At 29.8% G+C, this 52100-nt stretch carries 40 protein-coding genes, 1 tRNA gene and 1 riboswitch (1 of these 42 cut by a window edge); of the genes, 21 read left to right on the forward strand and 20 right to left on the reverse strand.

The window, feature by feature from the left end; genetic code table 11:
• The 15 genes from Q0714_RS10600 to Q0714_RS10670 all read left to right on the forward strand — a co-directional run.
• Positions 1 to 2245, forward strand: the 3' portion of a protein-coding gene (locus tag Q0714_RS10600; protein WP_298264811.1) for a TAT-variant-translocated molybdopterin oxidoreductase. The gene continues 812 nt to the left of window position 1, outside the view; 2245 of the gene's 3057 nt are visible here — the last part of the coding sequence; its start codon lies beyond the left edge, outside the window; the stop codon is at positions 2243 to 2245.
• A 33-nt stretch (positions 2246 to 2278) separates the two neighbouring features.
• The gene (gene nrfD, locus Q0714_RS10605) at positions 2279 to 3670 is read left to right on the forward strand and encodes an NrfD/PsrC family molybdoenzyme membrane anchor subunit (RefSeq protein ID WP_298264812.1); all 1392 of its coding nucleotides are present in this window, start codon (positions 2279 to 2281) and stop codon (positions 3668 to 3670) included.
• Positions 3663 to 4184 (forward strand): DUF3341 domain-containing protein, encoded by a 522-nt coding sequence (locus Q0714_RS10610; protein WP_298264813.1) that lies wholly within the window; start codon positions 3663 to 3665, stop codon positions 4182 to 4184. Before nrfD ends, Q0714_RS10610 begins: the two co-directional genes overlap by 8 nt.
• 8 nt (positions 4185 to 4192) lie before the next feature.
• Positions 4193 to 4747: a cytochrome c gene (locus Q0714_RS10615; protein WP_298264814.1), complete on the forward strand. Its 555-nt coding sequence runs from the start codon at positions 4193 to 4195 to the stop codon at positions 4745 to 4747.
• A 28-nt stretch (positions 4748 to 4775) separates the two neighbouring features.
• Positions 4776 to 6101, forward strand: coding sequence for a quinol:cytochrome C oxidoreductase (locus Q0714_RS10620; RefSeq protein ID WP_298264815.1), 1326 nt, complete (start codon positions 4776 to 4778; stop codon positions 6099 to 6101).
• A 92-nt stretch (positions 6102 to 6193) separates the two neighbouring features.
• Positions 6194 to 7201: a cytochrome c oxidase subunit II gene (locus Q0714_RS10625; protein ID WP_298264816.1), complete on the forward strand. Its 1008-nt coding sequence runs from the start codon at positions 6194 to 6196 to the stop codon at positions 7199 to 7201.
• A gap of 36 nt (positions 7202 to 7237) precedes the next feature.
• Positions 7238 to 8989: a cbb3-type cytochrome c oxidase subunit I gene (locus Q0714_RS10630; RefSeq protein WP_298264817.1), complete on the forward strand. Its 1752-nt coding sequence runs from the start codon at positions 7238 to 7240 to the stop codon at positions 8987 to 8989.
• Positions 8990 to 9066: 77 nt separating this feature from the next.
• The gene (gene ruvB / locus Q0714_RS10635; protein ID WP_298264818.1) at positions 9067 to 10089 is read left to right on the forward strand and encodes a Holliday junction branch migration DNA helicase RuvB; all 1023 of its coding nucleotides are present in this window, start codon (positions 9067 to 9069) and stop codon (positions 10087 to 10089) included.
• Between the two features lie 76 nt (positions 10090 to 10165).
• Positions 10166 to 11893, forward strand: coding sequence for a SulP family inorganic anion transporter (locus Q0714_RS10640; protein ID WP_298264819.1), 1728 nt, complete (start codon positions 10166 to 10168; stop codon positions 11891 to 11893).
• Positions 11877 to 13637 carry a SulP family inorganic anion transporter gene (locus Q0714_RS10645; RefSeq protein ID WP_298264821.1) on the forward strand — a complete coding sequence of 587 codons (1761 nt, stop codon included), beginning with the start codon at positions 11877 to 11879 and terminating at the stop codon, positions 13635 to 13637. Before Q0714_RS10640 ends, Q0714_RS10645 begins: the two co-directional genes overlap by 17 nt.
• A gap of 109 nt (positions 13638 to 13746) precedes the next feature.
• Positions 13747 to 15162 (forward strand): MBL fold metallo-hydrolase, encoded by a 1416-nt coding sequence (locus Q0714_RS10650; protein WP_298264824.1) that lies wholly within the window; start codon positions 13747 to 13749, stop codon positions 15160 to 15162.
• A gap of 121 nt (positions 15163 to 15283) precedes the next feature.
• Complete coding sequence (locus Q0714_RS10655; protein WP_298264825.1) at positions 15284 to 15694, forward strand: rhodanese-like domain-containing protein; 411 nt, start codon at positions 15284 to 15286, stop codon at positions 15692 to 15694.
• A complete protein-coding gene (locus tag Q0714_RS10660; protein WP_298264827.1) occupies positions 15678 to 16265 on the forward strand; it encodes a DUF3365 domain-containing protein in 588 nt (195 codons plus the stop codon). The genes Q0714_RS10655 and Q0714_RS10660 overlap by 17 nt, the downstream gene beginning before the upstream one ends.
• Positions 16266 to 16281: 16 nt before the next feature.
• The gene (locus tag Q0714_RS10665; protein ID WP_298264828.1) at positions 16282 to 16560 is read left to right on the forward strand and encodes a heavy metal-associated domain-containing protein; all 279 of its coding nucleotides are present in this window, start codon (positions 16282 to 16284) and stop codon (positions 16558 to 16560) included.
• Between the two features lie 113 nt (positions 16561 to 16673).
• A complete protein-coding gene (locus Q0714_RS10670; RefSeq protein WP_298264829.1) occupies positions 16674 to 17984 on the forward strand; it encodes an FAD/NAD(P)-binding oxidoreductase in 1311 nt (436 codons plus the stop codon).
• A 66-nt stretch (positions 17985 to 18050) separates the two neighbouring features.
• Here the strand turns inward: Q0714_RS10670 and Q0714_RS10675 are convergent, their stop codons facing one another.
• From Q0714_RS10675 to Q0714_RS10700, 6 genes are all read right to left on the reverse strand, one after another.
• A complete protein-coding gene (locus Q0714_RS10675) occupies positions 18051 to 20432 on the reverse strand; it encodes a TonB-dependent receptor (RefSeq protein ID WP_298264831.1) in 2382 nt (793 codons plus the stop codon).
• 75 nt (positions 20433 to 20507) lie between these two features.
• Positions 20508 to 20597: riboswitch (TPP riboswitch) on the reverse strand.
• Between the two features lie 383 nt (positions 20598 to 20980).
• Positions 20981 to 21382 carry an alternative ribosome rescue aminoacyl-tRNA hydrolase ArfB gene (arfB, locus tag Q0714_RS10680; protein ID WP_298264833.1) on the reverse strand — a complete coding sequence of 134 codons (402 nt, stop codon included), beginning with the start codon at positions 21380 to 21382 and terminating at the stop codon, positions 20981 to 20983.
• Positions 21379 to 21978 (reverse strand): ATP-binding protein, encoded by a 600-nt coding sequence (locus Q0714_RS10685; protein WP_298264834.1) that lies wholly within the window; start codon positions 21976 to 21978, stop codon positions 21379 to 21381. The genes arfB and Q0714_RS10685 overlap by 4 nt, the downstream gene beginning before the upstream one ends.
• Entirely contained in the window at positions 21939 to 22571 is a 633-nt protein-coding gene (pnuC, locus tag Q0714_RS10690) for a nicotinamide riboside transporter PnuC (RefSeq protein ID WP_298264835.1), read from the reverse strand. The genes Q0714_RS10685 and pnuC overlap by 40 nt, the downstream gene beginning before the upstream one ends.
• A gap of 3 nt (positions 22572 to 22574) precedes the next feature.
• The gene (locus tag Q0714_RS10695) at positions 22575 to 23291 is read right to left on the reverse strand and encodes a geranylgeranylglyceryl/heptaprenylglyceryl phosphate synthase (protein ID WP_298264836.1); all 717 of its coding nucleotides are present in this window, start codon (positions 23289 to 23291) and stop codon (positions 22575 to 22577) included.
• A complete protein-coding gene (locus Q0714_RS10700; protein WP_298264837.1) occupies positions 23284 to 23919 on the reverse strand; it encodes a 4'-phosphopantetheinyl transferase family protein in 636 nt (211 codons plus the stop codon). Before Q0714_RS10700 ends, Q0714_RS10695 begins: the two co-directional genes overlap by 8 nt.
• An 87-nt stretch (positions 23920 to 24006) precedes the next feature.
• Between Q0714_RS10700 and ahcY the strand changes: the two genes are divergently transcribed.
• From ahcY to Q0714_RS10715, 3 genes are all read left to right on the forward strand, one after another.
• Positions 24007 to 25323 (forward strand): adenosylhomocysteinase, encoded by a 1317-nt coding sequence (gene ahcY, locus Q0714_RS10705; protein ID WP_298264838.1) that lies wholly within the window; start codon positions 24007 to 24009, stop codon positions 25321 to 25323.
• A gap of 75 nt (positions 25324 to 25398) precedes the next feature.
• Positions 25399 to 25472 (forward strand) — tRNA-Ala (locus tag Q0714_RS10710).
• Positions 25473 to 25601: 129 nt separating this feature from the next.
• Positions 25602 to 26828 (forward strand): serine hydrolase, encoded by a 1227-nt coding sequence (locus Q0714_RS10715; RefSeq protein WP_298264840.1) that lies wholly within the window; start codon positions 25602 to 25604, stop codon positions 26826 to 26828.
• A gap of 188 nt (positions 26829 to 27016) precedes the next feature.
• Here Q0714_RS10715 and Q0714_RS10720 read toward each other — a convergent pair whose 3' ends face one another.
• The 8 genes from Q0714_RS10720 to Q0714_RS10755 form a co-directional block, all read right to left on the reverse strand.
• A complete protein-coding gene (locus Q0714_RS10720) occupies positions 27017 to 30220 on the reverse strand; it encodes a S41 family peptidase (protein WP_298264841.1) in 3204 nt (1067 codons plus the stop codon).
• A gap of 119 nt (positions 30221 to 30339) precedes the next feature.
• Positions 30340 to 32112 carry a hypothetical protein gene (locus tag Q0714_RS10725; RefSeq protein ID WP_298264843.1) on the reverse strand — a complete coding sequence of 591 codons (1773 nt, stop codon included), beginning with the start codon at positions 32110 to 32112 and terminating at the stop codon, positions 30340 to 30342.
• A 16-nt stretch (positions 32113 to 32128) separates the two neighbouring features.
• Positions 32129 to 33337, reverse strand: a complete 1209-nt coding sequence (locus Q0714_RS10730) for a DUF4249 domain-containing protein (protein WP_298264845.1) — start codon at positions 33335 to 33337, stop codon at positions 32129 to 32131.
• Positions 33338 to 33368: 31 nt separating this feature from the next.
• Complete coding sequence (locus Q0714_RS10735) at positions 33369 to 36125, reverse strand: carboxypeptidase-like regulatory domain-containing protein (RefSeq protein WP_298264847.1); 2757 nt, start codon at positions 36123 to 36125, stop codon at positions 33369 to 33371.
• Complete coding sequence (locus Q0714_RS10740; protein ID WP_298264849.1) at positions 36125 to 36892, reverse strand: hypothetical protein; 768 nt, start codon at positions 36890 to 36892, stop codon at positions 36125 to 36127. Before Q0714_RS10740 ends, Q0714_RS10735 begins: the two co-directional genes overlap by 1 nt.
• 164 nt (positions 36893 to 37056) lie before the next feature.
• Positions 37057 to 38592 (reverse strand): YifB family Mg chelatase-like AAA ATPase, encoded by a 1536-nt coding sequence (locus Q0714_RS10745; RefSeq protein ID WP_298264851.1) that lies wholly within the window; start codon positions 38590 to 38592, stop codon positions 37057 to 37059.
• Positions 38593 to 38610: 18 nt separating this feature from the next.
• Complete coding sequence (locus tag Q0714_RS10750) at positions 38611 to 39645, reverse strand: LacI family DNA-binding transcriptional regulator (RefSeq protein WP_298264853.1); 1035 nt, start codon at positions 39643 to 39645, stop codon at positions 38611 to 38613.
• On the reverse strand, positions 39645 to 42029 hold the full coding sequence (locus Q0714_RS10755) for a penicillin acylase family protein (protein WP_298264855.1): 2385 nt from the start codon (positions 42027 to 42029) through the stop codon (positions 39645 to 39647). Before Q0714_RS10755 ends, Q0714_RS10750 begins: the two co-directional genes overlap by 1 nt.
• Positions 42030 to 42155: 126 nt before the next feature.
• Between Q0714_RS10755 and Q0714_RS10760 the strand changes: the two genes are divergently transcribed.
• Positions 42156 to 42629 carry a hypothetical protein gene (locus Q0714_RS10760; protein ID WP_298264856.1) on the forward strand — a complete coding sequence of 158 codons (474 nt, stop codon included), beginning with the start codon at positions 42156 to 42158 and terminating at the stop codon, positions 42627 to 42629.
• Positions 42619 to 42819, forward strand: coding sequence for a helix-turn-helix transcriptional regulator (locus Q0714_RS10765; RefSeq protein ID WP_298264857.1), 201 nt, complete (start codon positions 42619 to 42621; stop codon positions 42817 to 42819). Before Q0714_RS10760 ends, Q0714_RS10765 begins: the two co-directional genes overlap by 11 nt.
• Before the next feature lie 48 nt (positions 42820 to 42867).
• On the opposite strand, the gene Q0714_RS10770 is transcribed toward Q0714_RS10765, so the two are convergent.
• The 6 genes from Q0714_RS10770 to lpdA form a co-directional block, all read right to left on the reverse strand.
• Positions 42868 to 43392, reverse strand: coding sequence for a DinB family protein (locus Q0714_RS10770; RefSeq protein ID WP_298264858.1), 525 nt, complete (start codon positions 43390 to 43392; stop codon positions 42868 to 42870).
• Positions 43393 to 43394: 2 nt separating this feature from the next.
• Positions 43395 to 45983 carry a phosphoenolpyruvate carboxylase gene (locus tag Q0714_RS10775; RefSeq protein ID WP_298264859.1) on the reverse strand — a complete coding sequence of 863 codons (2589 nt, stop codon included), beginning with the start codon at positions 45981 to 45983 and terminating at the stop codon, positions 43395 to 43397.
• Positions 45984 to 46049: 66 nt separating this feature from the next.
• Entirely contained in the window at positions 46050 to 46442 is a 393-nt protein-coding gene (locus Q0714_RS10780) for a hypothetical protein (protein ID WP_298264861.1), read from the reverse strand.
• Between the two features lie 73 nt (positions 46443 to 46515).
• On the reverse strand, positions 46516 to 47862 hold the full coding sequence (tilS, locus tag Q0714_RS10785; protein ID WP_298264863.1) for a tRNA lysidine(34) synthetase TilS: 1347 nt from the start codon (positions 47860 to 47862) through the stop codon (positions 46516 to 46518).
• A gap of 22 nt (positions 47863 to 47884) precedes the next feature.
• Positions 47885 to 49180 carry an aminodeoxychorismate synthase component I gene (gene pabB / locus Q0714_RS10790; RefSeq protein ID WP_298264865.1) on the reverse strand — a complete coding sequence of 432 codons (1296 nt, stop codon included), beginning with the start codon at positions 49178 to 49180 and terminating at the stop codon, positions 47885 to 47887.
• A gap of 83 nt (positions 49181 to 49263) precedes the next feature.
• Positions 49264 to 50664, reverse strand: coding sequence for a dihydrolipoyl dehydrogenase (gene lpdA / locus Q0714_RS10795; RefSeq protein ID WP_298264867.1), 1401 nt, complete (start codon positions 50662 to 50664; stop codon positions 49264 to 49266).
• A gap of 486 nt (positions 50665 to 51150) precedes the next feature.
• On the opposite strand from lpdA, the gene Q0714_RS10800 reads away from it, so the two are divergent.
• Positions 51151 to 52100, forward strand: a 950-nt coding sequence (locus tag Q0714_RS10800; protein ID WP_298264869.1) for a PKD domain-containing protein, incomplete at its 3' end; no start/stop codon positions are given.

A 52100-nucleotide genomic window follows, 5' to 3' on the forward strand; every position in this document is an offset into this window, starting at 1 on the left:
AAATGGAAAAATGTCTCGCCATATTCAGTTTGAATCAAATATGACCTTAACAGGTGCAAATGCTGATAAACGTTTAATGATTAAACCATCTCAGCAAAATTTAGCACTTATCAAATTATACAATGCGGTAGTAAGAGGTATTTCAACAAGAGAAGCTTCTCCTTTAAATGATGCAATTTTGAAAGCTGCAGCTCAAATTAAGGCAGCAGGTTCTAAAGCAGTTGTGGTAACAGGTATTCAAGATAAAAATGCTCAATTATTAACTTTGGCTATTAATAATGCAATTAATAGTGAAGTAATTGATGTAGTTGCTATAAAAAACGTTAGAAAAGGTAATGATGCTGAAGTTACTCAACTAATTTCAGATATGAATGCTGGCAAAATAGGAGCATTAATTATTAACAATGCAAATCCTGTTTATACGTTACCAAATTCTTCTGAATTTATTGAAGGCTTGAAAAAAGTTAAATTATCTGTGGCATTTTCAATGCAAGATAACGAAACAGCAAAAACTGTTCAATATGCATTAGCTACGCCACATTACTTAGAGTCTTGGGGTGATGTTACTATTAAAAAAGGACATTATAGCTTAATGCAACCAACTATTAAACCATTATTTAATACGCGACAATTTCAAGATTCGTTATTAGTTTGGACAGGTAGTACTTCTTCATATTATGAATTCTTAAAAGAATCTTGGAAAACAGATATATTAGAAGGTAAATCTTGGAATCAAGCATTGCACGATGGTGTTTTTGTTACTGAAACTGTAGAAGAAGTAACAATAAATGAAGTTGATATTAATGCAGCAGGAACTGAATTAGGAAAAGTTAAAGGAACTGATTTTGAGCTTTCATTATATACAAAAACCGGTTTAGGAGATGGTCAAATGGCTAATAACCCTTGGTTACAAGAATTACCAGATCCAATTACAAGAACTTCTTGGGATAATTACTTAACAATGTCTAAAGCAGATGCTGAATCATTAGGAGTAATAAATCATAATGTAGCCAATGGAGCATTGAATGGAAGTTTAGTTGAAATTACTGTCAATGGAGTTTCTGAAGTGTTACCAGTTTTAATTCAACCTGGTCAAGCAAAAGGTTCTATAGGTCTAGCGCTTGGTTATGGACGTAAAGAAGGACTTAAAGAAGAAATGCAAACGGGTAAAAATGCTTACCAGTTTTATAAAGGATTTAATACATATCAATCTGATGTTACTCTAAAGTTAGCTGAAGGCGAACACGAATTTGCTTGTGTTCAATTGCACAATACTTTAATGGGTAGAGGAGATATAATTAAAGAAGCTACTTTAGAAGATTATAATCATATTGATGCTAAAGAATGGAATAAAGTACCAGTAGTTTCGTTAGATCATAATGAAGTAGAAGCAACAACAGTAGATTTATGGGATTCATTTGATAGATCAATTGGACATCATTTTAATTTATCAATTGATTTAAACGCTTGTACTGGATGTGGAGCTTGTGTAATAGCTTGTCACGCAGAAAACAATGTACCAGTTGTTGGAAAAGATGAGATTAGAAAATCTAGAGATATGCACTGGTTGCGTATTGATAGATATTATTCTCATGAAGAAGATTTTGCTGGTGATAATGAAAAGAAAGAAGCAGGGAAAGGGGTTATTGGATATAAAGATACTATGGCAGAATTAGAAGATCCTTCTGAAAATCCTTCAGTAGCTTTTCAACCAGTAATGTGTCAACATTGTAACCACGCACCTTGTGAAACAGTTTGTCCTGTAGCAGCGACTTCTCATGGTCGTCAGGGGCAAAATCAAATGGCTTATAACCGTTGTGTTGGTACTCGTTATTGTGCAAATAACTGTCCTTATAAAGTACGTAGATTCAACTGGTTCAACTATCCAAATAATAGTGAATTTGATTACAATATGAACGATGATTTAGGTAAAATGGTGTTAAATCCAGATGTTACTGTTCGTTCTCGTGGTGTAATGGAAAAATGTTCAATGTGTATTCAAATGACTCAAGCTACCATTTTAAAAGCAAAAAAAGAAGGTAGACCAGTAAACACCAATGAGTTTGAAACAGCTTGTTCAAATGCTTGTAGTACTGGAGCTATGGTATTTGGTGATGTGAACAATGAAGAAGATTCTGTTACAAGTTTAACAAAAGATAAAAGAGCGTATCATTTACTGGAGCATATAGGTACAAAACCGAATGTTGTTTACCACGTGAAAGTTAGAAATACGGAAGAAGCATAAAAATAATAATAATAGATAATAATTAAATAGATTATGTCGTCTCATTACGAAGCACCTATTAGAAAACCTTTAATTGTAGGAGATAAAAGCTACCATGATATTACTGTTGAAGTAGCAGCTCCAGTTGAAGGAAAAGCAAATAAATTATGGTGGACAGTTTTTACAATTGCACTTTTAGCCTTTCTTTGGGGATTGGGTTCAATTATTTACACCATTGGAACAGGAATTGGAGTTTGGGGATTAAATAAAACCGTAGGTTGGGCTTGGGATATTACCAACTTTGTATGGTGGGTAGGTATTGGTCACGCAGGAACCTTAATTTCGGCGGTACTTTTACTTTTCCGTCAGAAATGGAGAATGGGTATTAACCGTTCAGCTGAAGCTATGACAATTTTCTCAGTAGTTCAAGCAGGTTTATTCCCAGTAATTCATATGGGACGTGTATGGAACGCTCATTTTGTGTTACCAATTCCAAATCAATTTGGGACACTTTGGACCAACTTCAACTCTCCATTATTATGGGACGTATTTGCTATTTCAACATATTTATCGGTGTCATTAGTTTTCTGGTGGACTGGTTTGTTACCTGATTTTGCAATGTTAAGAGATAGAGCAATTAAACCTTTTCAAAAGAAAATTTATAGTTTATTAAGTTTTGGTTGGACTGGTAGAGCAAAAGACTGGCAGCGTTTTGAAGAAGTTTCTTTAGTACTTGCTGGTTTAGCAACACCTTTAGTATTATCAGTACATACCATCGTATCATTTGACTTTGCTACATCGGTTATTCCTGGATGGCATACCACAATTTTCCCTCCTTATTTTGTTGCTGGAGCTGTATTTTCTGGATTTGCAATGGTGAATACGTTACTTATTATAATGAGAAAAGTTTCAAATTTAGAAGCGTATATTACCAAACAGCATATAGAATTAATGAACATAGTAATTATGATTACTGGTTCAATTGTTGGATGTGCGTATATTACAGAATTATTTATTGCTTGGTATTCTGGTGTAGAATATGAACAATATGCTTTCTTAAACAGAGCAACTGGTCCTTATTGGTGGGCTTATTTATTGATGATGAGTTGTAATGTATTTTCACCACAATTTATGTGGTCAAAAAAATTAAGAACAAGTATCACATTCTCATTTATAATTTCAATAGTTGTAAATATTGGAATGTGGTTTGAAAGATTTGTGATTATTGTAACTTCATTACATAGAGACTATTTACCATCTTCATGGACTATGTTCTCACCAACATTTGTTGATATAGGAATTTACGTTGGAACTATAGGATTTTTCTTTGTATTATTCTTATTATATGCAAGAACATTCCCAGTTATAGCTCAAGCAGAAGTTAAATCTATTTTAAAGTCATCAGGAGAAAAATTTAAAAAATTAAGAGACGGAAATCATGAGTAATAAAGTAGTACAAGCAATGTATAATGATGATGACATCCTTATGGATGCTGTAAAAGAAGTACGTGCAGCAAATCATCATATTGAAGAAGTTTATACACCATTTCCAGTTCATGGTCTAGATAAAGCTATGGGATTAAAGGGAACACGAATTGCAATTACCGCTTTTATGTATGGGTGCGTAGGATTTTCATTTGCAGTTTGGATGATGAATTATATGATGATTGAACAGTGGCCTCAAGATATTGGTGGAAAACCAAGTTTTACATTTTTCCAAAATATGCCAGCATTTGTTCCAATTATGTTTGAAATGAGTGTGTTTTTTGCAGCACATTTAATGGTAATTACTTTTTATATGAGAAGTAAATTATGGCCATTTAAACAAGCAGAAAATCCAGATCCTAGAACAACAGATGATATGTTTGTAATGGAAGTGGCAGTTGAAGGTGACGAAGCTGAATTAATTTCGTTTTTAGAAAAAACAGGAACTGTTGAAATTAAAGTAACTGAAAAGTAATAATTAAAATGAAAAACATTTTAAAAATAGCAATAGCATTGGTTTTTATTTTTACTTTATCATCTTGTTGGGGCGATAAAACAAAACCAAATTACCAATATATGCCAGATATGTATAAGTCAGTTGGTTATGAAACTTATACAACAAATCCAAATTTTTCAAATGGTATGACAACTCAACTACCTGTAGAAGGAACTATTTCAAGAGGAAATGTACCTTATGAGTATGAAAATACCAATGAAGGTTATGAAGCAGCAAAATTAGAGCTTAAAAATCCATTAGAAGTTAATGAAGTTAACCTAGCTAATGGAAAAAAAATGTATGATATATATTGTATTTCTTGTCATGGAAAAACTGGAGCAGGTGATGGTGTATTAGTACAGCGTGATAAGTTTTTAGGAATTCCTAATTATAAAGATAGAGAAATTACAGAAGGAAGTATTTATCATGTAATTATGCATGGTAGAAACCTAATGGGGTCTCATGCATCACAGTTAACAGCGAAAGAGCGTTGGCAAGTAACCTTGTATGTTCAACAATTGAGAACTGAATTATTAAAATAACACTTTTACTAAGATAGAAATTAAAGATATGTATACCTTTTCAAGTAAATTAAAAACATTTTCATTTGCATTAATGATTGTAGGTCTTTTAGGTGTTGCTTACGGTTTTTTCTCTACACCAAGCTCAGTAGAAGATGTTAAAGTAATGTTACAAGAAACCCATGATGCACATGGTGAAGTAGCGGTAACTCATGAAAATAATGCTCATGCAAGCGAAAATGCTGTCCACGAAACAACACATTCTGATGATGCACATGCGGAACATGTATTTCATTTATTAAAAAATAAGCCTTGGTCAGCATTATATGTAGCACTGTTTTTCTTTTTTATGATTTCATTAGCAACGTTGGCATTTTACGCTATTCAACATGCTTCTCAAGCAGGATGGCCTGTTGTTTTGTTTAGAGTTATGGAAGCAATTACAGCTTATTTGCCAATAGGAGCTATTTTACTTTTTGTATTTTTTGTGCTTTCATCATTACATATGAACCATTTGTTTACTTGGATGGATCCTGAAGTTGTAGCACATGATGAACTTATTCAAAATAAATCAGGGTATTTAAATGTGCCATTTTTCTTAATACGAGCAGCAATTTATATGGCTGGTTGGATATGGTATCGTCAGTATTCAAGAAAATTGACATTGGCTCAAGACAACGCTTCAGATTTAAGTAATTATACGAAATTATTTAAAAGTTCAGCAGCATTTTTAGTATTCTTTTTAGTAACAGAATCTATGATGTCTTGGGACTGGATTATGTCATTAGACCCACATTGGTTTAGTACCTTATTTGGATGGTACGTTTTTGCAAGTATGATAGTTTCAGCAATTACAACGATTGCTTTGATTTCTATATATTTAAAAGGAAAAGGCTATTTAGAGTTTGTGAATGATAGTCACTTACATGATTTAGCAAAGTTTATGTTCGGATTTAGTATTTTTTGGACCTATTTATGGTTTTCACAATTTATGCTAATTTGGTATGCCAACATTCCAGAAGAAGTTACTTATTTTGTATCGAGATTTAATGAATATAAAATACCTTTCTTAGGAATGTTAGTTTTAAACTTTGTGTTCCCTTTATTAGTTTTAATGAACAGTGATTATAAACGAGTTAATTGGTTTATAGTTTGTACAGGGATTGTTATTTTAATAGGTCATTATGTTGATATTTATGTGATGATTATGCCTGCAACAGTTGGAGATCAATGGAGTTTTGGAGTTTCAGAATTAAGCTCAATATTATTAATATTAGGAATATTTATTTATGTTGTATTTACAGCATTATCAAAAGTTCCTTTATTAGCAAAAGGAAATCCTTTTATTAAAGAAAGCGAAGACTTTCATTATTAAAAATTAAATAATTATATTGAAAAGAATCCTGAATTCGTAGTTATTCAGGATTTTTTTTATATTTGCGACCACTATAACACTAACTAAAAAATATGACAGCATTACTTTATGTATTACTTGCCATTGTTGTTGCCGTAGCAATATGGCAAATAGCAAGTATTCTAAATTTAAAAAGTGCAATAGCCACTGAGAAGGACAATAACACTCAAGGAATTCTATTTGCAGCATTTGGTATTTTCTTTTATGGGTTAATGATATTTTCTTTTGTAAAATATTCATCAATCCTTTTACCTGACTCTGCTTCACTTGAGGGAGAAAAGTATGATACTTTGTATTTTATAACCATGTTATTAATACTAGTTGTACAAGCAATCACTCAATTTTTACTATTCTTTTTTGCTTTTAAATACAGAGGTATTAAAGGTAGAAAAGCACTTTTTTATGCAGATAGTCATAAATTAGAAACTATATGGACAGTAGTACCAGCTGTTGTACTTGCAGGATTAGTTTTATATGGTTTAACAGTATGGAATGATGTAATGGACTCTTCAGATGCTGAAAACCCATTAATTATTGAAGTGTATGCTAAACAATTTCAATGGGAAGCCCGATATGCTGGTGCCGATAATGAACTTGGTTTAGCAAATGTTAGAAACATTAAAGGAATCAATACAATGGGGGTAGATATGACTGATAAAAATGCTTTGGATGATATTCCTGTGCGTGAATTACGTTTGCCTAAAGGAAGAAAAGTAATATTTAAATTCCGTTCGCAAGATGTTTTACATTCAGCTTATATGCCTCACTTTAGAGCTCAAATGAATTGTGTTCCTGGTATGGTAACTGAATTCGCTTTTACACCTTCATTAACAACTGAAGAAATGAGAGCAAATGAAAAAACTATTACTAAAGTTGAAGGCATTAATAAAATTAGAGCTGAAAAAGGAGAGGACGCTTATGAATTTGACTATTTACTACTTTGTAATAAAATTTGTGGCGCTTCACATTATAACATGCAAATGAAAATAATAGTTGAGGAAGAAGAAGACTTCAACTCATGGTTGAAAGATCAAAAAACAATGGCACAAGTTGTACAATAAAAATTAACTACTACACTACTAATAAAAAAATAGATTATGTCAGATCATCATCATAAAGAAACATTTATTACAAAATACGTTTTTAGTACTGACCATAAAATGATTTCAAAACAGTATTTAGTTACTGGTATTTTTATGGGAGTTATAGGGGTATTTATGTCAATGTTATTTCGATTACAAATTGCTTGGCCAGATAAATCATTTAGTATTATTGAAGCATTTTTAGGTCATCATCAAGATGGTGGAGTTATGTCTCCAGATATCTACTTAGCATTGGTTACTATACACGGTACTATCATGGTATTTTTTGTGTTAACCGCTGGTTTAAGTGGTACTTTTAGTAATTTATTAATTCCTTTACAAATTGGAGCAAGAGATATGGCATCAGGTTTTTTAAACATGGTTTCTTATTGGTTATTCTTTTTGTCAAGTGTAATTATGGTTTGTTCATTATTTATTGAAGCAGGGCCTGCATCAGCAGGTTGGACCATTTATCCTCCATTAAGTGCTTTGCCACAAGCTATTCCAGGTTCTGGTTTAGGAATGACACTTTGGTTAATATCAATGGCTATTTTTATAGCTTCTTCATTATTAGGTTCGTTAAACTATATAGTAACGGTACTTAATTTAAGAACTGTAGGAATGAAAATGACTCGTTTACCATTAACTATTTGGGCATTTTTTATTACTGCTATCATTGGAGTGGTATCATTCCCAGTATTATTATCAGCAGCACTTTTATTAATTTTTGATAGAAGTTTTGGAACGTCATTTTATTTATCCGATATTTTTATTCAAGGAGAAGTGCTACATTATCAAGGAGGTTCTCCAGTTTTATTTGAACACTTATTTTGGTTTTTAGGCCATCCAGAAGTTTATATTGTTATATTACCAGCAATGGGTATAGTATCTGAAATTATCGCGTGTAATTCTAGAAAGCCAATATTTGGTTATAGAGCAATGATAGGTTCTATTATTGCAATTGCCTTTTTATCTACAATTGTATGGGGGCACCATATGTTTGTTTCTGGAATGAACCCATTTTTAGGTTCTGTTTTTACATTTACAACATTATTAATTGCAATTCCTTCGGCAGTAAAAGCATTCAACTGGATTACAACAATGTGGAAAGGAAACATTCAAATGAATACAGCGATGTTGTTTTCAATCGGATTTGTTTCAACATTTATATCAGGTGGTTTAACAGGGTTAGTTTTAGGAGATAGTGCCTTAGATATTAATGTACATGATACGTATTTTGTAGTTGCACATTTCCACTTGGTAATGGGTGTTTCTGCAATTTATGGTATGTTTGCAGGCGTATATCATTGGTTCCCTAAAATGTATGGCAGAATGATGAATAAAACATTAGGATATTGGCATTTTTGGATAACTGTTGTAGCAGCTTACGGAGTTTTCTTCCCAATGCATTTTGTTGGTTTAGCTGGTTTACCACGTAGATATTATTCAAATACAGCGTTTCCTTTATTTGATGACGTAGCTGATGTTAATATTGTAATTACATTGTTCGCTATTTTAGGTGGTGCTGCTCAATTAATTTTCTTAGCTAACTTTTTTATTAGTATATATAAAGGAAAAAAAGCAACTCAAAACCCTTGGAAATCAAATACTCTTGAATGGACTACCCCTATAGAACATGTACATGGAAACTGGCCTGGAGAAATACCAGCTGTTCACCGTTGGGCTTATGACTATAGTAAACCAGGACATGAAGACGATTTTGTTTCTCAAATCACACCTTTAAATGAAGGAGAAGAAGAATCATAATTATTAAAAATATATTTTTAATTTAAAACCTTTCTATTTTTTAGAAAGGTTTTTTTATTTCTTCTATCTTTGTTTTTATGAATGAAAATTTGAATCCTGATAAAACTAATTTTTCACCTGAAGAATTGGACGTTGAAAAAAAATTACGTCCATTAACTTTTAGTGACTTTACAGGACAAGAGCAAGTTTTAGAGAATCTTAAAATTTTTGTTGAAGCGGCGAATTTAAGAGACGAAGCCTTAGATCATACGTTATTTCATGGTCCCCCAGGTTTAGGAAAAACTACATTGGCACATATATTATCCAATGAATTAAATGTAGGTCTTAAAATAACTTCAGGTCCTGTTTTGGATAAACCAGGTGATTTAGCTGGGCTATTGACCAATTTAAGTGAACGAGATGTATTGTTTATTGATGAAATTCATCGATTAAGTCCAATTGTAGAAGAATATTTATATTCTGCAATGGAAGATTATCGTATCGATATTATGATTGAATCTGGACCAAACGCTCGTACTGTTCAAATAGATTTAGAACCATTTACTTTAATTGGAGCCACTACACGTTCAGGTTTATTAACAGCACCAATGAGAGCTCGATTTGGAATTAGTAGTAGATTGCAATACTATAATACAGAACTACTTACTACTATTGTTCAACGAAGCGCCACCATTTTAAAAGTGCCTACTTCAATGGAAGCAGCAATTGAGATCGCAGGTAGAAGTAGAGGAACACCTCGTATAGCAAATGCTTTATTGCGTAGAGTTAGAGATTTTGCTCAAATTAAAGGAGATGGAACAATTACCATTGAAATTGCAAAATATGCCTTAAATGCCTTAAACGTAGATGCTCATGGTCTAGATGAAATGGACAATAAGATTTTGACTACAATTATCGATAAGTTTAAAGGAGGCCCTGTAGGGATAAGTACATTATCAACAGCAGTTGGAGAAAATTCTGAAACCATTGAAGAAGTTTATGAACCTTTTTTAATTCAAGAAGGTTTTATAATGCGTACACCAAGAGGAAGAGAAGTTACTCATTTAGCTTACAAACACTTAGGTAAAGTTAAAGGAGAAAGTCAGGGAGAACTATTCTAAACAATATGTGATTAAAATCACAAAACTAAATTTTTATCGCTGTACTTTTGTAGTGATAATTAGCATAAACTTAGCTATGAGTTTAAAAAAACTATTCCCTTTTTTAATATGGTTGCCTTTAATAAAAGACACTTGGAAAGATGATATAATTGCAGGTATTACAGGAACCATTATTGTGATACCTCAAGCAGTAGCATTTGCTATGATTGCTGGTTTACCTCCAATATATGGTTTTTATACCGCAATGATAACCCCTTTAATAGCTGCATTATTTGGCTCATCATATCATTTAATTTCTGGACCAACAACCACAAGTTCTATAGTTGTATTTGCAGTAATAAGTAAATTTGCAAACCCTGAATCTGAGATGGAAGCTTTTATTTCATTAGCAATACTGTTATCATTTATGGCAGGAGTTATAAAACTAGTAATGGGCTTTGCTAAAATGGGTAAACTAGTAAATTTTGTTTCACATTCTGTTGTAATAGGCTTTGCTGCTGGAGCAGGAATTTTAATCGCTTTTAAACAATTAAAATATGTTTTTGGTATAGAAGTTCCATTAGGAAGTTCGTTCTACGAAATTATAGATTATATCATTTTACACATACAAGAAACTAATTTATATGTTTTAGGGGTTGCATTAGGTACTCTTTTAATTGCATTTGTAATAAAAAGAATCAAATACATTTCAAGATTATACATGTTAATAGCGATGGTGTTGGGAAGCGTTTTGGCAATTCTTTTAGGAGGTTCTTTACATGGGATTGAAACCGTAGGAAATGTACCTTCTAATTTACCACCATTTAAAGTACCAGATTTTAATTTTGAAGATATGCGTTTGTTAACTACAGGTGCAATTACTTTAGCTTTACTAGGTTTGGTTGAAGCCGTTTCAATTGCGAGAGCAGTAGCCTTACATTCTCATCAAAAATTAGATAATAATCAAGAGTTTATAGGCCAAGGATTGTCAAATATTATTTCTAGTTTTTTCTCTTCTTATGCAAGTTCAGGCTCATTTACAAGATCAGGTGTAAATTACCAAGCAGGAGCTAAAACACCATTTTCAGCCATTATATCTGCAATAGGTTTAATGTTAGTGGTTTTATTTTTTGCCAAATTTGCATCGCACTTACCTAAACCAGCTATGGGTGGTATTATTTTATTGGTAGGCTATAATTTAATAGATTTTGAACATATTAAGAAAATAACAAAAAGCAGTAAACGAGAATTTATTGTTTTGATGGTTACTCTTTTGGGAACTTTATTTTTGGAATTAGAGATTGCCCTATTTTTAGGAATAATAATTTCACTGTTTTTTTATCTAGAAAGAACTTCAAAACCAAACATAGCTGTATTTGGAAAAAATAGTGCAGATAAATTTATTAATTTAATTAGAGATGACTCAGCTGAAGAATGTCCACAATTAAAAATGATTAGAATTGACGGTTCTTTATATTTTGGAGCTGTAGATGGTATCTCAAATTATTTTGCTGAGTTGTATGACAAGAACGACTATAAACATTTACTTATTATCGCAAATGGTATTAATTTTATAGACGTAGCTGGGGCTGAATGGATTACCCATGAGGTTTTAAAGTGGCAAAAGAGAGGAGGAGGAATTTATTTTGTTGGTTTAAAAATTATAAGTCAAGATGTTCTTAAAAAAGGAGGGTTTATTCAAACTATTGGATCTCAAAATTTCTTTAAAGATAAAAACACAGCTATTTCAACAATTTTTAAAAAGTTAAACAAAGAACAATGCTTAAGTTGTAAGGTTAAATTATTTAATGAATGTAAAGTATGAACAACAAGTAATGATTAAACATTTTATTCCAAGTTTACAATGGTTACCAAACTATAAGAAAGAATGGTTAAAAGGTGACATTAATGCAGGATTAACCATTGGAATTATGTTAATACCTCAAGGAATTGCTTATGCAATGATTGCAGGTTTGCCTCCTATTTACGGTTTATACACAGCAATGATACCACAAATTGTTTATGCTTTTTTAGGAACTTCTAGACAATTAGCTGTAGGGCCAGTAGCAATGGATTCTTTAATTGTAGCTTCTGGGGTGGCAACATTAGCACAAATTGGAACAGAAAATTTTATTGAGTTTGCTATTTTATTAGCTTTCTTAATGGGCTTAATGCAAATTATTTTTGGTGTATTTAAATTGGGATTTTTGGTAAATTTTTTATCAAGACCTGTTATAAGCGGATTTACATCTGCTGCGGCATTAATTATAGGACTAAATCAGTTAAAACACTTACTAGGTGTTAATATTCAAAGAAATAATAAAATTCAAAATTTAATTGTAGATGCTTACACTAATATTAGTGATATTGAATGGAAAACTTTTTTAATTGGGGCTATTTCAATAATTATTTTAGTGTATTTTAAAAAGTATTCTAAAAAAATTCCAGCGGCATTAATTGTAGTAGTATTAGGCATACTTTTAGTTAAAATATTTAATTTAGAACAGTCTGGAGTTAAAATTGTGGGCGAAATTCCTAAGGGTTTACCAAGTTTTAAAATGTTAAATTTTAATTTTAAAGTAATTATGGAATTATACCCAATAGCACTAACGTTAGCATTTATTGCGTTTTTGGAAGCGATATCTGTAGCAAAAGCAATTGAATTAAAACATACTAATTATAAAGTAGAACCCAATAAAGAATTAATAGCTATTGGATTTGGAAATTTAGTGGGTTCTTTTTTTCAAACATACCCCGCCACTGGTGGTTTATCTAGAACGGCTGTAAACAATCAAATTGGAGCCAAAACTCCTTTAGCTAGTTTAATAGCAGCATTTGTGGTTGGTCTTACATTAATGTACTTTACTCCATTATTTTATTATTTGCCCAAAGCAATTTTAGCAGCAATAATTATAGTAGCTGTTTTTGGGTTGTTAGATTTTACAGTGCCAAAACAGTTACTTAGTTATTCAAAAAGAGAATTAATAATATTGAATATAACATTGATAATTACTGCAACAATTGGAATAAAGGAAGGAATATTAACTGGGATAGTTTTATCAATTTCTATGTTAATATATAGAAGTACCAAACCTCATATTGCAATTTTAGGAAAAGTACCTAATACTCATTTTTATAGAAATTTATCAAGATTTGAAGGTTTATTGGAAACCAAAGATGAAATTCTTATTTTAAGGTTTGATGCTCAATTATACTTTGCTAATGTACAATACTTTAAAGATAAGTTAGATGAATACGCTGCTCAAAAAGGAAATAAATTAAAGTTAATTATTGTTGATGGTGAAAGTATTAATAGTGTTGATAGCTCAGCAATATACACGTTAAAAGATGTAATAGCCAAATATGAAAAGTTAGGAATTGAATTGTCTTTTTCAGGCTTAAAGGGACCAGTAAGAGATGTATTAAGTAAAGCGGGTGTTATAAGAAAAATAGGATTAGAAAGTTGCTTTATGAGCATTCAAGAAGCAGTTGATGCATTTGAAGAAAGAAAAAAGAATAAAGAAATTGAAGTGAAATATTTTGAATATATAAAACAAACAAATCGTTAAAAAAATCAAAATATTTTTATTATGTAACCTTAATTACATAAAAATACGTTGTTTCTTGTAGTTTTGGAAAACTACGTACTAAGTTTAATAAAATAAAAATCAGATAATTATGAAAGTAGAACAATTATTTACCGGCTGTTTGGCAGAAATGGCTTACTATATTGAGTCAAATGGAGAAGCTGCCATAATTGATCCTTTAAGAGAGACTGAACCCTATATTGAGATGGCTAAGGCTGATGGAGCTAGAATTAAATATGTTTTTTTAACACACTTTCATGCTGATTTTGTGTCTGGTCAAGTTGATTTAGCTAAAAAAACTGGAGCAACTATTGTATTTGGTCCAAATGCAAATCCTCATTACGAAATTCATCAAGGAAAAGATGGAGAGCAATTTAAAATTGGTAATGTTACTTTAAAACTATTACATACTCCAGGTCATACTATGGAATCTTCATCCTATTTATTAATTGATAAAGATGGAAATACACCTTACGTATTTACAGGAGATTGTTTATTTATTGGAGATGTTGGTAGACCTGATTTAGCAGTAAAATCAGACTTAACTCAAGAAGATTTAGCAGGTCATTTGTTTGATTCATTAAGAAATAAAATAATGACATTACCTGATGATATTGTTGTTTATCCTAACCATGGTGCTGGTTCTGCTTGTGGAAAAAATATGAGCTCTGAAACTTTTGATACTTTAGGAAATCAAAAGAAAACCAATTATGCCTTAAGAGCAGATATGACAAAAGAAGAATTTATTAAAGAAGTAACAACGGGCTTAAAACCTGCTCCCCAATACTTTGGCAATAATGTTAGAATGAATAAAGGGGTAAATACTAGTATTGATGAAATTTTGCATAGAGGAACAACTCCAATTGATGCTGCTACTTTTAAAGAAATGAGTGAACAAGAAGATATATTAGTCATTGATACTCGTTCAAAAGATGAATATACTGAAGAAGGTACAGTTCCTGGAGCTTGGTACATAGGTGTAGATGGAGGTTTTGCTCCTTGGGTTGGAGCATTGATTACGGATATCAATCAAAAAATTATTTTTATTGCAGAAGGAGGAAGAGAACACGAAGTAGTAACACGTTTTTCTCGTGTTGGATATGACAATACTTTAGGGTATTTAAGAGGAGGTATACATGCGTGGTTAGCAGCTGGTTATAAAGTGGATAAAATTGGTTCTATTTCAGCTGTTCAGTTTGCAAATAAGCTAAAAGAAGGAAGTATTGAAGTTGCTCTTGATGTTAGAAAAGAATCAGAATATCAATCTGAACATGTAGTAGGGGTTGATAATTTTCCTTTAGACTTTATTCATTCAAATTTTGCAGAAATTAAATCGGATAAAAATTATGTGTTACACTGTGCTAGTGGTTATCGTTCATTAATTGCAGCATCTATTTTCAAAGCTAATGGAGTCAATAATGTGACAGATGTAAGAGGTGGTTTTAAAGATATAAAAGATACTGGAGCTAAACTAACAGAGTATGTTTGCCCAACAACATTACTGTAAATGTTCTTTTTTAATTTAATAATTAGGGAGTTTTAGAACTCCCTTTTTTATTTAAATAAAGTAACAATGGTTACTATATGAATTTTAGTGTAACTTTACTTTTGTAAAAAATCAAAAACTCATGAAAACTACTATTAAATTATCATTATTGTTATTTTTAGCGTTATTGAATGTAAATTGTAACAATAAAAAAGCTTCAAAAACCATCACTGAATTTGGTGAAATTAATGTGATTGCACCCAAAGAATTTAAAGAGAAATCTATAAATAAAACAATTATTGATATTAGAACACCAAATGAATTTTTAGAAGGACATATTGATGGAGCAGTTAATATTAATTATTTTGACAAGAATTTTTTAGATGAAATTTCTAAATTAGATAAAACTAAGCCAATTTTTATGTATTGTAGGTCGGGTAATAGAACTTCTTCAGCTTCAAAAAAAATATCAAAATTGGGGTTTGAACAAGTTTATGATTTACAAGGAGGGATTTTAAACTGGGCTAAAACTAATCATGAAATTGTTAAATAAAATGTTAAGAAATAGTATTATAATTCTTCTGGTTTTAGGGGTTGTTTCTTGTAAAAACTCCTCATTATCAAAAAAAGAAAAACTGGAATATTCTAACAAAGGAAAAGAAATTGCACAAGCCTCATTTAAGGAACTAAGTGGTAAATTAATGGAACAGATGCAATTGGGAGGAATTGAGAAAGCAATTCCTTTTTGTAATATAGAAGCTTTACCATTAACAAAAGAAATGTCAGAAAAATACAATGTTGAAATTAAAAGAACTTCTAATAAATTAAGAAATTCTAGAAATAGAGCAACTGATAGAGAACTCGAAGTGATTCAAATATTTGAGAAATTGATGACTGAAAATGAAAGACTTTCTCCAATTGTAGAGTTAAATAACAATAGCCAAAAACACTTTTACGCCCCAATAATAATAAAAGCTAACTGTTTAGTTTGTCATGGAAAAGTTAAAGAAACGGTAACAATAAAGACGGATTCAATTATTAAATCTTTATACCCAAATGATGAGGCAATTGGTTATAATGAAGGAGATTTAAGAGGAATTTGGAGCATTACTTTTAAAAATTAATAAAGAATAGATAAATATGATAACAACATTAGAAATATTAAATTTAAAATGTGGAGGTTGTGCAAATTCAATAAAAAAAGGATTGCTTTTAATTGATGGAGTAAGCAACGTTTCAGTTGATTTGGAAACTTCAAAAGTAACTGTTGACATTATAGATAGTTCAATAATTAATGAGGTTAAAAATAAATTAGGAACCATGGGGTATCCTGAAGTTGGAGACTCAAATACAATTATACATAAAGCAAAATCTTTTGTAAGTTGCGCAACTGGTAGAATGTCATCAGACACTGAATAAGAATAATTTATGATGAAATTTTAAAATCGTTTATTGTGACTTTAATCACAATAAACGATTTTTTTTTGGTTAATTTCCAAACTTAAAAAGTTGTGTAACATAAAATTAATCATATGCTCAAACATTTTCAAATACTTATCATTGGTGGAGGTACAGCAGGAATTATGGTGGCTTCGATGCTTAAAAGAAAAAGTAAATCGGTAAATATCGCTATTATTGAACCTTCGGATACACATTATTATCAACCAGCTTGGACCTTAGTTGGCGCGAATACTTATAGTTTTGAAAAAACAGCAAAGCCTATGGGTTCATTAATTTCTAAAGGAGTTGAATGGATTAGAGAATTTGCAGATAAATTTGAGCCAGAAAAAAATAAAGTAATTACTAAAAATGGAGCGGAATATACTTACGATTATTTAGTAGTAGCACCTGGTTTAAAAATTGCTCCTGAAATGATTTCAGGCTTAAAAGAAGCTATGGATAGAGGTATTGTTTGTAGTAATTATACAAATCCTAAACAAACTTGGGAAACTCTTAAAAAATTTAAAGGAGGTACCGCTTTATTTACGCAACCAGCTACTCCAATTAAATGTGGAGGGGCACCACAAAAAATAATGTATTTAGCAGATGAATATTTCAGAAAAAGAGAATTAAGAGAACATACTGATATTGTTTTTGCATTGCCGAGCGGTTCTATATTTGGAGTAAAAGTTATTGCAGATACCTTAATGGAGGTTATTGATAAAAAAGATATCAATGTTCGATTTTTTCATAAACTAGTTAAAGTTGATCCCGATAAAAAAATTGCTTGGTATGAAATTGAAAAGGATATAACTGCTGGAGGTTGCGTAACTATTGCAGATGGAGATGAAAAATCATTGGATAAAGACATTCAATATAATTATAAAGATGTTAAAGTGACAAGAAGTGGAGATAGGTATGGTATTTATTTTGACATGATGCATTTAGCTCCTCCTCAAAGTGCACCCGATTTTATAATTAAATCTCCACTAGCCTCTGAAACTGGCTGGGTGGATGTAGATAAAGGTACTATGCAGCACGTTAAATACCCTAATATTTTTAGTTTAGGTGATGTTTCAAACTTACCAACATCTAAAACTGGAGCTGCAATTAGAAAACAAGCACCAGTTGTTGTGGCCAATATTTTAAAATTAATTGAAGTAAACACATTAGATACCAAAAAATATGAAGGATATACCTCATGTCCTTTAGTTACAGGTTATGGAAAAATGGTTTTAGCCGAATTTGATTACAGTCAAAATTTTGAGCCAGACCCAAAACTAAAACAATTCCCATTAATGATTTCTGATTCTTCAAAAGAACATTGGCGTTTATGGATGCTCAAAAAATATGGACTTCCATATTTATATTGGAACAAAATGATGAAAGGAATTGAAGTGTAAAATTAAATTATAAAAAAAGCCTAAAGTTCAACTTTAGGCTTTCTCTTTTCCAATAATTTTCCTCAATTAAAACTTGAAGGTAGCTCCAACTAAAAAGTTTCTAGTAGCTTGTGGGTAGTACCCTTGAACTTCAAAAGAAGTTCCTGGTGTAGACCAATAATCTAAATAGGTGTAACCTCTATCCACATATTCTTTGTTAAAAATATTGTTTACGAGTGCTGATAATACAATAGATTTAAAAGTAGATTTTGGTTTTATTTCATAAGTTAAATTTAAATCGCTAGTAAAATAGCTATCTAATTTTGAGGCTTTTGTATCTGTATTGCTTAAATATTGTTCTCCAACAAATTTTGATAAAAAGTTAATAGTTAAACTTTCAACAGGTTGATAATTTAAATAGTTTCCTGCAATAATATTTGGAGAAAAAGCAATATTTGTAGTTCCTATATTTTTACTAGTATCATCTCTTTCTAAAATAAAGTTTTTAATTTTATTTGAACTTATAGTGATGTTTGGTCTCATAGAAAGCTTATTAGAAAGAACTATATTAGCATCAACTTCTAATCCTAAACGATAACTATCTTCAACATTTTCACGTAAATATTCTCCAACATCATTTAAACCACCCGTTTGAATTAATTGATTTTTATACAACATATAATATACATTGGTATTTAAAACCACTTTTTCGTTTTTTAAACGCCAACCTAATTCAAAATCGTTTAAAACTTCATTTTGAACATCAGAACCGTTTTTAAAATCGTCTCTATTTGGTTCTCTGTTAGCTCTGGCATATGAGGTGTAAATACTATTTGTATTGTTAATTTTATAAGTTAATCCAAATTTTGGATTGAAAAAACTATAAGATTTATCAATATCTAAAGTATTTCTATCAGAGGTTAAACCATCAGTTTTGTAATTCACAAATCGTCCTTGTAAATCAACTAAACCACTTAAATTTTCGTTTAATTTAAAGGAAGCTTTTGAGTAAATACTAAATTCATTTTTTGTAGCATCGCTAAAATAATAACGATCTCTAATATTGGCATTTTCAGCAAATTGTTTGGCCCAAATTACTTCTCCAAAATGGTCTCCAGTATAATTACTGGCTGAAATTCCAGAAATAACTTCATATGCTTCATTTTTGTAATTGGCATTGAAATTTAACACATAAAAATCGTTGTTTAGCCATCTTCTAACAATAAGATCAGTTGCAGGACTTCCGTACCAATCTGTTCCAGTAGCTTCAACTATATTGTTGTATTTTGACACAGCACTACCTTCTTTGTATTGTTCAAAATAACCTTTTCCTTTGGTATAATTTAACCCAAGGTTTGTAGACCAATTATTATTTAATTTTTCATTCCAATGTAGTTGATAATGATCTTGCCAATAATTATCAGTTTCATTTTCATAAGTATAAGGGTTTTGTTTTCTGTCTTCTTTAAGTTCTTCAGCAGTTAGTCCATACCAAGCTTGATAAGTTTTTTCCTTATTTCCAAATGTGATTGCCTTTATCAAGGTATTATCATCTACATAGGAGCCTTGTAAAAAATAGGATTTTAAATCAGAAAAAGCTCTATCAATATAACCGTCAGAATCAATTTTGGAAAATCTACCAGCAATTTCAATATGGTCATTAATTTTACCAGTACTAAATTTTACAGTATGTTTTTGAGTATTATAAGAGCCAAAAGCACTACTAATTTCTCCATAAGCATTTTCAGAAATAGCATCAGTTAATAAATTTAAACTAGCCCCAAAAGCACCAGAACCATTGGTTGAAGTTCCAACACCACGTTGTAATTGCATACTTTGAGTTGATGAAGTAAAGTCACCTAAATTTACCCAAAATGTACCTTGACTTTCAGTATCGTTATAAGGGATTCCGTTTAAAGTTACATTGATTCGTGATGCATCAGATCCTCTAACTCTAATATAAGTGTACCCAATACCAGCACCTGCATCTGAAGAGCTAGTGACTGAAGGCAAATAATTAAGTAACATAGGAATGTCCTGACCTAAATTACGCTTTTCTAATTCTTCTTTTGAAATATTGCTATGCGTGACAGGAGACGATGGCTTAACGCGTACAGCGGAAACTAATACTTCATCCAAGCTTACAAAGCTGTCGGACATATTAATTGAAATAAATGTATCTTTAGTAAGGTTAACAGTTACTTCTTTAGGTTGACTAATAATACTAACAACCAAAGTATAAACACCTTTTTTTAAGTTTAACTTAAAGTTCCCATCAAAATCGGAGGTTACTCCTTTACTAGTTCCTTTAATTAACACACTAGCACCTGGTAACGGATTGTTTCCATCAGTTACTTTCCCGGAGAGTGTAAAGAATTCTTGTGCATTTGCATTTAAAGAAAATACAATAATTAAAAAAGCTACTAAGCTCTTCACTTTTTTAAATTTCAATTTTAAAAATGGTTTCATTTATGTATAAAATAAAACGATTTAAAAAGAGGTAATTAATCGATGTTTTGAATAATTATTTATTGTTTCCAAACATAATTTTTGTTTGAACATCCCTTAACAGCATTATCTGTTCAGGTTCAATGGGTTTGATCTCAGCCGTTTTAGGCACCCCTTTTGAGACACTGCAAATTTACCCTATATAAATTAATAAGCAATACATTTTTCAATTTTATTTTATCTAGTTTTACCCATTTTAGTTTTAAAAACAATTTATTAGGATGAAAAAAATAAATACTTCAACAGGGAATTATAGAGCACTTTAGAGCAATTTGCAAAAAAACAAAATGCAATTTATTCAAGTTTAAAAATGGAGTTATTATTTAAGTTTTATTTTGGTTATTGTTTGTTTGCCAGTAGCTTTAAAATTAATAAATGGAACAGATATTTTTTTAGAATCGGCAGTTTGGTTTTGATATATTCCTTTTAAAAATGGGTTTTTAAGAAGTATGAAGGAGTTTCTCACTCGGTAGAGAGGCTACTAAAAGATATAGAAATATCTTAATAAATTACAATTCAGGCTTTCTTCGGAAAGCCTTTTTATAGGCTTGTTTTTTCTTTTTATCAATTCTTTTTTCAATACTTGATTTGCTTGGTTTTGTGGCTTTTCTTTTTTTGGGAACTTTTAATGAATTTTCAATTAATTTTAAAAAACGTTGTATTACTAGTTCTTTATTTTTATGTTGACTTCTGCTCTCATCACAACTTAAAAATAAACTGTTTTCTTTGGTGAGTTTATTTTTTAATTTTTGAAGTAGTAATTCTTTTTCTTCTTTGGTAAATTCAGAAGAATTTTGAAGGTCAAAAACTAGTTCAACTTTGGTGGAAACTTTATTTACATGTTGCCCGCCAGCACCGCTACTTTTAACGGCTTTAAATTTAAGTTCTTTTATTAGTGCTTGAGTATTCATTTTTTTGGAGTAGGAAATCTTTGTAGGTTGTGCTTGGAGTTTAAAATTTTATTGATTTCTTCTACAGCAAAATTAAATCTGTTTTTTTTACTTCCAGTAAGTAAAATATATGGACGATTATTTTTTTTTAACGCATTTTCAAAGGCATTAAACATTTCTAGGCGTTCATTAGGTCGGTCTCTGATATCATCTTCTTCCCAAGGAGTATCTATATAGGTTAGTAGATATAAATCGTAAGTGTTTTGTTTTGCAGCTTTTTCTAGTTTAGTATCAACAAAACCCCCATAAAACTCTTCAGAATATACTTTGGTTTCTAATAAATCTGTATCACAAATTAAAATTCTATCCGCTTTTGCAGCTAATTTGTTTTCTAATTCCATTTGTCCGTAAGCAATAGGAAGCAAATCTGAATTTTCACAAGTTTTACGTTCATTGTTCCATTTGTTCTGCAAATATTCACGTGCATATTCAGGAACCCAAACCGTATTGTAATGGCGAGCCAATTGTTTAGATAAAGTAGTTTTACCCGTACTTTCAGGTCCAAATAATACTACTTTTACAATATTTCTATCGGTTTGTTTAAGAGTTTTTTCCATTTTAGGTATCCATAAATTGCAATAATAGTAAATATAAGGTATTGAAAACTTGTAAAAGTAAATCCTTTATAAAAATATAAAGGAACAGAAATAATGTCACCGATAATCCAATAAATCCAATTTTCAATTTTTTTTCTAGCCATTAACCACATTCCAACAAAAAATATAGCAGTGGTTATAGTATCAACATAGGCAACCCAACTTGTCCATTTATCAAAGCTTTTATAGATTACAAAAACAAAAATTAAAGTTGTAATAAAAATAAGAATGGAAAATGAGTTTTCTTTTTTAGTTGTTTTTGTAATAGGTGTGTTATGAGTAGCATCAACTTTTCGAGTCCAAATATACCAACCATAAATACTCATAATAAAGTAATAGGCATTAATCATCATATCACCAAGTAGCCCCCATTTTAATAATAGATAAACAAAAATACTGGTACTAATCATTCCTGTTGGATATACCCATATTTTATTGTTTTTTGAATACCAGACAGATAAAAAGCCGAAAATAACAGCAATAATTTCTAATACAATGTCTAAAGTTTCGTATTCATGATATTGACCAAAAAGATAATTGAAAATTTCATTCATATTTTAAATAGCTAAATCTAAATTGTTTTCAAAAGCAGTACCAATTACCACTAAATCGGCTCCGCTTTTATAAGTATTTTGTAATTGTTTTTTTGATTTTATACCTCCTCCAACAATTAAAGGAATTGAAATATGTTGTTTTACTGTGGATATTAATTTAGAGTTTACTGGTTTTTTTGCACCACTACCAGCTTCTAAATAAATAAGTTGTTTTCCTTTATACATTCCAGCAACCGCTGTTGAAACAGCTAATTCAATATTTTCTTGAGGTATTGCAGTTGTTTTACTTACTTTTAGTACTGAAGAAATTGTTCCGCCATCTATTAAAATATAGCCTGTAGGAATGATTTCTAAAGTAGAGTTTTTTAAAAATGGAACCGCTTTAATTTGTTGATCAATTAAATATTCTGGATTTCTACCTGAAAGTAGCGATAAAAACAATAAAGCGTCTGCGCTATTGCTAATTTGGGTGTAATCTCCAGGGAATAAAATTAAAGGGATTTTCGTGTTTTCTTTAATTTTTTTAGTTACAATCTCCATTACTTCTTTTTTTACAGTACTACCACCAATAAAAATATAATTGGCATTTAAGCCTTCAATTTTTTGAGTTATTGATGGAATTTCATCTACAATAACTTTTTCAGGATCTATAAGAATAGCTAATAACTTTTTTCCTTCTTTGGAAGCTTTTTTTATGGATGCAATAATGGATTTACTCATGGTAATTATCTATTGCATAAACTAAGGTAAAACCTCCCAATTGTTCAAAATAAATACGGTATTTTTTATCCCAATCCGTTGCTTTTATATAACCAGTTGTTTTTTTGTCAGAAATTTTGAATGAATCAATATCTATATCATTTTTAAAAGTAAGCCCTCCATAAGGATAAATTTTATACAAACTTTCTTTTGCTCCCCAAATAACAGTTAATTGTTCTAAATAGTCATCATCTTTATGTATAAAACCTCTTTCAAAATTGACAAATTTATGTTGGATGATTTTTATTTTTTCTCTGTTTTTTTCAATATCAATTCCAACTTCAACATCACTAATTATAAGTGCTGAAAATGTAAAAGAATGGGTAATTGAAATATGTTTGTTATCTTTTAAATGGGGTTTTCCATTTCCGTTATACAATAAATCAAAATCAGTATAACCAGCTTCTTTTAATAAATGTCGAACACTTAAAAAGCCGCGTTGGTGCAGTTCAGACTTCATTGAAAGTAATCTATCTTTACTTCTATTAGTTAATGATACTGACAATGCTAATTCATCAAAAGATTCTTCAATTTTCCAAACATAAATTGAAGTATACTTATTAGGTCTAATGGTTTTAAATAAAGGCATTTAGTTTTTTAAAAGGTATTTCGTACTTTTGCAAAATCGTAAACAAACATTTTTTTGTTTATAAATAAAAAAACAAATTTAATAAATATGAGTACAGAAACATCAACTTACGTAAAATATAAAGTAAAAGATATCAATCTTGCTGAATGGGGACGTAAAGAAATTCAATTGGCAGAGGCTGAAATGCCTGGTTTAATGAGTTTAAGAGAAGAGTATAAAGGGCAAAAGCCTTTAAAAGGGGCAAGAATTGCAGGATGTTTACACATGACGATACAAACAGCTGTTTTAATTGAAACGTTGGTGGATTTAGGAGCCGAAGTTACTTGGAGTTCTTGTAATATATTTTCAACTCAAGATCAAGCAGCAGCAGCAATTGCAGCCGCTGGGATATCTGTGTACGCGTGGAAAGGAATGACGGAAGAAGAATTTGATTGGTGTATTGAACAAACATTGTTCTTTGGCGAAGATAAAAAACCTTTAAACTTAATTTTAGATGATGGAGGAGATTTAACCAATATGGTGTTAGATAAATACCCTGAATTAGCGAAAGGGATTAAAGGGTTATCTGAGGAAACTACAACAGGAGTTCATCGTTTATATGATAGAATGAAAGCAGGAACATTACCTATGCCAGCCATAAATGTAAATGACTCTGTAACAAAATCTAAGTTTGATAATAAATATGGATGTAGAGAAAGTTCTGTTGATGCTATTAGAAGAGCTACTGATGTAATGTTAGCGGGTAAACGTGTGGTGGTTTGTGGATATGGAGATGTTGGTAAAGGAACAGCAGCTTCGTTTAGAGGAGCTGGTTCTATAGTTACTATTACTGAAATTGATCCAATTTGTGCATTACAGGCTGCTATGGATGGTTTTGAAGTAAAAAAATTAGATACCATTGTTGGAAATGCCGACATTATTATAACAACTACAGGAAACAAAGATATAGTTCAAGAACAACATTTTGAAGCAATGAAAGATAAAACCATTGTTTGTAATATTGGACATTTTGATAATGAAATTGATATGGCTTGGTTGAACAAAAATTATGGATCTACGAAAGTTGAAATAAAACCTCAAGTTGATAAATATACTTTAGGTGAAAATGAAATTATTGTATTAGCTGAAGGACGTTTAGTTAACTTAGGCTGTGCTACAGGGCATCCAAGTTTTGTGATGAGTAATTCATTTACCAACCAAACATTGGCTCAATTAGAATTATGGAATAACAGAGAAGCTTATGAAAATAAAGTTTATATGTTGCCAAAACATTTAGATGAAAAAGTTGCTCGGTTACATTTGGCAAAAATTGGAGTTGAATTAGAAACCCTTCGTGAAGACCAAGCAAAATATATTGGAGTAAAAGTTGAAGGGCCTTATAAACCAGAATATTACAGATATTAATAGCTATAAATTTCTGATAAAAAAAGCTTCATTATAAAATTTAATGAAGCTTTTTTATTATTTTGCGCTTTATATGGGGATGTAGCTCAGTTGGCTAGAGCGCTTGACTGGCAGTCAAGAGGTCGTGGGTTCGACTCCCATCTTCTCCACTTACTAGTACCAAGGCTTTTAGGACACTGAAAGCCTTGTTTAGTTTTAAAAGAAATGTTAAAATTTAAGTTGTTTTTTGAAAAAATTAAGATAGATTGTTAACTTGCCAGCTAAACCCTAAACCTCGTTTGAAAAAATTTATTAAATATACCGTTTTACCCCTAATTATTTTTTTAAGTATATTCATACTCAGCACTTCAAAAAAAGAAAATTTAAAGGAAGATAAGAAGGAAAATGTAATCACTTCTACAGTAAAGAAACAGATTGCACATCAAATAAAAAAATACCCAGCAAAGCAAACAAAAAAAGTAAGTCAACAATTAGATTCATTATTGCAAAGAATAAATAAAAGACATGATTTTCATGGTTCTTTATTAATAGCAAAAGATGGAAAAATTTTATACGAAAAACAAATAGGTTATGCTGATTTTAGAAAGAAAGATTCTTTGAATGCTTCTTCAATATTTCAATTGGCTTCAGTAAGTAAACAGTTTACAGCCGCAGCAATTATGCTGTTATACGAAAGAAACAAAATTAAACTAACAGATACTGTAAATCGTTTTTTTCCAGACTTCCCTTATAAAAATGTTACCATTACTAACTTACTAAATCACACAGCAGGATTACCAAAGTATTTTTGGGTTGCCGAACATAAATGGAAACAAGAAAAGGCTCCTACAAATAACGAGATGATGAACTTATTACAAACTAGTAATGTGCAAAGGTTTTTTAAACCAGGAAGAAATTTTGATTATTCAAATACAGGTTATTTTGTATTAGCTTCAATAGTTGAAAAAGTTAGTGAAATGAGTTTTAGTACTTTTGTAAAAAAGAATATTTTTGAACCACTGGGGATGAAAGATTCCTATATTTTTAGTTATGGAGTTGATATCGCGAAAGGAAATCAACTGGACGGTTATAGATTGTATAGAGGTTGGAGGCATTTAAAAATTAACAACACAATAAATGATGCTATTGTAGGTGATAAAAATGTGTATTCAACAAGTAGAGACTTGTATAAGTGGATACTTGCACTTAATAGCGGTGAGCTACTATCAAAAGAGTCGTTAAAACTTATGTATTCTTATGGAAAAACTATGTATGGGAGAAAAGTTCCGTATGGTTTTGGTTTTAGAATTGATAAAGATGATAAAAACATGATTTACCACCATGGTAAATGGAATGGTTTTAGAACAGGAGTTACACAATATTTAAATGATAATTTAGCGATTATTATTTTAGAACATACTAGTTATAATGGAATTTCTTCACTCACTAAAAAAGTAAAAAAAATAGTTGAAGAAAATTTTGTTAAAGATAATTTACAGTTTGCTGAAAACTTAACCTATAATTAGGTTTTAAAGCTTTCAGTTATAACCTATTGAAAAAAACCACTCAATTGAGTGGTTTTTCATTGCAATTTCCCATAAAATAACAATAACATATATTTCTTTTTCCTATTTCAAAAGTAGGGCTAACGCTTAAATAAATTAAGGGGTGATTAACTGAAAAATAAAGGGGAAATTCCCCCTTTATTTTATTTTTAAATGTCTTTTAATAATTCTTCTACAGCTTTTTTAAGCTGCGTATCAGTTCCTTTTGACCTATCATCAGGGCTATTGTTTATGACTATATCTGGCATTGCTGGAGTAAAATCCATGTTTTTTTCAGAAGATTTTACATACCAACCTCTATAAGGAACTCTCACATACGAACCATCTATTAAAGTTTGACCTCCAGTTGAAATTACAGCTCCAAAAGTTGGGATGCCTACTAATTTTCCTAAACCCAATTCTTTGTAAGCATGTGAAAATATTTCAGCATTGGAATAACTATTTTGGTTGCATAATGCAATTGAAGGTTTGGTCCAAGCAGCTAAAGGCAATCTTTCACTAAACGGATAATAGTTTTTAAAGGCTTTATGATCTTTACTTAAATCATTTGATGCTCCTCTAGGAATAGTATATGCATGTTGTTTAACATTTAATACTGCCATTAAATAATCAGTAGTCCATCCACCACCATTGTATCTTACATCAATCACAATTCCTTCTTTTCCAAACCCTGCAGCGGTTAATTCACGTTCAAAATGTTCAAAACTTGTCCAATTCATCCCTTGAATGTGTATATAACCTAATTTTCCATTTGAATATTTTTCGGTTAAGCGTTTGCGTTCTTTTACCCAAGCATTATAATTATCTGTTCTTCCACTTGACTTAGGTCTAATAATAACTTCTTTATCAACTCCTTTAGAGGTTATTCCTAAAATAATTTTTTCATTGGTTGTGGCAACTAAATGTTTGTAAATATTTTCTGAAGTTGAAACTTTTTCTCCATTTACTGTGTTGATAATATCTCCAACCAAGAGTTTGCTAATTTCTCTGTCAGCAGCAGAATTTGGCACCACATAAGAAATCTTTAATTTATTATTAGCCATTGGTATTAACTCTACACCCAATATACCTGTTCTCTCATTTTGAACCTCTTTTCTATCTTCTCCTCGGTACATTCCCATATGACTGGCATTAATTTGCCCTAACATTTTATTAAAAATAATTTTAAAATCATCTCTAGTTGAGGCTTTTAAAGCTAATGGTTTGTATGTTTTTTTAAGCTCATTCCAGTTTTGACCATGATGATTAGGATCGTAAAATCGGTCTTCAATTGTTTTCCAAGCTTGTTCAAAAATTTGATTGGCTTCCTCGGTATAATCAATAATCATTTTAGCATTAAAAGGAATGCTTTCTTTTTTAGCATTTGCTAATTTTATTCTTGAAATTCTACCGCTACTTATGTAATAAATATAATCTTCTTTGTCGGTTAGGGAAATATTTCTAGGTCTTGTATTACCTTTAGTTAATTCTTTGTTTTCTTTTCCGTCCCAGTTAATTTTATATAAATTTGAAGTTACATCAGGATTTCCTCTTCCACTATTTCCTGTGGTATAATAAAAAGTTTTTCCATCTTTAGAAATGGCATTTAAAAACTCACCTCCATTATAAGCTGTAACTTGCTGTTGGCGTTCGTGTATATTGTCAAAATCAATAATGATATCAGGTATAGAATTTTCTTCCTTGTTTTTGTCTTTCTTTTCTTTTGTATCATTGGTGATTTCTTCCCAATCTTGTTGGGTTTTTTCCCAATCCTTTTTTTGTAACCATACAAACCATATATCATGGTCTCCATTATTTCTGTTTGAAGAAAACCCGATTTTTGATCCGTCTTCACTCCAAATTGGTCCAAAGTCAGATTTAGGGTGCATTGAAATATTCACAGGTTTTTTACTATTGTCTGCTTTATGAATGTAAATTTCGTCGTTAAAGTATAAATCGCTTAAACTATATGCTAACCATTTTGAATCTGGTGACCAAGAAATTCCAGAAGGAGTATCCCAACCATCAACCAATGTTTTTTCTTTACTTATTTTACCATCGTTGTCAATAGAAGCGACTATAAGTTTTCCATATCCCTTATTAAAAGCTATTGATTTTTTGTTAGGAGCCAACTTTATATTTGAAACACCTTCTTTATGGTTGGTAAGTTGTGTAATTTGATGTTTTAATGAGCTAAATAAATTTTTATTTTCAGCATCATTAGATGTGATGGCGTAAATATTATCAGTTCCATTTCTATCAGAAACAAATAATAGAACCTCATCATTTAACCATACCACATCTTCATCTTTATAAGCTGAATTTGAAACATTGATTGTTCTATTCTTCTCAGAATTGTTTTCGGTTATAAAAATTTCACCTCTAATAACTATAGCGCTTAATTTTCCATTTGGTGAAACTTCAACTTCAGAAGCATTATTGGTGTATGATTTTCTAACTATAGGGTCAAATCGATAATCACTATTAATAGTAATTGAAATAGGAGTTGTTTTATTAGAAGTGATATCTAACAACCAAATTTTATCACCAGAAGTCATAACAATATCAGTTCCATTACTACTTAAATCGAATGAGAAAATTCCCATATCTTTTAAGTTTGTAATCTGAGTTATTTCACCAAGTTTATTTCCATTTTGGTCAATAGTTAATTTATGGATATTGTATTTTCCACTTCTTGCAGATTGAAAATAAAGGGTATTATTATTAGCCCATTGAGGAGCTAAATCTTGACCTACAAATGATGTAAGTTGATGATAGCTATCATTTTTAATATCATACAACCAAATATCTCTATTTGCTGGACCTTGATATGCTTCACGTTCAATTCTACAGGATCCTTTTGTAAAGGCAATAAATTTTTTATTTGGTGAAAGGGTAGCATCGAAGCCTACTGTGTTAAGTAATCTAAAAGGTGTACCACCATTTGAATTTACAGAATGAACTTCTGGTTCACGTTCAATTTGCACAAAATTTCTAGCGGTACTAAATATAATATTGTTATCAGTAGTGAAATCTGTAACCTGATCATTGGAAGAGTGGTAGGTAATTCTTTTTGGTATTCCACCAGTAGAAGGAATTGTAAAAACATCATTATTACCAAACCTGTTACTTTGAAACGCTATTGTTTTTCCATCTGGACTCCAAATAGGATTGGTGTCATAAGCTTCATGTATAGTTAAACGTTTTAAATTATCGCCATTTTTTGAAGTAGTCCAAATATCACCTTGATAATTAAAGGCTATAGTTTCTCCATTTGGGCTTAATGTTGGTGAATTAATTAACGGATTGTTTTGTGAATTTAAAGTAGTTTGAATTGTAAGTATACAAGTAAGAGTGAAAAGTATATTCTTCATAAGTAAAATTAATTGATATACTTTCAAAGGTACTAATTTGATTTAGTGAAGATTGTAGGTTAAGAATAGTTTTAACAAAAGTTTAAGGTTTAATTTAGATTAAAACTTATAGTGAAACATTATTTTACTTTAAATTTATTTTTTAGAGAAATGGGAATCCCTTCATTAGTAAAACCTTCTATACAGATTTCATATTCCCCCAAATTGTCAGAAGTAAAAAAACTTATAGAGTCTTCTTCCATAGTTAAATTATAATTAGGAATCCATAATAATTGATTTCTATAATCTGGAATACGATTTGTGTTTTTGTCATCACTATATATTTGTTTAAAATAATTTTTAGTAATTAGTGGCCTGAATAATTTAATTTTTTGAATATGCGTATCAGAAAAATCAGGTTCAAAATTTCCATTAAAGGTTTCAATAAAAATTACACCATCAAAAATTGTTGAGTTCAATGAATAAGTATCCATAAGAACACTAATTTTTTTAATATTATTTGCGTTATAGTCTAACAAGTTGTTGTGGTTTTGAACCAAAATTCCGTCAACTAAAACCAAGGCAGGTAAATCAAATTCAAAAAACTGATCTTGTAATTTTATATGGAAAGTGCTACTTTTTTTCTTTTGTCTAATAGCTACTTCATTAATAATTTCAATAATTGTTTCTTTAATGCTAGGAAATCTAGTGTAATCATCAAGGTTATAAACAATAGCTTTAGTATTGTAAATTGTGTTAATTGAATCTATGGTTTTATATGTTGTAGGTTTTGAACTTGAAAATACATCTTCAATTTGATTGTAAATACTTCTTTTTAAAATATAATCTTTCCATTTAGGAGTTATTTTAAAATTATAAAAATTAAGAGTTTCATAATTTACAGATGAATGTTCATCCATGACAATATTAAAGTTATTTCTTTTTTTACCAATTACTTGAATTATAGCATTGGTACTTTCATATTTTTCAGGAATACTAAAATAAAAGTTACCTAAATTATTGGTAGTGGAAATTTTAAATATTGACTGTTTTCCTTGTATAGAAAGTGCAATTTTAATATTTGAAACATCCAAGTTTACATCATTATTGTTAATTACTTTACCTGAAATTAATTCACCTCTGAGTTCAGGTAAAGTAATGATTTTTTTTATTGTCGATGTAGTTGATTTTGTTGATAAATACTCAATGGCTGTATATTTATTTGGGGTATTAAAGCTATCAATTTTTCTAACAGAAATAGAATAATTACCTTTAGATAAATTCTTTTTTAAACTTTTAATTTTTAAAACTACCTGCTCTCTATTTTTAAAATTATGTTTATTAACACTTAAATCTATATATTCATTTAAGAAAGATAAATTTGATGAATTTTTTTTGTTTTGCAGCTTTTCTTGTTTATTAATATTCGTTTGAAAATCTAAAGGTTCAGTTTTTTCTAAAATAGAAGGTTGATTTTCTTGAAATGGATTAAAAATACTTAAATCACTTTGAAAGTAATTAGTTTGAGTTGAATTTTTCATCCATTGAGTATAAGCAATTAACTTGTAATTTCCAGATTGAATTTTAGCAGGAATTAGAAAGTCTCCTTGTCCTTTTCCGTTTTCTAATCTTATTTTATGTTTAAAAATAGGTTTTTTATCAATTCCAATCAATTCAACATAAGCTATTTTACTTAAATTGCTTGATGTATTTGTATGAGTGTTTAAGCAATAGATTTTATAATAAAGAAATTCTCCTGAAAGTAAAAAAGAAGTGTTTTGGTGAACAAATATATTTTCTTGGTAAATATTATTTAAAATAAATGAATTTTCATTGTTTATGGATATTTGACTAAGCAATGAGCTACTTTTAAATAAAATAAAGATGGTTGTAAAAATTATTATTTTTTTCATTTTTTTTAATTTCTAGTTAGTCTACCCAAAAAGTTGGTTTAACATTAGTACCATATTTAGTGCAGTCGCCGCATTCTACAGGTACAACCAAGTAAGGTCCAGGGTTGGTATAGTTTGGCTCTAGATTATCTCTAAAATATTTTACTGTACCACTATTTAAAGTTACTGCTAAATCAGAAAGATCACCTCCTTCTGGTTTGTTAGTTGGAGCAAAAGGTTCGCATTCTGTAAAATAAGGAGGTAGAGGTTGATTAGGGAAAAAATCTTGATAATTAATAAATATTCTTTTTGTTGAAACTGATGAAACTTCAAATAAACCAACTACCTTATCATTTGGGGAGTCCACTGAGAAAACATTTCCACCAAAAAAGCCTGGCTGATTTTGAGAGAAAATGCTTTCTGATCCAGACAATTTATTAAGGGTTTTATAAAAAGTAAATGCCTCAAGAGATTGTACATACTGTTTTACTAAAATACTATATCTATGAGATATAATGGTGTTATCTTTACTTAATATTCTAACAGGGAATTTAGTAACTCTATCTTCAATAAAACCAGTAGTTTCTTTTTGAATAATTGAATTTGAATTTACGGTATTGTAACATGTTTTTTCTTCTCTTGTTTTTAATTGTTTTTCAATTGTATATGAGTTTGAATTTTGGACTACAACTAAATCATATTGATTCCATTTGGGAGCCACAATTTTATACGTTTCTTCAAACTCATAGCGATAATATCTAGAATCACCATTTGGATTATAGCTGTCAACAAATAATGTGATGTTTTCAAATCCTAAATCATTAACCTCTAAAGAAGGATATAAATTATCAATTTGTGTGATGCTTGTTAATTGTGTTGGTTCAGTAGTGTAAGATTTGCCTTCTTGAGTAGTTATAAAAAGTTGATAATTAATATTTGGTTGAGCTTCAAATTCGTTGGATGAGATATACTTACCAGGAATAGTTTCTATAAAGTTATAAGTGTTTTGATTGTCATCAATAATTTTAACGACTGCATTACTTTCAGGTGAAGGGCCATTACTATCAAGGGGAAATACTTTACTTAAATAAATTTCCTGATTTTTATATTCATTAGTTATTGTAGCTTTTATTATTAAAGCATTTTCTGATGTTGTAGGTTTAATATCGTATGGTTCAACACAACTATTGTTTAAAAATACAAGAATTGTAAAGATGATTGAGTAGAATATTTTATTTTTTTTCATAAACTTAATTTATTTACCTTTTCTTGATATATTAAAATTTAAAATTATAAGTTATGGTAGGTATTGGAATTGAAAATATTGAACTTTGATATGCTTTTACTTTACCCTTTTCAGTAACAAAAAATACAGAATAAGGATTGTTTCTTCCAAGAGCATTGTAAATAGAGATGTTCCAAAAACTATGAGCAAATTTTTTAATTTTATGATTCCCTTCAATATTAAAGCCTAAGTCAAGCCTATAATAGTCAGGAATTCTTAGCTTATTTCTATCACTATACAATACATAATCAATTCCATTGAAATTGTAATTTCCAACAGGGTAGGTTATTGGTCTTCCTGTTTGGTATGCAAAATTAGCTGAGAAGCTAAAACGCTTTGTTAATTTATAGTTGGCTACTATACTTATATCATGTGGCTTGTCAAAGTTAGAAGGAAAAAAATCACCATTATTTATACGCTCTTCACTAAAAATACTATTGAATTTGTTAAATGAACGTGAATAATTATACCCAAACCATCCGTTAAATTTTCCTTTGGTTTTTTTTATTAAAAACTCAATTCCATAAGCTTTCCCATTTCCTTGTAAAACTTCAGTTTCAATTGATTTATTTAATAGTAAATCTGCTCCAACTTTATAATCAATTATATTTTTAGATTTTTTATAGTAACCTTCTAAACTAAGTTCGTAGGTGTTTCCGTCAATGTTTTTATATAGCCCTAAAGTAAACTGATTGGCTTGCTGAGGCTTTATATTAAGGTCAGAAAGTTTCCAAATATCAGTTGATGAGGCCGTTGTGTTATTGGATAGCGTATGTATATATTGATAAGTAGAGTTATAACTTGCTTTAATTGAAAAATCGTTAAACAAGAAGTATCTTAATGAAGCTCTTATTTCAGGACCTCCGTAAGTTTTAATGACTTCGTTTTTCCCGAAGGTTAAAGTATCGGTTACGGTACCTTCACTTTTTGGAAATCCAGATTTATAGAGCTTTTGTGTAGCTTCTCCAATAGATGAGTATATAGAATATCGAAACCCTAAATTGAATAATAAATTTTTATTAACATTGTAATTATCTGAAATAAATATGGCAGATTCTAAAGCTTTTTCTTTAGGTATTTTGAATGGCTCAACAATTGATTCAGAGCCTTTGGGGTCTTTATTTCCAGGATTAACAACATATAATTTGCTCGAAATACCATAATCAAAACTATGCTGTTCGTTTAATAAATACTTCATTTTAAGTTTTAACTCAGTTTCATTAACATTATAACCTAATTCAAAATTATTATCAGAATTACCATCATAAGTGATATTAAATTTGTACTTACTGTTAACTAAGCTTAAATCGCCATGATTATTAGTGTTAAATTTATGATTCCATTTTAATGACATTAATTGATTATTATAACCATATAATGAATCCGAACTAATACTAAAGGAATCATCACTATAATATCCAGTAGCTTCTAAATTATTATTTTCATTTATTTTATGTTGATATTTTAGCACAGCATCATAAAATGAAGCGGTTGAGTTTTTTAACGATTTTTCATCTAAAGATTTTAAAATCCAATCCGAATAAGCTCCTCTTGCACCAACTAATAACCCTGAAGTTCCTTTAATTATAGGTATTTCAAGAGCAACATTACTAGTTACTGGACCAAATGATACTTCGCCTGAAAACTTTTCTGTATTACTGTTTTTTGTATTTATGTCAAAAACAGAAGAAAGCCTACCACCATATTCAGCAGGAATGGTTCCTTTATAAATATTGACATCTTTAATTGTAAATGGATTTAGAGCAGAAAAAATACCAAAAAAATGAGATGGATTATAAACCACTCCATTGTCCAAAAGAATTAAGTTTTGGTCTTCTTTTCCCCCTCTAACATTGTATCCGGAAGCTCCTTCTCCAGCATTTGAAATGCCAGGTAATGTTATGGCTACTTTTAAGATATCTCTTTCACCTAGTACTAGAGGAACACTTTTAATTGTTTCAATTTTAATTTGAGTATTTCCTGTGATAGCTTCTTTTATATTTCTATCTCTATTTGCTTCAATTGTTACTTCTTTTAAAATTTCAGCACTTTCTTGTAAAGAAAGATTTAGAGTTCCATTATCATAAATAATTACTTTTTTTGATGAATCTTGAATCCCTATGGATTTTGTTTCAATAATATTAATTCCGGGTGGAAGGTTGATAGAATAATACCCATTTATATCTGTAACTGTGTTGATATTTTTATTTTTAACTATTATAGCTAAGTTAGGAATAGGTTCGTTAGTTGTATTATTTTTAGTAAAGCCAGTAAGTGTATAGTACTTTTTTCTAGAAAACTTATTTTCTTTACCAATTCTTACAGTTTCAATAGCTGTATCTGGGATGGGTGCTTCTTCATTAAAAAAAACTGGCTCGATGGCTTCTGTTTGAGAAATTGTTTCATCTGATTCGTTAGAAAACCACTCAGGTAAAGTTCCGTTGATTAATATACTACGAGATAAAATAACTTTATTGTCGGATGTGATGAAATAATTAATAATTGTATTCTTAAAAACAGAGTCGAGTAAATTTTGTAAACTACTATTATTGAATTGACCAGATATCAGCTCATCATCAAGCCAACTTTCTACAAAATAGAAGCGATAATTAGTTAGGTTTTCAATTTTTTTTATAACATTTATTTTAGTTTCATTTTCAAAACTTATTGAGATACTTTTTGTAGCTACATTTTGTGAATTGATAAACTGAAAACAAAAAAATATTAAAATTAAAAGTATCTTTTTCATTAGTGTTTAGTTTCTGGATTTTTTAATAGAATATTTAAATGTTTTGTTAAGTTAACCATAAACAAATCAGGATCTGATTTTAATTGCTGTTTTTTGGAGCTGTAAAAACTTACAATATTTTTTTTAAGACTAGGAAATAGTTTTAACAGTTTATTTTTAGAATTTATTTTATAATATTTAAGATCATAGAAAATATAATAAGAACTATTATCTTTAAATTGACTGTAAACAAAATTTCCAATACGTTGTTTTCTTTCTTTTTTATGTTTTTTAAGCAATGTTATTTTTTTACTTTGAAAAGAAATTTCATAAAACCCAGAAATTTCTTCGTTATAAAATATTTCTTCGCTTTTTGAAATATTGATGAATTTATGATTGTTTATTGAGAACGTATCCACTTTGTCTTTTATTAATTGAATGATAGAGAAAGACGATTGGTTAGGAAGTTTAATAATTATTTCATCTTCATAAATATCATACTTCATTTCAATATTAAAAAAGGGTTGTTTATGATAAGTAATATTTCCATTTATAAATTTAGATGTTGAGTAAAATTTGTGATTTCCATCTATAGTTTTATATTTTTCTTTGTAAACTATTCCATTGTTGATCTCAGTATTTTCAACTCCAATAATGTTATCAAACCAATTATAATAATTATTATTTGTATTAAAACTAGTTTGACTTTTTACAGATGTAGTAATAATGATGGTAATAAAATAAAGAACAATTTTATTTTTTCTAAAGAGGGTATTAAAATAAATCATAGATAATTTTTAATAACGTAAATATAATAAATATTTTTTCTTAAAAAATTGGATTTTCTTCAAAATTTAATATTAAATACTTAATTAATTATATATATATGTTTATCCTTAGCTAATAAGTGAAGTTCTAAAAAAAGATATTAAAGCAAAGAGAGATTGAAGTTTTAACCTAGCCAGCCCTCTCTATCTAAACTTCTATATTGTATGGCTTCAGCAATATGGTTTGAAGAAATTTCTTTAGAATGTTCTAAATCTGCAATGGTTCTAGAAACTTTTAAAATTCTGTCATAAGCTCTAGCTGATAAATTTAAACGCTCCATTGCGTTTTTTAAAAGTGTTTTACTTTCATTATTTAATTCGCAAAATTTTCTAATTTGTTTTACATTCATTTGAGCATTGTAATGTACAGTCTCAATTTTTTTAAACCTTTCAGATTGTACTTCTCGAGCTTTAGTAACTCTTTCTCTAATTGACTTGCTTGTTTCACTTTGAGTTTCTTCAGAAAGTTTTTCAAAAGGAACAGGATTTACTTCGATATGGATATCAATTCTATCTAAAAGAGGGCCTGAAATTTTACCTAAATAACGTTGCATTTCAGCTGGAGAAGAACTGATAGGTGCATCAGGATCATTAAAATATCCACTCGGACTCGGATTCATACTTGCAACGAGCATAAAGCTACTTGGATATGTTACTGTAAAACGAGCTCTAGAAATAGTAACTTCTCTATCTTCTAAAGGTTGACGCATTACTTCTAATACCGTTCTTTTAAACTCAGGGAGTTCATCTAAAAATAATACACCATTATGCGATAAGGAAATTTCTCCAGGTTGAGGATATTGACCCCCACCTACAAGCGCAACGTCAGAAATTGTGTGGTGCGGTGATCTAAATGGTCTTGAGCTCATTAGACCTGAATCTTTAATTTTTCCAACCACAGAATGTATTTTGGTAGTTTCAAGTGCTTCTTGAAGCGTCATTGGGGGTAAAATAGATGGGAGTCTTTTGCTAAGCATTGTTTTTCCACTTCCTGGAGGCCCAATAAGTATAATATTATGTCCGCCAGCTGCTGCAATTTCCATAGAACGTTTTACAGATTCTTGTCCTTTAACATCAGCAAAGTCGAACTCAGGGTTGTCTATATTTTTATAAAATTCAGCTCTAGTATCTATAATTGTTTGTTCTAAAGGGATTCCTTCATTAAAAAAATTGATTACCTCCATGATATTGTCAATTCCATAAACTTTTAAATCATTTACAATAGCAGCTTCTTTTGCATTTTGTTTGGGTAAAATGAAACCTTTAAAACCTTCTTCTTTTGCTTTTATAGCTATTGGTAAAGCTCCTTTTATGGGTTGCAAACTTCCGTCTAAAGAAAGTTCTCCCATTATCACATATTCATTGATTTTTTCAGATTTTATTTGGTTTGATGCTGCTAGAATTCCTATGGCTAATGTAAGATCGTAGGCAGATCCTTCTTTTCGTAAATCTGCCGGAGCCATATTTATAGTTATTTTTTTACCGGGTAATTTATAGGTATTATTGTTTAAAGCAGCTGAAATACGATAGCTACTTTCTTTAATGGCGTTGTCAGGCAAGCCAACTAAATGATAGCCAATACCTTTGTCTATATTTACTTCTACGGTAATAGTGGTGGCTTCAACGCCAAAAACAGCGCTGCCATAAATTTTCACTAGCATATTTTTTTCTTTTAATGTTTAAAACTTGATGAACATTTTTTTAGTTGAATCTCGTTCAACTAATTTTGTTTTCATAATAATAGTTTCAATATTATTAAACTCAATTTTTTCTTCAATTTTTTGGATTAATCGTAAAGCCGCTGTTTCTCCAGTTGTATGAGCAAAACGATTAACACTTGTTAATGGAGGTGTGCTATAACGAGATAACATTCCGTTGGTAAACCCTATAATTGAAACGTCTTCAGGAATTCGCAAGTTTCTTTTGTTTAAAACTTGAGTGGTAATCGCTCCGGAAATTTCATCAACAGTAAAAATACCATCAACTTTATTGTTGTCAAGCATTTTATTGATGTTTTCTTTTAAGCCTTCTTCGCTATACTGTCTAATAATTAAATCTTCGTTAGGAACTAAATTATATTTTGTATGTGCTTTTAAATAGCCTTTAACACTAAATTTACTTACATTCAACCCTTCTGAAACTGAAATCAATGCTATATTTTTACATTCAGATCTCATTAAAAAACGGGTTGCTTTGTAAGCACTTTTAACAGAATCGGTAACAACTTTATCACAATTGATTTCTTTATGAACTCTATCGTATAAAACTATAGGAGTACCTTCTTCTATTAAGGAATGAAAATGGTCGAAGTTTTTCACTTTTAATGTTTCTTCAGATAAACACGCAATAAAACCATCAATGGTTCCATTGGAAAGCATTTCCATAGTGTCTACTTCTTTTTTATGAGATTCATTGGTAATACAAGTAACAATGTTATACCCTTTTTCAGCTGCTACTTTTTCAATGCCTCTTAATACACGTGCAAAATAATAGGTTAAAATGTTGGGGATGATAATTCCAATTGTTTTGGTTTTTTTATTTTGTAAACTAAGTGCTAAAGTATTGGGTTTATACTTGTGCTCTTTGGCATATTGTTGAATTTTTTGTTTGGTTTCATCACTAATTTCATAGCTGTCGTTTAAAGCTTTTGAAACTGTTGATATAGAAACATGCAATGCTTTTGCTATTTGTTTTATGGTTATTCGTTTGCTCATTATTTTGGTTGCACTATTAATTTTGTTGAAACACTTATGATTTCTTCTTTGTTCATTTTCATTTTTCTAAATTCACCTTTATTGTACATTTCTGTCTGATCTTTATAATGTTTACTAAAAGGATTTCCAGATTGTCCTGTTGGCAATATACTGATGCTATTTTCAACATCAGAAAAATCGATCACTCTTCTAGTAGAAGGACCGGCTGTAACTTTGTATAATCCGGTGTTGTTATATTCATAACCTCTGTTGTCAATAACTTCTCTGGCACCTTTCATAGGAAAAGGGCCTACATTAAAATATTTTTTTAATGAAGCAATGGTACCTAAAGGGTGTCCATGTTCTAAGGTATGAACTTTTCCCCAGTTCCAATCTTTTATATCATTTCCAAGTTGTTTTTCCAAAGCAGCCACAGCTTCAATTAAAGATTTTGATAATATGTCTTTTCTATTTTCTATGTTATCTTTTGTAGAAATATCATCCCACCAAATTGAATTTTTGTTTTTGACAACTTCAGCAATCATTCTTTTCATTAAATGAGTATTCATTAGTTGGTTAAACATTGTATCACCTAGCTCATCCTTAAATGTATTTTTTAAGTATAAATATACCCATTTATTATAAATAGTTGGTGCAACATGGTCTATTGTATTTTCTCCATTCCAAAGCTGTAATACATCAATAGCTCTTTGTTCGTTTTTACTAAAAGAATTAAAATCCATTATTTTGGTAAACTCTTTAATAATTTCAGGAGCAACAGATGAAGTAACATCATTAATCATAATAGCCATTGCTTGTTTATTCCAATTATTTTTGGGTTCTAGTAATTGTATAATTCTTTTAGCTCTATCTTCAGGTAAATAATAGCCAGGGTATAGCATATTGGCTATAGTATCTGGTTGGTTATTAGCAGAGTAAACATAGTTCCATTTTGGATTTTCAGCCATTGGATTATTGCTGAAATCTAAAAATTCTATTGGATATTCTTCACTTGAGGTTCCATCTAAAATAAACTTACTATTTACTTGCGATTTATGTTTGTATAGTTTTCCAGCAGCCCACCAAGCAACATTTCCTTTAGCATCTCCATACATAATATTTAAACCTGGAGCATGTATCATTGAAGCGCCTTTTTTTACGTCTTCCATTTTAGTAGCTCTGGAAATGGTATAAAGTGCGTCTAAAACTTTTCCTTCTTGTTGAGTGTAAACCCAAGACATTGCAATGGGGTTAGTAGTAGAGATTGTTTCTATAACATCATTTACTATAGGTCCATGTCTCGAACTTCTAACTTTAATTGTAACATCATTTTCATCTTTAACTTTAATAGTTTTAGTAAAAGTATTGTAGGTTTTAAATCCGTTTGGTGTTTTGTATTTATTAACGTTAGAAGGATGATTTTCTTCTTGATAAAAATCTATATCATCATTTTCAAACATCGTTAATCCATAAGCATAGTTTCTATTATGACCTAAAAGAGGAAATGGTACACCAGCAATATGGTATCCATACATTTCATAGTTTGCAGTTTTGATATGAGCTTCATACCATGTGCCAGGTTGCGAATACATAATGTGTGGATCATTTGCAAAAAGTACTTTTCCAGTAGTAGTTTTTTTTCCAGAAACCACCCAGCTATTGCTTCCTATAAAGGGAGGGATAGGTGATTGATTGATAATATTATTTACTTCTGAAACTAAATTGGTGAAATCTTCAATAGATTGTTTGGAGTTTTTTATAAGTACTGTGTTTGGGTTAATGTCAATATTTAAATCTTTCAAGTAGTTTTGCCCTAATTTTTCCTTAATAGCTGTAAGTAAAGGATCTGTTTTGTGTGCCATAGCAAAACTAAAAGACATATAACCTAATATATTATAAATATCAGTTAACTGGTAATGTTCTTTTTCAATTCCTATTAAAGTGAATTCAATAGGTGTTGGGCCTTCATCTATAAATTGGTTTACACCATTTAAATATGCAGTTGCTAATTTATAAACTTTACTATTTTGACTAAGTTTTTCTATAGATTTCTTAGATGCTTCTTCAATCCCTAAGCTCACAAAAAATTTGTCATTTTTAAGCATATCTTTACCAAAAATTTCAGACAATCTTCCGGGAGCAATTCTTCGCATTAATTCCATTTGCCATAATCTATCTTGGGCGTGAACATAGCCTAAAACGGTTAATGCGTCTTTTTCGGTTTCAGCATAAATGTGTGGAATTCCATAATCATCAAAATATACTTCAGCTTTTTTATCAATTGCTGACAATGATAAATTTCCAGAATACGTAGGTTTTAAACTATTATAATACATCCAGCCTCCAAGTATAGCCAGAGCTATAATAGTGGTAAAAATGAGAAGAGTTTTTTTTAGAATTCGCATGGAAATTTATTGATTTTATAGTTACTTCAAATATAATATTTTAAACCTTACGAAACTAAATAGTAAAAAATATTTGTCTATATGTAAAGTTTATTTTACATTTGAATATATTTTAAATTTGAACTTATGAAATCACGATTTTTATTTTCTCACAAATTCAAGCATTTAGGTTGGATTTTATTTAGTACAGGCTTTGTATTGGGTGTTATATTATTATGGAATGATATAGAGTATCCAAATTGGGAAACGAATGTTTTTCCTTTAATTGGGTCAAATGATATTTTTTCAAGTACTATTTTTGAATGGACAAGTAATAATATTGCAGATGAAATAGCTTCAATATTAATTATTTTGGGAGGAATTTTAGTATCCTTTTCCAAAACAAAAGATGAGGATGAGTACATTTCAAAAATTAGAATGGAAAGTTTAATTTGGGCAACTTATGTAAATTATATGGTGTTGGTTTTGGCAATTATTTTTGTTTTTGATTTAAGTTTTTTAAATGTATTAATTTATAATATGTTTACCGTGTTGCTGTTTTTTATGTTACGCTTCCATTATGTTTTATATAAATCTAAAAAACTTACTGATGAAGAATGATATTAAAGTACAAAGAGCTATTCATAATTTAACTCAAGCAAATTTAGCTGAAATGATTGGGGTAAGCAGACAAACAATTAATGCTATGGAACTTAATAAATATGTTCCTTCTACGGTACTTGCATTAAAAATATCATCTATTTTTAAAAAATCAGTAAATGAAATTTTCTTTTTAGACAATAATGATTAAAAGTTATTAAAAAAGCCCTCTTATAAAGAAGGCTTTTTAGGATTTTAATTAACGGTTATTTAAATATTTTTCTTTTATAATATTTAAATGATGCATTTGATGCCCAGCAATAATAAAGCCTATAGCTCTAACTGTCATTTCGCTACCATTAGCAGTACCACTCATTTTAAACATTTCATTAGTAAAGCTTTTAAATAATGAGATGTTGGCTTTTCTTAAGTAGCTTAATTCATCTAATAAATCTGTTATAGATCTATTATTTCCATAAGAATTATCAACATACCAATTTTCATCAAAACCTTGTAAGTTGGTGGCGTCATTTCTAGAAAATCGCATAGCTCTATAACTTAAAACTCGTTCAGTATCAATAATGTGTTGGACTAACTCTTTAATAGTCCATTTACCTTTAGCATATTGATAAGTTAATTTTTCTTCAGGCAGCTCTTTAACAGTGTTAACTATATCGTTTAATGACCTGTTTAATACTTCAAATAAATTAACATTGCCTAAAGCTTTAATGTAATTTTTATAAAATGGTGCGTACTCATTTTCTGTAACATAAATTGAATTCATAATTAAGCTGAATTTCTACTTGCATTAATATTTCCAAATAAAGATCTGGTTACCATTTTTTCATATATTTTAATCTTTTCATGATTTGTATGTTCATCTTTTTGCAATTCTTGAATTTTAATTAATGCATATTGTTGAATAGTTAACAAAGGCAAAACAATATTTTCTCGAATGTTAATTGACTCTTTTCCAACTTTGTTGCTTTGCATTAATTCGGTATAGTTAGAAAGTTTTAAAATTAAACGTTTTGTAGTTAAGTATTCGTTATAAATAATATTCCAAAATTCTCCAAATTCTTTATCTTTAGACATATATGAAGTAAGTTCAAAAAATGATTTTGAAAGCGACATCATACTATTTCCAATAAGAGCTTTAAAGAAATCGGAGTTGTTGTAAAACTTGATTAATTTATCAAATTCACCAGCATCTTCGTACTTTTTTAATGCAGTACCAACTCCATAAAATCCAGGAACATTTTGTTTTAACTGACTCCATGAACCTACAAAAGGGATGGCTCTTAGATCTGAAAAGTTAAGTTTTGCGGATTTAGATCGTTTAGACGGTCGGCTACCAATATTAGTTTTTGCATAATATTTTAACGTACTCATTTTTTCTAAATATGATAAAAATTTAGGATGATTTTTAAAATCTGAATATGCTTTATAGCTGGTAGTTGCTAAATCATTCATAATTTCAGTATCATTTTTAGTCATTATATTGTTAGCATTGCTAAACAATTCATTAGAAATTCCGGCACTTAATAATTGTTCTATATTGTATTGTGATGAATCTAAAGTTCCAAAATTAGAACTGATAGTTTGTCCTTGTACGGTTAATTGAATTTCTTCATCTTCAATAGTTGGCCCTAAAGAAGCGTAAAATTGATGTGTTTTTCCTCCTCCACGAGCAGGTGGTCCACCACGGCCATCAAAAAAGATAACTTTAACACCATATTGTCTGGATATTTCAGTTAAATTTTCTTTAGCTTTAAAAATAGACCAGTTTGCCATTAAATAACCTCCATCTTTAGTTCCATCAGAAAAGCCTAACATTACTGTTTGTTTATTTCCTCTTTTAGCTAAGTGATTTTTATATGCAGGATTTGTGTATAATTTTTCCATCACACTTTTAGCATTTGTTAAATCGTCAACAGTTTCAAATAGAGGAATAATATCTGCTGTAATATGATGATTGAAGCCACATAAATTAAACATGGCAAAAGTTTCCATAACATTTACAGCTGTTTGGTTATTGCTTATAATATAACGGTTGGCACCTCTTTCGCCATTGTTTTGTTGAATGGCTTTTAATGCATAAATAGAGCCTAAGGTTTTGGCTGCCATTTCATCTTTAATAGTTGAAACATCTACTGCTCCTGATACTTCAGAAAGAATTTGAAGTTGTTCGTCTTCAGAAAGCTCAAAGTAGTTTTTAGGGAAAAGCGTACTTCCGGTTTTTTGTAAAGTTGTTACAATTTCTGAAAAAACATTGTGATGAACTCTGCTATCTTGTCTAATATCTAGGGTAGCAAAGTGGTATCCAAATAAATGTACCTTATTAATAAAACCATCTATTTCAGTTAGGTAAAGTGATTGGTGTTTTGATATAAGGGTTTCTCTAATTTGCTGTAATTTTTCAATAAATTCATTCAAAGCAATCATGGTGTTTATTTCAGGGTTTACACTGTTTTCAAACAATAAGCTTTCTAATTCTGAAATAATTTGCTCTACGCCATTAAACGTAAGTCTTCTTTTTAGTGAACGAATATCTCTATAATAATTTTTTAAAATGGTTTGTTTCAAGCGTTTTGCTACATTCAATGTAATTTCAGTAGTAACAAAAGGATTTCCATCTCTATCACCACCTGGCCAAAACCCTAAATTAATTATTTCATTTTTAATGGGATGTCCATCAAAAATATTACTTTGAACATAGTCGTAAACGTTTGCTATAGAATGGTAAAATACATTTTCTAAATACCAAATTAAGTTAACAGCTTCATCATAAGGTGTTGGTTTTTCATGTTTGAAAAAAGGTGTTTTACCTAATTGTGCTAACAGTTGATTTATTTTTAATAAATCATTTTTTTGAATAGCTTCAGTTAAATCTGTAATTATTCCTAAAACTGTTCCAGGGTAAAATTGTGTTGGATGAGCGGTTAAAACAACTCTAACTTTAAAATCTTCTAAATGTTTTTTTAAAGCTTCTTTTTTATTTTCTTGAGTAGCCATTTCTTTGCTATTACGAAGAGTGCCAACACCATCCATATTATTTACAACAGGGAAAGCAGCATCTTCAATAGCATCAAATAGAACAACTTGTCTTTCAATATATTGAATAAATCTAAACAAAAGATTTACTTTTTCATCTTCAGTAGGGTTTTCTTGATAAGTTTGAAAAAAAGATTCAACAATTTCATTAGGATTCTTTTTTGAAGAAAAACCATTTTTACAAACTTCATGGAAAAGAGGTAACAAAACACCTGTTTTACTAATAGTATCAAATGGTAATGTCATAAAAATACTATTATAAATTTGGTATTTAGCCAATACATTTTCATTAAACCTAGTAAGTTTTGGTTGTTTGTGCATATGTTTTTGTTTTTAAATGCGAAAAATACAAAAGCGAAGTTAAAATACGATTTTTAAAAGCTTAAATTAACGAAATCGTTTTTTTTGTAAATCGTTTTGATATTGAAATGGTTCATATAGTTTAGAAACTTTGAAAAAGCTTTTTTCTAATTCAAGTCGGTCCTTAATTTTTTTGTAAGTATCTAAACTAAATTTACTGGAAGCTTTAAAAGTAGTGTTTAAAGGAATGGTAAAGTAACCATTTTCTATATTTTTTTCGTTAATATAAACAAATTTATAAGAGTTAAGCTTTAGTCGTTCATTTAAATTAACAATAGCATTAAAGCTGCTTGAAGTGGTTGTTTGAGAATAAATACTTTTTGGGATAGTGTTGGTTTGTTTAGCAACAGTAATTTCTTGAGAAAAACTTTTTAAAACAACTAAATATAGAAAGACGAAAAGAATAGTATTTTTAAGCATAACAAAAAAATTACACTATAAATTTAGTGTTTTAAACAGGATAAACAAAATTTAATGCAAAACGATTTTTAGTTTACAGAGTAACTTTTAAAATAGAACAAGTAGATTCAGTTACTTTAAATCTCTCATCTAAACGTTGTCCTATTACCCAAATAATATCATTATTAGAACATAAAAGCCAAACGTTTTCCTTTTCTAATATTGACATTTTTTCATCTTTAAAAAATTTACTCACTTTCTTTTTTCCTTGTAATCCAATAGGGTAGAAAAAATCTCCTTTTTGCCATTTTCTTAATATGAGTGGAAACGTAATTTTATCGGCATCTATGGTTATTGTTTGAGGGCTGTTAAGCACTAATTCCTCTATTATTTTTTGTTGATGATTTTTATTGTCAAAGGGAATATTGATGGTTTCAAAAGTTAAGTTTATTGGAACTGAGATTTGGCTTGTGCCTTTGTGTATTTCAGTAAAAGGTGTTTTTGGACTTTTTGAGATTTTGGTGAGTATTAAACAGTCTCTATCTTTAACCAAACGATGTGTTTTACTAAAAACTTGTTTGCCACTTTGGGCATCTAATAAATTTGTGACATCATCCCATTCTGTAAAACCATAATTTTTAAGGAGTTCGTATAAATAAATTTTAGGGTCGCTTAGTTTTTTAAGTTTTAAAATATCAAAATGAGTTTCAGTTTTATGTACAGTTGAAACTTTATCATTTACATTTTGAATTCGATCTTTTACAATTTGTTGGCTGGCTTTTAGGTTGTTTAATGTTTGGTAAAATGTTTCTAATAAACTAGGGTTTAATTCTTTTAAAATAGGAATTACTTTATGTCTAATTTTATTACGAACATATTTAATAGATGAATTGCTTTTGTCTTCTCGCCATTGGAGTTTATTTTTTGCTGCATAAACTAAAATTTCATTTTGGGTAAAAGGAAGTAATGGTCTAACAATGTTTCCATTAATTTCAGGAATGCTAGTTAAGCCGTCTAAACCAGTACCTCTAGTAAGATTGATTAAGAAGGTTTCCAATATATCATCTTTATGATGGGCAGTTATTAGATAATCAATTTGTTGTTCTTTACAAATATTATCAAACCAATTATAACGTAATTCACGAGCGGCCATTTGAGTTGACAACCCTTTTTCGTTAGCATATTTTTCAGTTTCAAATTTTATGGTATAGGTTGGAACTTGCATTTTTTCACCTAAATCAATTACAAACTGCTCGTCTTTATTGCTTTCTTTTCCACGTAAAGTAAAATTGCAATGGGCCAATGAAATATCAAAATTTAGTTTTTTCATCAAGCGAGTAAGTACTACACTATCAATTCCTCCAGAGATTGCTATTAATAACTTTTTATGGTTTAAAAAAGGTAAATTTTTATCGATATGTTCTTTTAATTCCGCTTTCATAAGTTATGGTAAATATAACTATTTAGTTTACTAAAACTTGTTTCATAGCTTTAGCTTTTAACAAACATTCTTCATATTCTTTTTCAGGATTAGATTGCGCTGTAATTGCACCTCCAACAGAGTATGAAACATATTTTTTAGAAGCATTGTATAAAATACTTCTAATAATAACATTAAAATCAAAATCTCCGTGAGGTGTAAAATAGCCTACTGCACCAGAATATAACCCTCTTTTAGTTTCTTCTAAATTTTCAATAATTTTCATTGCGGAAATTTTTGGAGCACCTGTCATACTTCCCATTGGGAAAGTATTTTTAATAATATCTACAGGATGAACCTCTTTTTTTAAGGTGCAAGAAACAGTAGAAATAAGTTGATGTACTTGCATAAAAGTATAAACTTTACAAAGTTCATCTACTTTTACGGTTCCTTTTTTTGAAAACCGAGATAAATCATTTCTAACCAAATCAACAATCATAATATTTTCTGCACGTTCTTTTTGGTTTTGTTCTAGTTGTTTAATAAGTTTTAAGTCATCAATTTTATTAGCTGCTCTTTTAGCGGTTCCTTTAATGGGTTGAGAAACAACTAAATCACCTTCTTTTTTTAGATAACGTTCGGGTGAAGCGGATAATAGAAATTTATCGTTTAATTTTAAAAAAGTAGCAAAAGGAGGTTTAGAAATTTCATTTAAATTTTGGTAAACTATTACCGGATTAATTACGGAGTCTTCACTATAAAATTCTTGACAGAAATTAGCTTCGTAAATGTTCCCTTTTTGAATATGTGTTAAAACTGTATTCAATTTTTTAAAATATTCATCTTTATGAATTCGAAGTTTTATTTTAATATTTTCAGTAGCAGCCTTTGGTACAGTTTTTTTTATTTTTTTAATTTCATTTAAATCTTGTTCAATTTCATGCTTAAATTGATTGAGGTATTTTAAAGTGATGATAGTTCCTTTAATGAATATAATTTTTGAAGGTTGAAAAAAAAACAACTCTGGAAAGTTAAGTCCATCAAAATTAGAAGAAGTTAAATTTTCAACATCATTTTTTAAATCGTAGCTTAAATAACCAAAAATATAATCGTTAATTTTAGTTTGGTATTCTTTAAGCTTTTTAAAAGCATTTTTATAATTGGTTTCAATTTTAGAAAATGCGCCTACAGCTAAAGCAGCATCAAAATTTGAATGTTTTTGTTGGTAGTTATTACTATCTAACCAAACAGCAGTTTTAAATTGCTGTGACCAGAGTAGGAGTTGTGTTTTAAACTCAGTACTATTTTCAATCTGAATTTGATAACTAGTTCTTTGCATTGTCGCAAAAATAGAAAAGTCCCTTCAAATTGAAAGGACTTTTTTATAAATATGTTTTCTGATTCATTCAGAATTGAAATGTATCAACTATGAATTGCTCTATTACTTACCGCTAAACAAGCTTCTTTAAAAGCTTCAGTAAATGTTGGATGCGCATGTGATGAACGAGCAATATCTTCAGAAGATGCTCTAAACTCCATGGCAATAACTGCTTCGGCAATCATATCTGCAGCTCTGGCACCAATCATGTGAACACCAAGAATTTCATCGGTTTCGGCATCTGCTAATACCTTTATTTGTCCATCCAAATCCATACTTGCTCTTGCTCTACCTAAAGCTCGCATTGCAAAAGTTCCAGACTTATAGTTTACACCAGCTTCTTTTAATTGTTCTTCGGTTTTACCTACAGCAGCAACTTCTGGCCAAGTGTAAACAACACCAGGGATTAAATTGTAATTGATATGAGGTTTTTGTCCAGCAATTAGTTCTGCAACCATGGTTCCTTCTTCTTCAGCTTTATGAGCTAACATAGCCCCTTTTACAACATCACCAATGGCATAAATATTTGATACATTGGTTTGTAAATGTTCATTGATTTCAATTTGTCCTTTGTCTGTAACTTTTATACCTACATTTTCTAATTCTAATCCTTCGGTATAAGGTTTTCTGCCCACAGAAATTAGCGTATAATCTCCTTTAAACTCTGTTGAAACACCTTTTTTATTGTCAGCTGTAACAACCACTTCATTTCCATGATTTTTAACTGAGGTAACTTTATGACTAGTAAAAAATTTGATACCTTGCTTTTTTAAAGATTTTTGTAACTCTTTAGAAAGCATTGCATCCATTCCAGGTGTGATAGTTGGCATATATTCAATCACAGAAACTTGAGATCCTAATCTGCTATAAACCGACCCTAACTCTAAACCAATAACACCACCACCAATAACAATTAAGTGTTTTGGTATTTCAGTTAAACTTAAAGCTTCGGTTGAAGTAATAATTCTTTTTTTATCAATTTCAATAAAAGGCAAGCTAGCAGGTTTTGACCCTGTTGCAATAATGGTTTTAGTTGCTTCAATTTTTTCTGTTGTAGCATCATTTTTTGCAATATTAATATGTGTAGCATCAGCAAAACTACCAACACCTTGGTACATATCAATATTATTTTTATCCATCAAAAAGTTAATACCTCCTGAAGTTTGTGAAACCACTTCATTTTTACGAGCAATCATTTGTTCAAAATCTACATCTAAACCTTTAACTTCAATTCCGTGAGCTTTAAAATGTTTGGTTGCATCATAATAATGATGCGAGGAATCTAATAAAGCTTTTGAAGGTATGCAGCCTACATTTAAACAGGTTCCACCTAATGTATTGTATTTTTCAATAATTGCAGTTTTAAGACCTAATTGAGCACATCTAATTGCGGCAACATATCCTCCAGGTCCTGAGCCTATAACAGCTACATCATATTTATTCATAATTGTATTGTAATGTTGAGTTGCAAAAATAGGATATTTTATGAATTGAATAATAAATACCTGATTAAAAGAAACATTGAAAAGGATTTATAAGGTTGTTTTTTTTAAATTTTAAAAACATAAGATACTGAAAAACAATATGTTAAATCTATTTTCTATTTAAAATAAAAAAAGAATTGTTAAATTGTATGATATTTATCACCATTTATTACCAAAAACGATCCATTTGTTAAAAACCTTAAAAATTGAGCTTTGTAAATTTATTTATACAAAACTTCTGGAGTATATTTGTTATTGAATTGAGAGATGTCCCCCACAAAACTCATTTATTTTTTGGCCCCACAGATTTAAAACAACAGTGTAAAAAAGCATTGTTTGGATAGTTAGACCCCTATAATTAGTTAAATTGTCTTTATGACAAAAAAGCTTTTTAAGTTGTAATTGTATATTAATTTATGCAGTATTTGAATTTAAAATAAAAAAATTATGAAAAAAATTACTTTTAAGCGTTTAACAATTATTTTGTTATTATTTTTTACAACAACCATAGGGTTTTCTCAAATCATTGCAGATTTTCCAGCTACCGAATCCACATTAGATTGTAGTATTGATGGTTGTAATGCAAATGATGTTGAATTTGGGAAAGTGTTTTTAGCCGATTCTTCTGGAAATCAATTAGCTACCTGTACAGCAGGTGACCCAATTGCTGGATATTATATTTGGGTAGAAGTAACTAAAACCAGTTCAAAACACGATTTATTTATGCAATTTAATTTGTATAAAGATAATGTTAAGATTGGTTTAGATGGTAATCCTACATTGTCACCAAATAAAATAAGTGTAGGTGATAATGGAGCTATTCAACTAGCAAATTATAGAATGTTTGAATTACCTTCCTATTTATGTGGTGAGGTATTAGAATTAAGAGATATTTATTTGTCATGGCAAACTCCAGGAAATGCATCTGGAGATCCTGGTTGTGCTACACAATCTAGTAAATGTTCAGGAGCTAACCTTGAAACTATAGTAGTTAACACGCCACTTTCGGTAGATTTCACTGTTAACGAAAATTGTGATGGAGGTGATTATGAAAAAGTTGTGTTTACAAATACATCAACAGGAGGTGATGGTACTTTAACCTATTTATGGGATTTTGATGGAGGAGTTTCTAATCTACCTCTTACAAATGAAGGACCTCATACTGTAGTATTTGCATCAGGAGGTTCGAAAAATATTAGTTTAACAGTAACTGATTCAGATAACGATGTTGCTGTAAAAAATACAGTAATAACAATTGAGAGTTGTTGTGTTGATACTGTAATTACGACAGATGTTTCAGATCCATCACCAGTATGTGCGGGGTCACCGATAGGAGCTCTTACAGTTTCGGCAAGTGGCACAGGAACGATTAGCTACCAATGGTATAGCAATACATC

The sequence above is a fragment of the uncultured Lutibacter sp. genome (genome assembly GCF_947493565.1).
Lineage (GTDB): Bacteria > Bacteroidota > Bacteroidia > Flavobacteriales > Flavobacteriaceae > Lutibacter > Lutibacter aestuarii.

Bases quoted from the DNA above. Each gene is read 5' to 3' on its own strand.
- Q0714_RS10670 (WP_298264829.1), top strand. From the start codon at position 16,674: ATGCTCAAACATTTTCAAATACTTATCATTGGTGGAGGTACAGCAGGA.
- Q0714_RS10760 (WP_298264856.1), top strand. From the start codon at position 42,156: ATGAAATCACGATTTTTATTTTCTCACAAATTCAAGCATTTAGGTTGG.
- Q0714_RS10755 (WP_298264855.1), bottom strand. From the start codon at position 42,029: ATGCGAATTCTAAAAAAAACTCTTCTCATTTTTACCACTATTATAGCT.
- Q0714_RS10770 (WP_298264858.1), bottom strand. From the start codon at position 43,392: ATGAATTCAATTTATGTTACAGAAAATGAGTACGCACCATTTTATAAA.
- Q0714_RS10630 (WP_298264817.1), top strand. From the start codon at position 7,238: ATGTCAGATCATCATCATAAAGAAACATTTATTACAAAATACGTTTTT.
- Q0714_RS10615 (WP_298264814.1), top strand. From the start codon at position 4,193: ATGAAAAACATTTTAAAAATAGCAATAGCATTGGTTTTTATTTTTACT.
- arfB (WP_298264833.1), bottom strand. From the start codon at position 21,382: ATGAATACTCAAGCACTAATAAAAGAACTTAAATTTAAAGCCGTTAAA.
- ruvB (WP_298264818.1), top strand. From the start codon at position 9,067: ATGAATGAAAATTTGAATCCTGATAAAACTAATTTTTCACCTGAAGAA.
- Q0714_RS10745 (WP_298264851.1), bottom strand. From the start codon at position 38,592: ATGCTAGTGAAAATTTATGGCAGCGCTGTTTTTGGCGTTGAAGCCACC.
- lpdA (WP_298264867.1), bottom strand. From the start codon at position 50,664: ATGAATAAATATGATGTAGCTGTTATAGGCTCAGGACCTGGAGGATAT.
- Q0714_RS10740 (WP_298264849.1), bottom strand. From the start codon at position 36,892: ATGATTTATTTTAATACCCTCTTTAGAAAAAATAAAATTGTTCTTTAT.
- Q0714_RS10660 (WP_298264827.1), top strand. From the start codon at position 15,678: ATGAAATTGTTAAATAAAATGTTAAGAAATAGTATTATAATTCTTCTG.
- Q0714_RS10625 (WP_298264816.1), top strand. From the start codon at position 6,194: ATGACAGCATTACTTTATGTATTACTTGCCATTGTTGTTGCCGTAGCA.
- Q0714_RS10665 (WP_298264828.1), top strand. From the start codon at position 16,282: ATGATAACAACATTAGAAATATTAAATTTAAAATGTGGAGGTTGTGCA.
- Q0714_RS10640 (WP_298264819.1), top strand. From the start codon at position 10,166: ATGAGTTTAAAAAAACTATTCCCTTTTTTAATATGGTTGCCTTTAATA.
- Q0714_RS10675 (WP_298264831.1), bottom strand. From the start codon at position 20,432: ATGAAACCATTTTTAAAATTGAAATTTAAAAAAGTGAAGAGCTTAGTA.
- nrfD (WP_298264812.1), top strand. From the start codon at position 2,279: ATGTCGTCTCATTACGAAGCACCTATTAGAAAACCTTTAATTGTAGGA.
- Q0714_RS10735 (WP_298264847.1), bottom strand. From the start codon at position 36,125: ATGAAAAAGATACTTTTAATTTTAATATTTTTTTGTTTTCAGTTTATC.
- Q0714_RS10750 (WP_298264853.1), bottom strand. From the start codon at position 39,645: ATGAGCAAACGAATAACCATAAAACAAATAGCAAAAGCATTGCATGTT.
- tilS (WP_298264863.1), bottom strand. From the start codon at position 47,862: ATGAAAGCGGAATTAAAAGAACATATCGATAAAAATTTACCTTTTTTA.
- Q0714_RS10730 (WP_298264845.1), bottom strand. From the start codon at position 33,337: ATGAAAAAAAATAAAATATTCTACTCAATCATCTTTACAATTCTTGTA.
- Q0714_RS10780 (WP_298264861.1), bottom strand. From the start codon at position 46,442: ATGCTTAAAAATACTATTCTTTTCGTCTTTCTATATTTAGTTGTTTTA.
- Q0714_RS10645 (WP_298264821.1), top strand. From the start codon at position 11,877: ATGAATGTAAAGTATGAACAACAAGTAATGATTAAACATTTTATTCCA.
- Q0714_RS10725 (WP_298264843.1), bottom strand. From the start codon at position 32,112: ATGAAAAAAATAATAATTTTTACAACCATCTTTATTTTATTTAAAAGT.
- Q0714_RS10650 (WP_298264824.1), top strand. From the start codon at position 13,747: ATGAAAGTAGAACAATTATTTACCGGCTGTTTGGCAGAAATGGCTTAC.
- Q0714_RS10700 (WP_298264837.1), bottom strand. From the start codon at position 23,919: ATGCCTTTATTTAAAACCATTAGACCTAATAAGTATACTTCAATTTAT.
- Q0714_RS10695 (WP_298264836.1), bottom strand. From the start codon at position 23,291: ATGAGTAAATCCATTATTGCATCCATAAAAAAAGCTTCCAAAGAAGGA.
- Q0714_RS10765 (WP_298264857.1), top strand. From the start codon at position 42,619: ATGAAGAATGATATTAAAGTACAAAGAGCTATTCATAATTTAACTCAA.
- Q0714_RS10720 (WP_298264841.1), bottom strand. From the start codon at position 30,220: ATGAAGAATATACTTTTCACTCTTACTTGTATACTTACAATTCAAACT.
- Q0714_RS10620 (WP_298264815.1), top strand. From the start codon at position 4,776: ATGTATACCTTTTCAAGTAAATTAAAAACATTTTCATTTGCATTAATG.
- Q0714_RS10610 (WP_298264813.1), top strand. From the start codon at position 3,663: ATGAGTAATAAAGTAGTACAAGCAATGTATAATGATGATGACATCCTT.
- pnuC (WP_298264835.1), bottom strand. From the start codon at position 22,571: ATGAATGAAATTTTCAATTATCTTTTTGGTCAATATCATGAATACGAA.
- pabB (WP_298264865.1), bottom strand. From the start codon at position 49,180: ATGCAAAGAACTAGTTATCAAATTCAGATTGAAAATAGTACTGAGTTT.
- ahcY (WP_298264838.1), top strand. From the start codon at position 24,007: ATGAGTACAGAAACATCAACTTACGTAAAATATAAAGTAAAAGATATC.
- Q0714_RS10685 (WP_298264834.1), bottom strand. From the start codon at position 21,978: ATGGAAAAAACTCTTAAACAAACCGATAGAAATATTGTAAAAGTAGTA.
- Q0714_RS10655 (WP_298264825.1), top strand. From the start codon at position 15,284: ATGAAAACTACTATTAAATTATCATTATTGTTATTTTTAGCGTTATTG.
- Q0714_RS10775 (WP_298264859.1), bottom strand. From the start codon at position 45,983: ATGCACAAACAACCAAAACTTACTAGGTTTAATGAAAATGTATTGGCT.